This window comes from Klebsiella sp. B345 (genome assembly GCF_051131735.1).
Lineage (GTDB): Bacteria > Pseudomonadota > Gammaproteobacteria > Enterobacterales > Enterobacteriaceae > Klebsiella.
Genome location: NZ_CP180443.1, coordinates 800,990 through 857,248, shown reverse-complemented (window position 1 = coordinate 857,248; position 56,259 = coordinate 800,990). Strand labels below are relative to the sequence as shown.

Annotated in this window: 54 protein-coding genes, 1 other RNA gene and 1 other annotated feature (2 of these 56 only partly in view); of the genes, 36 read left to right on the top strand and 19 right to left on the bottom strand. The window is 56.3% G+C overall.

Features of this window, described 5'->3' with window-relative positions; translation table 11 throughout:
* From thrS to ihfA, 8 genes are all read left to right on the top strand, one after another.
* Positions 1-1,441: the 3' portion of a threonine--tRNA ligase gene (gene thrS, locus ACMYSO_RS04050; protein WP_123754724.1), read on the top strand. Its footprint begins 488 nt before the window's first position; the window shows 1,441 of its 1,929 coding nt (coding positions 489-1,929); its start codon lies beyond the left edge, outside the window; its stop codon occupies positions 1,439-1,441.
* 3 nt (positions 1,442-1,444) lie between these two features.
* Positions 1,445-1,987: a translation initiation factor IF-3 gene (gene infC / locus ACMYSO_RS04045; protein ID WP_123754723.1), complete on the top strand. Its 543-nt coding sequence runs from the start codon at positions 1,445-1,447 to the stop codon at positions 1,985-1,987.
* 97 nt (positions 1,988-2,084) lie between these two features.
* The gene (rpmI, locus tag ACMYSO_RS04040; protein ID WP_001124225.1) at positions 2,085-2,282 is read left to right on the top strand and encodes a 50S ribosomal protein L35; all 198 of its coding nucleotides are present in this window, start codon (positions 2,085-2,087) and stop codon (positions 2,280-2,282) included.
* Positions 2,283-2,332: 50 nt separating this feature from the next.
* Positions 2,333-2,689: a 50S ribosomal protein L20 gene (gene rplT / locus ACMYSO_RS04035; RefSeq protein WP_004102963.1), complete on the top strand. Its 357-nt coding sequence runs from the start codon at positions 2,333-2,335 to the stop codon at positions 2,687-2,689.
* A gap of 145 nt (positions 2,690-2,834) precedes the next feature.
* Positions 2,835-2,960: a sequence feature (Phe leader region), on the top strand.
* Complete coding sequence (gene pheM, locus ACMYSO_RS04030) at positions 2,840-2,884, top strand: pheST operon leader peptide PheM (RefSeq protein WP_001386830.1); 45 nt, start codon at positions 2,840-2,842, stop codon at positions 2,882-2,884. It overlaps the preceding feature by 45 nt.
* A 168-nt stretch (positions 2,961-3,128) precedes the next feature.
* On the top strand, positions 3,129-4,112 hold the full coding sequence (gene pheS, locus ACMYSO_RS04025) for a phenylalanine--tRNA ligase subunit alpha (RefSeq protein ID WP_032687130.1): 984 nt from the start codon (positions 3,129-3,131) through the stop codon (positions 4,110-4,112).
* A gap of 15 nt (positions 4,113-4,127) precedes the next feature.
* Positions 4,128-6,515: a phenylalanine--tRNA ligase subunit beta gene (pheT, locus tag ACMYSO_RS04020; protein ID WP_434669431.1), complete on the top strand. Its 2,388-nt coding sequence runs from the start codon at positions 4,128-4,130 to the stop codon at positions 6,513-6,515.
* Between the two features lie 4 nt (positions 6,516-6,519).
* The gene (gene ihfA / locus ACMYSO_RS04015) at positions 6,520-6,819 is read left to right on the top strand and encodes an integration host factor subunit alpha (RefSeq protein ID WP_004851790.1); all 300 of its coding nucleotides are present in this window, start codon (positions 6,520-6,522) and stop codon (positions 6,817-6,819) included.
* A 53-nt stretch (positions 6,820-6,872) separates the two neighbouring features.
* Here ihfA and ACMYSO_RS04010 read toward each other — a convergent pair whose 3' ends face one another.
* Genes ACMYSO_RS04010 through ACMYSO_RS04000 form a run of 3 tightly spaced genes read right to left on the bottom strand, consistent with a single transcriptional unit; the run spans position 6,873 to position 9,441 of the window.
* Complete coding sequence (locus ACMYSO_RS04010; protein WP_434669430.1) at positions 6,873-7,226, bottom strand: RidA family protein; 354 nt, start codon at positions 7,224-7,226, stop codon at positions 6,873-6,875.
* Positions 7,223-8,476 carry a D-amino acid dehydrogenase gene (locus ACMYSO_RS04005; protein ID WP_434669429.1) on the bottom strand — a complete coding sequence of 418 codons (1,254 nt, stop codon included), beginning with the start codon at positions 8,474-8,476 and terminating at the stop codon, positions 7,223-7,225. The genes ACMYSO_RS04010 and ACMYSO_RS04005 overlap by 4 nt, the downstream gene beginning before the upstream one ends.
* A 50-nt stretch (positions 8,477-8,526) precedes the next feature.
* On the bottom strand, positions 8,527-9,441 hold the full coding sequence (locus ACMYSO_RS04000) for a LysR family transcriptional regulator (RefSeq protein ID WP_434669428.1): 915 nt from the start codon (positions 9,439-9,441) through the stop codon (positions 8,527-8,529).
* Between the two features lie 276 nt (positions 9,442-9,717).
* Between ACMYSO_RS04000 and ACMYSO_RS03995 the strand changes: the two genes are divergently transcribed.
* Positions 9,718-11,151: a gluconate:proton symporter gene (locus ACMYSO_RS03995; RefSeq protein ID WP_434584356.1), complete on the top strand. Its 1,434-nt coding sequence runs from the start codon at positions 9,718-9,720 to the stop codon at positions 11,149-11,151.
* Between the two features lie 151 nt (positions 11,152-11,302).
* Entirely contained in the window at positions 11,303-12,289 is a 987-nt protein-coding gene (gene btuC / locus ACMYSO_RS03990) for a vitamin B12 ABC transporter permease BtuC (protein ID WP_434669427.1), read from the top strand.
* A 54-nt stretch (positions 12,290-12,343) separates the two neighbouring features.
* Here the strand turns inward: btuC and ACMYSO_RS03985 are convergent, their stop codons facing one another.
* On the bottom strand, positions 12,344-13,144 hold the full coding sequence (locus ACMYSO_RS03985; RefSeq protein ID WP_434669426.1) for a MetQ/NlpA family ABC transporter substrate-binding protein: 801 nt from the start codon (positions 13,142-13,144) through the stop codon (positions 12,344-12,346).
* A gap of 223 nt (positions 13,145-13,367) precedes the next feature.
* On the opposite strand from ACMYSO_RS03985, the gene ACMYSO_RS03980 reads away from it, so the two are divergent.
* The 4 genes from ACMYSO_RS03980 (at position 13,368) to selO (ending at position 16,785) form a co-directional block, all read left to right on the top strand.
* Positions 13,368-13,919, top strand: coding sequence for a glutathione peroxidase (locus ACMYSO_RS03980; RefSeq protein ID WP_434669425.1), 552 nt, complete (start codon positions 13,368-13,370; stop codon positions 13,917-13,919).
* Complete coding sequence (gene btuD, locus ACMYSO_RS03975; protein WP_434669424.1) at positions 13,919-14,668, top strand: vitamin B12 ABC transporter ATP-binding protein BtuD; 750 nt, start codon at positions 13,919-13,921, stop codon at positions 14,666-14,668. The genes ACMYSO_RS03980 and btuD overlap by 1 nt, the downstream gene beginning before the upstream one ends.
* Before the next feature lie 81 nt (positions 14,669-14,749).
* Positions 14,750-15,214, top strand: a complete 465-nt coding sequence (locus tag ACMYSO_RS03970; RefSeq protein WP_434584361.1) for a C40 family peptidase — start codon at positions 14,750-14,752, stop codon at positions 15,212-15,214.
* Between the two features lie 128 nt (positions 15,215-15,342).
* The gene (gene selO / locus ACMYSO_RS03965; RefSeq protein WP_434669423.1) at positions 15,343-16,785 is read left to right on the top strand and encodes a protein adenylyltransferase SelO; all 1,443 of its coding nucleotides are present in this window, start codon (positions 15,343-15,345) and stop codon (positions 16,783-16,785) included.
* 43 nt (positions 16,786-16,828) lie between these two features.
* Here the strand turns inward: selO and hemP are convergent, their stop codons facing one another.
* The 3 genes from hemP to ppsR all read right to left on the bottom strand — a co-directional run bounded on the left by hemP (position 16,829) and on the right by ppsR (position 19,226).
* Positions 16,829-17,008: a hemin uptake protein HemP gene (gene hemP, locus ACMYSO_RS03960; RefSeq protein ID WP_174509949.1), complete on the bottom strand. Its 180-nt coding sequence runs from the start codon at positions 17,006-17,008 to the stop codon at positions 16,829-16,831.
* Positions 17,009-17,190: 182 nt separating this feature from the next.
* Entirely contained in the window at positions 17,191-18,237 is a 1,047-nt protein-coding gene (aroH, locus tag ACMYSO_RS03955; RefSeq protein WP_434584365.1) for a 3-deoxy-7-phosphoheptulonate synthase AroH, read from the bottom strand.
* 155 nt (positions 18,238-18,392) lie between these two features.
* The gene (gene ppsR / locus ACMYSO_RS03950; RefSeq protein WP_434584367.1) at positions 18,393-19,226 is read right to left on the bottom strand and encodes a posphoenolpyruvate synthetase regulatory kinase/phosphorylase PpsR; all 834 of its coding nucleotides are present in this window, start codon (positions 19,224-19,226) and stop codon (positions 18,393-18,395) included.
* 340 nt (positions 19,227-19,566) lie between these two features.
* Between ppsR and ppsA the strand changes: the two genes are divergently transcribed.
* From ppsA to ACMYSO_RS03935, 3 genes are all read left to right on the top strand, one after another.
* The gene (gene ppsA, locus ACMYSO_RS03945) at positions 19,567-21,945 is read left to right on the top strand and encodes a phosphoenolpyruvate synthase (RefSeq protein ID WP_434669422.1); all 2,379 of its coding nucleotides are present in this window, start codon (positions 19,567-19,569) and stop codon (positions 21,943-21,945) included.
* A 241-nt stretch (positions 21,946-22,186) separates the two neighbouring features.
* Positions 22,187-23,584 (top strand): MFS transporter, encoded by a 1,398-nt coding sequence (locus tag ACMYSO_RS03940; RefSeq protein ID WP_434669421.1) that lies wholly within the window; start codon positions 22,187-22,189, stop codon positions 23,582-23,584.
* 4 nt (positions 23,585-23,588) lie between these two features.
* Positions 23,589-25,958 (top strand): glycoside hydrolase family 3 N-terminal domain-containing protein, encoded by a 2,370-nt coding sequence (locus tag ACMYSO_RS03935; protein ID WP_434669420.1) that lies wholly within the window; start codon positions 23,589-23,591, stop codon positions 25,956-25,958.
* Positions 25,959-26,035: 77 nt separating this feature from the next.
* On the opposite strand, the gene rprA is transcribed toward ACMYSO_RS03935, so the two are convergent.
* Both rprA and ydiK read right to left on the bottom strand, forming a co-directional pair.
* Positions 26,036-26,143: antisense sRNA RprA (rprA, locus tag ACMYSO_RS03930), an RNA gene on the bottom strand.
* A 171-nt stretch (positions 26,144-26,314) separates the two neighbouring features.
* On the bottom strand, positions 26,315-27,439 hold the full coding sequence (gene ydiK / locus ACMYSO_RS03925) for an AI-2E family transporter YdiK (protein ID WP_434669418.1): 1,125 nt from the start codon (positions 27,437-27,439) through the stop codon (positions 26,315-26,317).
* 396 nt (positions 27,440-27,835) lie between these two features.
* Here ydiK and ydiJ point away from each other — a divergent pair, with 396 nt between their 5' ends.
* Positions 27,836-30,892 (top strand): D-2-hydroxyglutarate dehydrogenase YdiJ, encoded by a 3,057-nt coding sequence (gene ydiJ / locus ACMYSO_RS03920; RefSeq protein WP_434669417.1) that lies wholly within the window; start codon positions 27,836-27,838, stop codon positions 30,890-30,892.
* Positions 30,889-31,299, top strand: a complete 411-nt coding sequence (menI, locus tag ACMYSO_RS03915; RefSeq protein WP_434584374.1) for a 1,4-dihydroxy-2-naphthoyl-CoA hydrolase — start codon at positions 30,889-30,891, stop codon at positions 31,297-31,299. The genes ydiJ and menI overlap by 4 nt, the downstream gene beginning before the upstream one ends.
* 107 nt (positions 31,300-31,406) lie before the next feature.
* On the opposite strand, the gene ACMYSO_RS03910 is transcribed toward menI, so the two are convergent.
* Positions 31,407-31,598, bottom strand: a complete 192-nt coding sequence (locus ACMYSO_RS03910; protein ID WP_123754703.1) for a YegP family protein — start codon at positions 31,596-31,598, stop codon at positions 31,407-31,409.
* A gap of 164 nt (positions 31,599-31,762) precedes the next feature.
* Here ACMYSO_RS03910 and ACMYSO_RS03905 point away from each other — a divergent pair, with 164 nt between their 5' ends.
* Positions 31,763-32,011 (top strand): GlsB/YeaQ/YmgE family stress response membrane protein, encoded by a 249-nt coding sequence (locus ACMYSO_RS03905; RefSeq protein ID WP_004863295.1) that lies wholly within the window; start codon positions 31,763-31,765, stop codon positions 32,009-32,011.
* Between the two features lie 141 nt (positions 32,012-32,152).
* Here ACMYSO_RS03905 and ACMYSO_RS03900 read toward each other — a convergent pair whose 3' ends face one another.
* Entirely contained in the window at positions 32,153-32,473 is a 321-nt protein-coding gene (locus ACMYSO_RS03900) for a hypothetical protein (RefSeq protein ID WP_434584376.1), read from the bottom strand.
* A gap of 825 nt (positions 32,474-33,298) precedes the next feature.
* On the opposite strand from ACMYSO_RS03900, the gene sufA reads away from it, so the two are divergent.
* The 7 genes from sufA (at position 33,299) to ldtE (ending at position 39,945) form a co-directional block, all read left to right on the top strand.
* Entirely contained in the window at positions 33,299-33,676 is a 378-nt protein-coding gene (sufA, locus tag ACMYSO_RS03895) for a Fe-S cluster assembly scaffold SufA (protein WP_123754699.1), read from the top strand.
* Positions 33,677-33,678: 2 nt separating this feature from the next.
* A complete protein-coding gene (sufB, locus tag ACMYSO_RS03890) occupies positions 33,679-35,166 on the top strand; it encodes a Fe-S cluster assembly protein SufB (protein WP_434669416.1) in 1,488 nt (495 codons plus the stop codon).
* 31 nt (positions 35,167-35,197) lie between these two features.
* The gene (gene sufC / locus ACMYSO_RS03885) at positions 35,198-35,944 is read left to right on the top strand and encodes a Fe-S cluster assembly ATPase SufC (RefSeq protein WP_434669415.1); all 747 of its coding nucleotides are present in this window, start codon (positions 35,198-35,200) and stop codon (positions 35,942-35,944) included.
* A complete protein-coding gene (gene sufD / locus ACMYSO_RS03880) occupies positions 35,919-37,193 on the top strand; it encodes a Fe-S cluster assembly protein SufD (RefSeq protein WP_434669414.1) in 1,275 nt (424 codons plus the stop codon). The genes sufC and sufD overlap by 26 nt, the downstream gene beginning before the upstream one ends.
* Positions 37,190-38,410 (top strand): cysteine desulfurase SufS, encoded by a 1,221-nt coding sequence (gene sufS, locus ACMYSO_RS03875; RefSeq protein WP_434669413.1) that lies wholly within the window; start codon positions 37,190-37,192, stop codon positions 38,408-38,410. Before sufD ends, sufS begins: the two co-directional genes overlap by 4 nt.
* An 11-nt stretch (positions 38,411-38,421) precedes the next feature.
* Complete coding sequence (gene sufE / locus ACMYSO_RS03870) at positions 38,422-38,838, top strand: cysteine desulfuration protein SufE (protein WP_434669412.1); 417 nt, start codon at positions 38,422-38,424, stop codon at positions 38,836-38,838.
* Positions 38,839-38,940: 102 nt separating this feature from the next.
* A complete protein-coding gene (gene ldtE / locus ACMYSO_RS03865; protein WP_434669410.1) occupies positions 38,941-39,945 on the top strand; it encodes a L,D-transpeptidase LdtE in 1,005 nt (334 codons plus the stop codon).
* A 92-nt stretch (positions 39,946-40,037) separates the two neighbouring features.
* Here ldtE and lpp read toward each other — a convergent pair whose 3' ends face one another.
* The 3 genes from lpp to ynhH all read right to left on the bottom strand — a co-directional run bounded on the left by lpp (position 40,038) and on the right by ynhH (position 42,231).
* Entirely contained in the window at positions 40,038-40,274 is a 237-nt protein-coding gene (lpp, locus tag ACMYSO_RS03860) for a murein lipoprotein Lpp (protein ID WP_003029373.1), read from the bottom strand.
* 306 nt (positions 40,275-40,580) lie between these two features.
* Entirely contained in the window at positions 40,581-41,993 is a 1,413-nt protein-coding gene (gene pykF / locus ACMYSO_RS03855; protein WP_434584387.1) for a pyruvate kinase PykF, read from the bottom strand.
* Positions 41,994-42,000: 7 nt separating this feature from the next.
* Positions 42,001-42,231 (bottom strand): protein YnhH, encoded by a 231-nt coding sequence (gene ynhH, locus ACMYSO_RS03850; RefSeq protein WP_419144733.1) that lies wholly within the window; start codon positions 42,229-42,231, stop codon positions 42,001-42,003.
* Positions 42,232-42,497: 266 nt separating this feature from the next.
* Here ynhH and fumD point away from each other — a divergent pair, with 266 nt between their 5' ends.
* Positions 42,498-42,713, top strand: coding sequence for a fumarate hydratase FumD (fumD, locus tag ACMYSO_RS03845; protein ID WP_123754691.1), 216 nt, complete (start codon positions 42,498-42,500; stop codon positions 42,711-42,713).
* A 26-nt stretch (positions 42,714-42,739) separates the two neighbouring features.
* Here fumD and ACMYSO_RS03840 read toward each other — a convergent pair whose 3' ends face one another.
* Positions 42,740-43,387 (bottom strand): TetR family transcriptional regulator, encoded by a 648-nt coding sequence (locus ACMYSO_RS03840; RefSeq protein ID WP_434669408.1) that lies wholly within the window; start codon positions 43,385-43,387, stop codon positions 42,740-42,742.
* Between the two features lie 124 nt (positions 43,388-43,511).
* Here ACMYSO_RS03840 and ACMYSO_RS03835 point away from each other — a divergent pair, with 124 nt between their 5' ends.
* The 4 genes from ACMYSO_RS03835 (at position 43,512) to ACMYSO_RS03820 (ending at position 48,415) form a co-directional block, all read left to right on the top strand.
* The gene (locus ACMYSO_RS03835; protein WP_434669407.1) at positions 43,512-45,365 is read left to right on the top strand and encodes a bifunctional sugar phosphate isomerase/epimerase/4-hydroxyphenylpyruvate dioxygenase family protein; all 1,854 of its coding nucleotides are present in this window, start codon (positions 43,512-43,514) and stop codon (positions 45,363-45,365) included.
* Between the two features lie 81 nt (positions 45,366-45,446).
* Positions 45,447-46,784 (top strand): MFS transporter, encoded by a 1,338-nt coding sequence (locus ACMYSO_RS03830; RefSeq protein ID WP_434669406.1) that lies wholly within the window; start codon positions 45,447-45,449, stop codon positions 46,782-46,784.
* Positions 46,781-47,617: a shikimate dehydrogenase family protein gene (locus tag ACMYSO_RS03825; protein WP_434669404.1), complete on the top strand. Its 837-nt coding sequence runs from the start codon at positions 46,781-46,783 to the stop codon at positions 47,615-47,617. The genes ACMYSO_RS03830 and ACMYSO_RS03825 overlap by 4 nt, the downstream gene beginning before the upstream one ends.
* 57 nt (positions 47,618-47,674) lie before the next feature.
* Positions 47,675-48,415 carry a substrate-binding domain-containing protein gene (locus ACMYSO_RS03820; RefSeq protein ID WP_434669403.1) on the top strand — a complete coding sequence of 247 codons (741 nt, stop codon included), beginning with the start codon at positions 47,675-47,677 and terminating at the stop codon, positions 48,413-48,415.
* Here ACMYSO_RS03820 and ACMYSO_RS03815 read toward each other — a convergent pair.
* The 4 genes from ACMYSO_RS03815 to ACMYSO_RS03800 all read right to left on the bottom strand — a co-directional run bounded on the left by ACMYSO_RS03815 (position 48,399) and on the right by ACMYSO_RS03800 (position 52,109).
* Positions 48,399-49,148, bottom strand: a complete 750-nt coding sequence (locus ACMYSO_RS03815) for an ABC transporter ATP-binding protein (RefSeq protein WP_434669402.1) — start codon at positions 49,146-49,148, stop codon at positions 48,399-48,401. The two genes, ACMYSO_RS03820 and ACMYSO_RS03815, sit on opposite strands and share 17 nt — an antisense overlap.
* Positions 49,148-50,152 (bottom strand): FecCD family ABC transporter permease, encoded by a 1,005-nt coding sequence (locus ACMYSO_RS03810; protein ID WP_434669400.1) that lies wholly within the window; start codon positions 50,150-50,152, stop codon positions 49,148-49,150. The genes ACMYSO_RS03815 and ACMYSO_RS03810 overlap by 1 nt, the downstream gene beginning before the upstream one ends.
* On the bottom strand, positions 50,142-51,203 hold the full coding sequence (locus ACMYSO_RS03805; RefSeq protein ID WP_434669399.1) for an ABC transporter substrate-binding protein: 1,062 nt from the start codon (positions 51,201-51,203) through the stop codon (positions 50,142-50,144). Before ACMYSO_RS03805 ends, ACMYSO_RS03810 begins: the two co-directional genes overlap by 11 nt.
* 99 nt (positions 51,204-51,302) lie before the next feature.
* Positions 51,303-52,109, bottom strand: coding sequence for a DNA-binding transcriptional regulator (locus ACMYSO_RS03800; protein ID WP_434669398.1), 807 nt, complete (start codon positions 52,107-52,109; stop codon positions 51,303-51,305).
* A gap of 189 nt (positions 52,110-52,298) precedes the next feature.
* Between ACMYSO_RS03800 and ACMYSO_RS03795 the strand changes: the two genes are divergently transcribed.
* The 4 genes in view from ACMYSO_RS03795 to mhpD are tightly spaced (at most 17 nt apart) and all read left to right on the top strand, a layout consistent with a single transcriptional unit that may run on beyond the window.
* Complete coding sequence (locus ACMYSO_RS03795; RefSeq protein ID WP_434669397.1) at positions 52,299-53,963, top strand: bifunctional 3-(3-hydroxy-phenyl)propionate/3-hydroxycinnamic acid hydroxylase; 1,665 nt, start codon at positions 52,299-52,301, stop codon at positions 53,961-53,963.
* A 1-nt stretch (position 53,964) separates the two neighbouring features.
* Positions 53,965-54,909, top strand: coding sequence for a 2,3-dihydroxyphenylpropionate/2,3-dihydroxicinnamic acid 1,2-dioxygenase (mhpB, locus tag ACMYSO_RS03790; protein WP_434669396.1), 945 nt, complete (start codon positions 53,965-53,967; stop codon positions 54,907-54,909).
* 17 nt (positions 54,910-54,926) lie between these two features.
* Positions 54,927-55,793, top strand: a complete 867-nt coding sequence (gene mhpC / locus ACMYSO_RS03785; RefSeq protein WP_434669395.1) for a 2-hydroxy-6-oxonona-2,4-dienedioate hydrolase — start codon at positions 54,927-54,929, stop codon at positions 55,791-55,793.
* A gap of 9 nt (positions 55,794-55,802) precedes the next feature.
* A protein-coding gene (gene mhpD, locus ACMYSO_RS03780; protein WP_434669394.1) for a 2-keto-4-pentenoate hydratase crosses the window boundary here: on the top strand, positions 55,803-56,259 show its 5' portion. Its footprint extends 359 nt past the window's final position; only the first 457 of its 816 coding nucleotides appear in the window; its start codon is at positions 55,803-55,805; its stop codon lies beyond the right edge, outside the window.

Below are 56,259 nucleotides of genomic sequence, written 5' to 3'. Positions count from 1 at the left end.
CATCGCCCATGATGACAAGCCTGGCTTGTACCATCACGAAGAATATGTCGATATGTGCCGTGGACCGCACGTACCGAACATGCGTTTCTGCCATCACTTCAAACTGATGAAAACCGCAGGCGCGTACTGGCGTGGCGATAGCAACAACAAGATGCTGCAGCGTATTTACGGCACCGCATGGGCCGATAAAAAAGCGCTTAACGCGCATCTGCTGCGTCTGGAAGAAGCATCTAAGCGTGACCACCGTAAGATCGGTAAGCAACTCGACCTGTATCATATGCAGGAAGAAGCACCGGGAATGGTGTTCTGGCATAATGACGGCTGGACTATCTTCCGCGAACTGGAAACTTTCGTACGTTCTAAACTGAAAGAGTACCAGTATCAGGAAGTGAAAGGCCCGTTCATGATGGACCGCGTGCTGTGGGAAAAAACTGGGCACTGGGACAACTACAAAGATGCGATGTTCACCACCTCTTCCGAGAACCGTGAATACTGCATCAAGCCGATGAACTGCCCGGGTCACGTACAGATCTTTAACCAGGGTCTGAAATCGTACCGCGATCTGCCGTTGCGTATGGCAGAGTTCGGTAGCTGCCATCGAAACGAGCCGTCGGGTGCACTGCATGGCCTGATGCGCGTACGTGGCTTCACACAGGATGATGCACACATCTTCTGTACTGAAGATCAGGTACGTGATGAAGTAAACGCTTGTATTCGTATGGTCTACGATATGTACAGCACTTTTGGCTTCGAGAAAATCGTCGTCAAACTCTCAACTCGTCCGGAAAAACGTATCGGTAGTGACGAGACCTGGGATCGTGCTGAGGCGGATCTGGCAGTCGCGCTGGAAGAAAACAATATCCCGTTTGAATATCAACTGGGTGAAGGCGCATTCTACGGTCCGAAAATTGAATTTACATTGTATGACTGCCTCGATCGTGCATGGCAGTGCGGTACTGTGCAGCTGGACTTCTCCCTGCCGCAGCGTTTAAGCGCCTCTTATGTTGGCGAAAGTAACGAGCGTCAGGTCCCGGTAATGATTCACCGTGCCATTCTTGGTTCACTGGAGCGCTTCATCGGCATCCTGACCGAAGAGTTCGCCGGCTTCTTCCCAACCTGGCTTGCGCCGGTGCAGGTTGTAGTGATGAATATTACTGATTCTCAGTCTGAATACGTTAACGAATTGACCCGTAAACTACAAAATGCGGGTATTCGGGTAAAAGCGGACTTGAGAAATGAGAAGATTGGCTTTAAAATCCGCGAGCACACTTTACGTCGTGTCCCGTATATGCTGGTCTGTGGCGACAAAGAAGTCGAAGCCGGCAAAGTTGCGGTGCGTACCCGTCGTGGTAAAGACCTCGGCAGCATGGACGTAAACGAAGTGATCGAAAAGCTGCAACAAGAGATTCGCAGCCGCAGTCTTCAACAACTGGAGGAATAAGGTATTAAAGGCGGAAAACGAGTTCAAACGGCACGTCCGAATCGTATCAATGGCGAGATTCGCGCCCTGGAAGTTCGCTTAACAGGTCTGGAAGGTGAGCAGCTGGGTATTGTGAGTCTGAGAGAAGCTATCGAAAAGGCTGAAGAGGCCGGAGTAGATTTAGTTGAAATCAGCCCTAACGCCGAACCGCCAGTTTGTCGTATTATGGACTACGGCAAGTTCCTTTATGAAAAGAGTAAGTCTTCTAAGGAACAGAAGAAGAAGCAAAAAGTTATCCAGGTTAAGGAAATTAAATTCCGACCTGGTACCGATGATGGCGACTATCAGGTAAAACTCCGCAGCCTGATTCGCTTTCTGGAAGATGGCGATAAGGCCAAGATCACGCTGCGTTTCCGCGGTCGTGAGATGGCCCACCAACAGATCGGTATGGAAGTGCTTACGCGCGTCCGTGACGATCTGAGTGAACTGGCAGTAGTCGAATCCTTCCCAACGAAGATCGAAGGCCGCCAGATGATCATGGTGCTCGCTCCTAAGAAGAAACAGTAAGGCCTTCAAGTAGCAATGTCTGTGGAGCCTTTTAGGTTCCGCAGCTGTTGTTCGCCTACGTTTCGTTTATTAACAATGCGAAGTGGAAGTTATTAAAATGCCAAAAATTAAGACCGTACGCGGTGCTGCTAAGCGCTTCAAAAAAACCGGTAAAGGTGGTTTTAAGCACAAGCACGCTAACCTGCGTCACATTCTGACCAAAAAAGCTACCAAGCGTAAACGTCACCTGCGTCCGAAAGCCATGGTTTCCAAAGGCGATCTGGGCCTGGTAATCGCGTGCCTGCCGTACGCATAAGTCGTTAACCCTTTTAACTTTTTAATTAGAATAGATACAGGAGAGCACATATGGCTCGCGTAAAACGTGGTGTAGTTGCCCGTGCACGTCACAAGAAAATTTTGAAACAAGCTAAAGGCTACTACGGTGCGCGTTCTCGCGTATACCGCGTTGCCTTCCAGGCTGTTATCAAAGCTGGTCAGTACGCTTATCGTGACCGTCGTCAGAAAAAGCGTCAGTTCCGTCAACTGTGGATTGCGCGTATCAACGCAGCAGCACGTCAGAACGGTATTTCTTACAGCAAATTCATCAACGGCCTGAAAAAAGCCTCTGTTGAAATCGACCGTAAGATCCTGGCTGACATCGCCGTATTCGACAAATTAGCGTTCACCGCGCTGGTCGAAAAAGCGAAAGCAGCTCTGGCATAAGCCAGTTGAAAGAGGGAGCTTGTCTCCCTCTTTTTGTTTATGCCCGTCTTAGAATTATTTCGGGCATAACCCTATCAGAAGATTGACTTTTATTGCTGTAAGCTTTTCAATACAGCTCTGACGTTTAGTTCCTGACAAGGTAATGCAAGCATGAATGCTGCTATTTTCCGCTTCTTTTTTTACTTTAGCACCTGAATCCAGGAGGCTAGCGCGTGAAAGATGAAACGGAAAACAGCGCCAGAAAGCCTCCCACTGTGGAGGCTTTTTTCGTATATGAACCCGTTCATGCTATTTCAAGCTGCAGGGGCGTTAGTGAGTTTGCGCCTGCGACGACAGAGCTCTTTTTGCCACGTGATGCGCGACGCTGCCTGTAACTCGAAATAGTCAGAACTACATAATGACCATAACCGGTGTCTGCACCGACATAATGAGGAAAACCATGTCACATCTCGCAGAGCTGGTTGCCAGTGCGAAGGCAGCCATTAATGAGGCATCAGATGTTGCCGCGCTGGACAACGTCCGCGTGGAATACCTGGGTAAGAAAGGGCATCTGACCCTTCAGATGACCACCCTGCGTGAGCTGCCGCCAGAAGAGCGTCCGGCCGCTGGTGCGGTCATCAACGAAGCGAAAGAGCAGGTTCAGCAGGCGCTTAACGCGCGTAAAGCTGACCTGGAAGGCGCCGCGTTGAACGCCCGCCTCGCCGCTGAGACCATCGACGTCTCTTTACCGGGGCGCCGTATTGAAAACGGTGGCCTGCATCCGGTAACCCGCACCATCGACCGTATCGAGAACTTCTTCGGTGAGCTGGGCTTTACCGTGGCGACCGGTCCGGAAATCGAAGATGATTACCACAACTTTGATGCGCTGAATATTCCGGGTCACCACCCGGCTCGTGCCGATCACGACACCTTCTGGTTTGATGCCACGCGTCTGCTGCGTACCCAGACCTCTGGCGTGCAGATCCGCACCATGGAAAACCAGCAGCCGCCGATCCGTATCATTGCCCCGGGCCGTGTCTATCGTAACGACTACGACCAGACCCACACCCCAATGTTCCACCAGATGGAAGGCCTGATTGTTGACACCAACATCAACTTCACCAACCTGAAAGGGACGCTGCACGACTTCCTGAATAACTTCTTTGAAGAAGACCTGCAGATTCGTTTCCGCCCGTCCTACTTCCCGTTCACCGAACCGTCCGCGGAAGTCGACGTGATGGGTAAAAACGGTAAGTGGCTGGAAGTACTTGGCTGCGGCATGGTGCACCCGAACGTCCTGCGTAATGTCGGCATTGACCCGGAAGTCTATTCCGGCTTCGCCTTCGGGATGGGGATGGAGCGTCTGACGATGCTGCGCTACGGCGTGACCGATTTACGTGCGTTCTTCGAAAACGATTTGCGTTTCCTCAAACAGTTTAAATAAGGGCAGGACAGAATAATGAAATTCAGTGAACTGTGGTTACGCGAGTGGGTGAACCCGGCGATCGACAGCGAAGCGCTGGCGAACCAGATCACCATGGCTGGTCTGGAAGTTGACGGCGTTGAGCCGGTAGCGGGTGCGTTTAATGGCGTGGTAGTTGGTGAAGTGGTTGAGTGCGGCCAGCACCCGAATGCTGACAAACTGCGGGTGACCAAAGTCAACGTCGGTGGCGAACGGCTGCTGGACATCGTCTGCGGCGCGCCAAACTGCCGTCAGGGTCTGAAAGTTGCGGTGGCGACGATCGGTGCCGTACTGCCGGGCGACTTCAAAATTAAAGCGGCAAAACTGCGTGGCGAGCCGTCTGAAGGGATGCTGTGCTCGTTCTCCGAGCTCGGTGTTTCCGACGATCATAGCGGTATTATCGAACTGCCGGCAGATGCGCCGATTGGTACCGATATCCGTGAATACCTGAAGCTCGACGATAACACCATCGAAATCAGCGTCACGCCGAACCGCGCTGACTGCTTAGGTATCATCGGCGTGGCCCGTGATGTGGCCGTGCTGAATAAATTCCCGCTGAACGCGCCGGAGATCGCACCGGTCGCGGCGACCATTGCCGATACGCTGCCAATCAGTGTCGAAGCGCCGGACGCCTGCCCGCGTTATCTGGGCCGCGTGGTGAAAGGTATCAACGTTAAAGCGCCGACGCCGCTGTGGATGAAAGAGAAGCTGCGTCGCTGCGGCATTCGTTCTATCGATGCGGTCGTTGACGTGACCAACTATGTGCTGCTCGAGCTGGGCCAGCCGATGCACGCGTTCGACTGCGACCGTATTGACGGCGGCATCGTCGTGCGTATGGCGAAAGAGGGCGAGAAGCTGGTACTGCTGGATGGCAGTGAAGCCAAACTCGATACCGACACTCTGGTGATTGCCGACCATCACAAAGCGCTGGCAATGGGCGGCATCTTTGGCGGCGAACACTCTGGCGTCAATGATGAAACCCAGAACGTGCTGCTGGAATGTGCTTTCTTCAGCCCGCTGTCAATCACCGGTCGCGCACGTCGTCATGGCCTGCACACTGACGCCTCTCATCGCTATGAGCGTGGTGTTGATTCCGCGCTGCAGTATAAAGCAATGGAACGCGCAACCCGTCTGCTGATCGACATCTGCGGCGGCGAAGCCGGCCCGGTCATCGACGTGACCAACGAAGCGGCCTTGCCGAAGGCAGCGACCATTACGCTGCGCCGCAGCAAGCTCGATCGTCTGATCGGCCATCATATTGATGATGCGCAGGTCAGCGACATCCTTACCCGTCTGGGCTGTGAAGTGACAGCAGGCAACGGCGAATGGCAGGCGGTGGCGCCGAGCTGGCGTTTCGATATGGAAATCGAAGAAGATCTGGTGGAAGAAGTCGCCCGGGTCTACGGTTATAACAATATTCCTGATGAGCCGGTGCAGGCGGGGCTGATTATGGGCACCCACCGCGAAGCCAATCTGTCGCTGAAACGTGTAAAAACGATGCTCAACGACAAAGGCTATCAGGAAGTGATTACCTACAGCTTCGTTGATCCGAAAGTACAGCAGCTGATTCACGCAGGTGAAGAAGCACTGATTCTGCCAAGCCCGATCTCCAGCGAAATGTCGGCTATGCGCCTGTCGCTGCTGACCGGCCTGCTGGGAACGGTGGTCTATAACCAGAACCGTCAGCAAAGCCGTGTGCGTATCTTTGAGAGCGGTTTACGCTTCGTACCTGATACTCAGGCGCCGCTGGGGATTCGCCAGGATGTGATGCTGGGCGGTGTTATCTGCGGTAACCGCAATGATGAGCACTGGAATCTGGCAAAAGAGACCGTCGATTTCTATGATTTAAAAGGCGATCTGGAATCCGTTCTGGACCTGACCGGTAAATTAGCCGACATCGAGTTCCGTGCAGAAACGCACAGCGCCCTGCATCCGGGCCAGTCAGCAGCGATTTATCTGAAAGGTGAACGTATTGGTTTCATTGGGGTTGTTCACCCGGAACTGGAACGTAAACTGGATTTGAACGGCCGTACTTTAGCCTTCGAACTGGAGTGGAACAAGCTCGCAGACCGCGTGGTGCCTCAGGCGCGCGAGGTTTCACGTTTCCCGGCGAACCGCCGCGATATCGCTGTTGTAGTAGCTGAAAACGTACCTGCAGCTGATGTTTTGACCGAGTGTAAGAAAGTTGGCGTAAATCAGGTAGTTGGCGTAAACTTATTTGACGTGTACCGTGGTAAAGGTGTGGCGGAAGGCAGTAAAAGCCTTGCGATTAGCCTAATCCTTCAGGATACCAGCCGTACACTCGAAGAAGAGGAGATTGCCGCTACCGTCGCCAAATGTGTAGAGGCATTAAAAGAGCGATTCCAGGCATCATTGAGGGATTGAACCTATGGCGCTTACAAAAGCTGAAATGTCAGAATATCTGTTTGATAAGCTTGGGCTTAGCAAGCGGGATGCCAAAGAACTGGTAGAGTTGTTTTTCGAAGAGGTTCGTCGTGCTTTGGAAAACGGAGAACAGGTTAAACTCTCCGGGTTCGGCAACTTCGATTTGCGGGATAAAAACCAACGCCCGGGTCGTAACCCGAAAACGGGGGAAGATATTCCCATTACAGCCCGGCGTGTGGTGACCTTCAGACCCGGTCAGAAACTGAAAAGCCGTGTCGAAAACGCTTCGCCCAGAGAAAAATAATCTGAACTAACTAAAAAGGCCGCTTTTGCGGCCTTTTTCTTTTGCATTGAAAGTTAAGGCGTTACGGCCGTTATCATCACTTCGACCAGAATGTCCGGGCGCGCCATCTCGGCCTGCACCGCCGCCCGTGCCGGGCTGTGACCTTCCGGCAACCATGCAACCCACTCCTCATTAAAACCGGCAAAATCTCGCGCCATATTCTTTAGCCACACCTGCGCGGAAAGCAGATGGCGATTGTCGCTCCCGGCCTCAGCCAGCAACACGTCAATTTTCGCTAACACTTCCCGGGTCTGTAGCCGGATATCCTGGTCGCTGCTTATCGGGGTTTGCCCGGATAAAAAAATCAGATCGCCATAGCCGACGCTGGCGGAAAGTCGGGGCTGCGGGTGGTTACGTTGGATGGTCATACGGCGTGTTCCCATGTCAGACCTGCCAGAGAAATAGCAGGGTTATCGTCGTTGAGCAGGGCGGCAAGGACCACCGCGCTGCCGGCAGCTAGGGTGAAGCCAAGGCTCCCCTGACCGAGGTTCATCCACAGATTCTGATAACCGGCACGGCCAAGCAGCGGCGGCCCGGCGGGTGTCGAAGGGCGCATACCGCACCAGGCTTCAGCATCCTCAATGCCCTGTAACTGTGGAAAGCTGCGGGTGACGATCTTTTTGAGCGCCTGGATCCGCTCCGGGCGCAGTTCATCGCCGTCATAGCCAATGTCGACCATCGCCGCAATGCGCAGCCGATCGCCTAAGCGGGCGTAGACCACTTTATGGCCGTAGTCGGTCACGCTGATGTCGGGGGCGATACCGGGTGTGGTCGGGAAGGGCAGGGTCAGACTGTAGCCTTTCAGCGCACACAGCGGCACGCGCACGCCGGTCGTTGCCAGTAGGGGGGCGCAGCCGTTACCCGCCGCGACAATGTACTCATCGCCGACAATAGTTCCCTGACTGGTGTCGACGGAGTGGATACGGCCGCCTTGCTTATTCAACTGTTGCACTTCGCAATGGCTGGTCAGCGTAAAACTGGGGCTGGCGGTCAGCTTGCGAAGCAGCGCCTGGCAAAATTTTTGGCAGTCGGCGGTTTCATCGCCAGGGGAATAAATACCGCCTTGCAGCGCGGAGTGAATGTATTTCAATGCCGGCTCAAGCTGAATACACTCATCGGCATTTAGTGCCTGCTGGTATTGCGGGTTGATACCTTTCGCGGCTTTATTGAAGTCATATGCGCGGCGATGAACAATTAATTTTCCGGAACGCCGCCAGTGAAAGTCGCTCAAATTATCTGCACTCAGCCACTCCTGCATCACCTGACGACTTAATAATGACAGGCGCAGAATATGGTCGCCGTTGACCTTATTGGTCTGGCTGTTACAGGCGCGGAGAAACTGCAGCAGCCAGCGCCATTGATCCGGCGCCATTTTCAAACGCATATTCAGCGGAGAGTCGCTTTTCCCCATCCACTTTATTCCCTGCAAGGGAACGCCACGGTCGGCCAGCGGCGCCACATAACGGTAGCTGAGCTGTCCGCCATTGGCGAAACTGGTCGCCATGCCGGGTTGCGCCTGACGCTCCAGTAATTGAACCTGGTGGCCGCTTTTAATTAACTCATAGGCCGTTGCCAGCCCAATCACTCCGCCGCCGATAATGACAATGCGCTTTTTCATATCCTGATATATCCGCCACTGATAAATACCTGCGCTTTATGTCAAAGCATTTACCGGTGTGGCGCAATTGACTTTTTATTTTCAGGGTATAACTCCAGGTTAATCTCCTGCAGCTGTTGGCGAAGTCGCTTACAGAGAAAATCGACCAGTTTCTGGCTAATGGGGCTGAGAGAAACGTCCGCCCGTCGCAGCAGGCACAGGGGGAGCACCATCGGCGGCTCGATAGGGTGAATCATCGCCGGGTCGAGATTATGCCGGGCGGAAAAAATATCGGTAATGCTGCATCCCATTCCGCGTTTCACGAACTCGGTGGCCATGTAATAGGTTTGCACGTTCAGGCGGGTGGTTAAAAAATCACGGCGGGTGGCGATGGCGGCGGAGAGTGAATGAGGGCCGGGCGAGATCCAGCGCTGCTGGTCAATCTCATCAATCGCCACCGCACCCTGACGGAAATCCCGGTCGATATAGACCAGAGGAACCTCGGCAATCACGGTGGATGTGATCTCCCCTTGCTGAACAGGCTGTAACGTCAGGGCCAGATCGATCTCGCGCAGGTCCAGTTTTTTGACCAGGGTCTCAGTATGTTCGGTACTGAGGGTCATCACCAGATTGCTGTTTTGCTGATAGAAATCGGTGACCAGTTCCGGGACCAGGCTCAGGCCGAGGCTCGGCAGACAGCCAAGGCTGATTTTCGCTCTCGGGTCACGGGCCAGGTTATCGGCGAGCAGACGCAGGTTATCCAGATCCTGATAGATATTCTGGGCTTTCTCGAACAGCGTCAGAGCTTCGCTGCTTGGCAGCAGCTTGCCGCGAACCCGCTGGAAGAGTTGAAAACCCAGCTTTTGTTCGGCGTTTTTGAGCGCCTTACTAGCGGCGGGTTGAGAGATATTAAGCGACTCCGCCGCGCGAGAAAGTGTGCCGCAGGTCATCACGGCGTGGAAGATTTCCAGGTGACGCAGTTTCATGACGAGTTAACTCAGGGTTATAGAGAACAGATAAAAAGTCATTTTCTAATAACAGTAAATTAACATAAATTTAATCCGCGTTCAGCGCACCGTTCACATATTGCGCTGGCTGCGCCGCCGTCAGGCGGATAATCCGATTCTCAGAACATGATCTGTAAACCCTACATACCCCTCAGGCGACAGAGCCAACAACGATAACGAGGGGGGATATTTTCTGAGCAGGTCCGAAACGCCGCCCTGAAATAACGGCCGGTTTGATTGGCAATAAGGAGTTATATGAGTGACTCAACGCTCTCTGGCAAACCGATATCCAGACAAAATATCACCAGAAAAAATATTTTTATTGGCCTGCTGTTAGGGGTGTTTTTATTGACTGCGCTCTGGTGTCACAACCAGCCCGTCGCGGAATTAGGCTTGCTGAGTTTTACGCCGCTGGTCGCATTAGCGGTGCTGTCGATTGTCGGCGTGGATATTGTGCTGGCGGTGATCTCTTCCATTATTATCGCGATGATCATGACCTCTACCAGCCTGCCTGAAATGGGCACGATGCTGGCGAAGTCCACCGGTTCTTTTATCGCCACCGTCGGCCTGATTATTATGCTCGGCGCCGGAGTCGGCGAAGTGGCCACCCGCACCGGTGCGGCGGTGGAACTGGTAAAATTTGTGGTGCATCGCATTGGTCTTTCCAGCCAGACCCGGGTTAAATTTGGCATCGTTATCTCGTCGATCCTGATCTGCGGGGCGTTGGGCACGATGGCCGGCGGCAACGCGATCATTGTGGCGGTGATTATTCCCGTTGCTGCCGCGGTCAGGCTGACGCCGCCGACGGTTGCTGCACTGATGATGACCGCCGGTTCCATCGGCCTTTTTACCGGGCCGTTTACCCCCAGTACCGTGACCATCCTCAAACTCGGGGGGCTGAGCTACCCGGATTACCTGCTATATGTCGGGCTGCCAATGAGTGCCGTCACCCTGCTGGCCGGCTGGGTGATGGCGGGGCGGATTCAGAAAATGACCGAAGGCAAACTGAGTTATGAAGTTGACCTGTCTGAAAAAGTCCAGGAACAAGAGAACCCCGCCGTATCTCGCCGCAAAAAGCTGAGCGCCCTGGCCTTTGCGGCAACGATTATCGTGATGGCGGTGATTGGGGTGGTGATTAAAGCCGGCTTTAGCTTCGCGATTATTGTAATGCTGCTGGTGGCGCTGATCACCGGGCTGGTCGGCGGGCTGCGACCTACGCAGATTTTGCAGGCGCTGTATCATGGCTGCGGTCGCCTGGTGTGGATGTTTATCCTCTACTGGCTGTATAACCCGATTCTTGAGCTGATGGACGGACTTCATGCTTACCAGGGCCTGCTGGATTATACCCAGCCGCTGCTGGAGGGGATCTCGCCGGCCTGGCTGTGCTTCTGTATCTTTGCGTTTAATATTATTGGCCACGTGCCCGGCGCGGCGGTGGCGCAGATGACCTTTACCCATAAAATCTTTGGCCCGATGCTGATGGCTGCCGGAGTGCCGCCGCAGGGAACCACTGCGGTGCTGCTGGCCTCATCGCAGGTTGACTGGTTTGGCCCGTTCCCGTCCTCGGATATGTTTGGTCAGATGGGGCTGGCGCAGTCGACGCATCTCAAATATATGCTTTATAACGGCTGGGCTATCGTTATCGCCAATATTATCCTCTTTGCACTGTTGTTCCAGGTGTTGGTGTAACCGCTCTTCAGACGTTGCGCGGCGCGCCTGAATCTCTGGCGCCGCGCTTCCCGAACCCTCCGCGATAAATGCTGTCGACGGAGGTTTTACTTTTCTCCCCCGGATCCCCACCGTAAAATCAACGGCATCTCTTTCTTGCGTCACGGAAATTATGCTGACTTTTGCTCAGATTCAACAGCGCCGCAGCCGGCGCTGGCTTATTGCTTTACTGCTGTTGCTCCTCGCCATGGTCGTCGTTAGCCTCTGCGCCGGAGAACAATGGATCGGCCCGCAAGAGTGGTTCAGCGCCAAAGGGCAACTGTTTATCTGGCAGATCCGCCTGCCACGTACCGTCGCGGTGTTGCTGGTGGGCGGTGCGCTGGCGCTTTCCGGGGCCATTATGCAGGCGCTTTTTGAAAACCCGCTGGCGGAGCCGGGGTTGCTTGGGGTCTCTAACGGCGCCGGGGTCGGGTTAATTGCCGCGGTATTGCTGGGGAAAGGCTATCTACCGGGCTGGGCGTTGGGGCTGTGCGCCATTGCCGGCGCGCTGCTGATCACCTTTATTCTGCTGCGTTTTGCCCGCCGCCATCTTTCAACCAGCCGCCTGCTGCTGGCGGGGGTGGCGCTGGGGATCATCTGTAGCGCGCTGATGACCTGGGCAGTCTACTTTTCGACCTCCTTCGACCTGCGTCAGCTGATGTACTGGATGATGGGCGGGTTTGGCGGCGTGGACTGGCAGCAGCTCTGGCTGATGCTGGCGCTGCTGCCGGTGCTGGTCTGGGGATGCCTGCAGTCGCAAGCGCTGAATCTTCTGGCGCTGGGTGAAGTCTCGGCCCGTCAGCTGGGTCTGCCGCTGTGGCTGTGGCGGCGGCTGCTGGTGGTCGCGACCGGCTGGCTGGTAGGGGTGAGCGTGGCGCTGGCGGGGGCCATTGGCTTCATTGGCCTGGTTATCCCTCATATTCTGCGACTCTGTGGATTAAGCGATCACCGCGTTCTGCTGCCTGCCTGCGTGCTCGGCGGCGCCAGCGCGCTGTTAGGCGCGGATATTATTGCCCGCCTGGCGCTGTCGGCGGCGGAACTGCCGATCGGGGTCGTTACCGCGACGCTGGGGGCGCCGGTCTTTATCTGGCTGTTACTGAAATCTGTCCATTCACATTAAGCAAAAATGCTTGAGTACGCTGGCGCAGCGCGGGCCGCCGCGCCAGCACAGGGGTTACCAGCCCTGGATGGCATCGCCTTTATAGACTTCCATCGCTTTATCCGCGACTTCTTTGGTCTGGAAGGCTGCGGTCAGCTCCTGAATCTTCTTGCTGTCTTTGTTGTCTTCGCGAGAGACGATAGCATTGACATACGGCGAGTCTGGCCCTTCCATAAACAGGCCGTCACGAGCGGCAGAAAGCCCCGCCTGCGCCGAGAAGTTGGTGTTGATAATCGACAACGCGACGTTCGGGTCGTCCAGCGTACGGGTCAGCTGCGGGGTGTCCACCTCAACAATTTTCAAATGTTTCGGGTTATCGATGATATCCAGCGAGGTTGGCAGATAGCCGACGCCGTCTTTGAGCTTAATTAAGCCCTGCGCCTGTAACAGCAGCAGGCTGCGGCCCAGCGTAGTGGTTTCATTGGAGATAGACACCGTCGCGCCATCCGGGAGCTCGTTGAGGTTTTTAATTTTGCGTGAGTAGGCGGCGATCGGGAAGACAAAGGTCTTGCCGACGACAGCAAACTTGTAGCCACGCTCTTTTGACTGTGCCTCGAGGTATGGCAGCGTCTGGAAGGCGTTAGCATCCACATCTTTATTATTTAACGCTTCGTTAGGCAGCACGTAATCATTGAAGGAGATCACCTCGACATCGAGGTTGTATTTTTCCTTCGCAACCTGCTCAACGACCTTCCAGATAGCTTCATCCGGACCGGTGTTGATCGCCACTTTCACCTTGTTGTTATCGTCAGGAGAGCAGGCCGATAACAACACCACCGATGCAGCGATTAACACCGAACTTAACAACTTTTTCATCTCAAAAACTCTCTCAAATTAGTCCATAAGAAAATGCTATTACATCCATTTAACACTGTACACTGAATTGCCTGCCGACCATATTGAGAGGAATTCATGTTGCCAGAGGGGCGGTGCGGTGTCACCGATAGCGGATTCAAAGTACAATAGCGCGCCGTGAATCCGCTACAGTAGATAGGGATCACCTTAAACAAAAACCGGTTTTATCGACTGAGGGAAGGCTATGCAACACGATATTCTGAATACGGAAGTCACCACTATCGATGGCGAAAAAACGACGCTGGCGGGCTACGCGGGTCAGGTACTGCTGATCGTGAACGTAGCATCAAAATGTGGTCTGACGCCGCAGTATGAGCAACTGGAAACCTTGCAAAAGGATCTCGAAAACGACGGGTTTACCGTGCTTGGTTTCCCGTGCAACCAGTTCCTGGGCCAGGAGCCGGGGAGCGAAGACGAGATTAAAACCTTCTGCAGCACCACCTACGGCGTGACTTTCCCGCTGTTCAGCAAAATTGATGTCAATGGCGAGCATCGTCATCCGCTGTATCAGAAACTGGTCGATGCAGCCCCCCAGGCCGTGGCGCCGGAAGGCAGCGGTTTCTACGAGCGGATGGCAAGCAAAGGTCGCGCACCGGTCAACAGCAACGACATTTTGTGGAATTTCGAAAAATTCCTGCTCGGTAAAGATGGTCAGGTTATCCAGCGTTTCTCGCCGGATATGACCCCGGACGATCCGCAGCTGGTTGCAGCCATTAAAGGGGCGCTCGCGAAATAATGCCGTTTTTGATGCAGCTTGCAGATGTCGAAGAGGCCGGGCGGCTGGCGCCATTTAGCGCGCAGATCCGCCCGGGAGAAATGGTGCATCTGGTGGGGCCAAACGGCGCCGGTAAAAGCACCTTACTGATGCGCATGGCGGGGCTGAGCAGCGGCCCCGGACAGGTTCTCTTCAATGAACGCCCGCTGACGCAGTGGCCGGCCCAGGAACTCTCCCGGCACCGGGCCTATCTGAGTCAGCACCAGGCGCCGCCCTTCGCCATGCCGGTCTGGCACTATCTGTCGCTGCATCTGCAAAACGGTGTACAAAACGAAGGGCTCGGCACGGTTGCCGCGCAGCTGGGCCTGAGCGACAAGCTTGGGCGCCAGGTCGGCCATCTGTCGGGCGGGGAGTGGCAACGCGTGCGCCTGGCCGCGGTGATCCTGCAGGTTCATCCGCGGGCTAATCCGGCGGGGCAGTTGCTGCTGCTGGATGAACCGATGAACAGCCTTGACGTCGCGCAACAGGCGGCACTCGATCGCGTACTGGCCGGGCTGTGTGAGGCGGGTGTAGCGGTGGTGATGAGCAGTCACGATCTAAACCATACCCTACGGCACGCGCAGCGGGCGTGGCTGATCTGTCGCGGGCAGGCGATCGCCTGTGGTGATACATGCGCGGTATTAACCGAAGAAAACTTAATCGCCGCTTACGACATTCCCTTTGAGCGTATTGCGGTTGCTGGTCATTTTATGCTCGTTGCATCACAGTAGCACGATGCTACCTTGCCAGTGCATTGATAAACCAGCTAAATTATCCTGACGAAATCATAGGGAACAGAGGAATCGTCTGAGATGCGTTTGTGGTTCATTTTATTGACGGCGCTATTTCTGGCTGGCTGTAGCCACCACCGGGCGCCGCCGCCGAATCCGCGGCTGGCAGATTCCATCACCGTTATCGCCAACCTCAACGAGCAGCTGCGCAACTGGCGTGGCGCGCCGTACCGCTACGGCGGTATGTCGCCGCGCGGCGTGGACTGTTCCGGCTTCGTGGTGATGACCTTCCGCGACAAGTTCTCGATGCAGCTGCCGCGTGAAACGCGTGAACAGGCGGAAGTCGGCACCAAAATTGATAAAAGCGACCTGCTGCCGGGGGATCTGGTGTTCTTCAAAACCGGTTCCGGTGACAGCGGGTTGCACGTGGGGATCTACGATACCGATAATCAGTTTATCCACGCCTCTACCAGCCAGGGCGTAACACGTTCTTCACTGGATAACGTCTACTGGAATAAGAAATTCTGGCAGGCACGCAGAATATAGCATCGTGTATGTCTCGTGGATGCAGTGAAAGGGGAAGCGTGAGCTTTCCCTTTTTTTATGTTGATAACCCTGCGGTTCACCCGTGTTAATACCTTGTTGAAGGCACTACACTGGAGGCAGGAGGAACCATGACCCTGTCTTTTACTACCCACTGGCGTGATGAACTGCCGGATTTCTATACTGCGCTCGCGCCCACACCGCTGCACAATGCCCGGCTTATCTGGCATAACCCGGCGCTGGCGCAAACCCTGGGCGTCCCTGATGCTCTGTTCCACCCGGCGCAGGGCGCTGGCGTGTGGGGCGGTGAAACGTTACTGCCCGGCATGTCGCCGCTGGCGCAGGTCTACAGCGGCCACCAGTTTGGCAGCTGGGCCGGGCAACTGGGCGATGGCCGGGGGATCCTGCTCGGCGAGCAGCAATTGCCCGATGGTCGTCGCGTCGACTGGCATCTGAAAGGTGCCGGGCTGACCCCTTATTCACGAATGGGAGACGGGCGGGCCGTACTGCGTTCAACGATTCGTGAAAGTCTGGCATCGGAAGCGATGCATGCGTTAGGGATCCCGACCACCCGCGCCTTAGCCATGGTCACCAGCGACACCCCGGTACAGCGCGAGACCCTCGAGAGCGGGGCGATGCTGATGCGTATTGCCGAGAGCCATGTGCGCTTCGGCCATTTTGAACACTTCTACTACCGCCGCGAGCCGGAGAAAGTCCAGCAGCTGGCGGATTATGTGATCCGCCATCACTGGCCAGAATTGATCGATGAAGCGGATAAATATGTTTTGTGGTTCCGTTACGTTGTCACGAGAACGGCGACGATGATCGCCAGCTGGCAGACGGTAGGCTTTGCCCACGGGGTGATGAATACCGATAACATGTCGATTCTTGGCCTGACCATGGACTATGGCCCTTACGGCTTCCTCGATGACTTCAAACCTGATTTTATCTGCAACCACTCTGATTATCAGGGGCGCTACAGCTTTGAGAATCAACCGGCTGTTGGCCTGTGGAACCTCCAGCGTCTGGCGCAGTCGCTGTCGCCGTTCATTGCGGTTGAGGCGCTGAATGCGGCGCTAGACGGCTATCAGCATGCTTTGCTGACGGTGTATGGCCGTCGTATGCGTGACAAACTGGGTCTGTTTAGCCAACAGAAAGGCGACAACGACCTGCTGGATGGCCTGTTCGCCCTGATGATCCATGAGGGCAGCGATTATACCCGTACCTTCCGAATGCTCAGCGTCAGCGAACAGCACAGCGCCGCTTCGCCGCTGCGTGACGAATTTATCGACCGGGCAGGCTTTGATAGCTGGTTCGAGCGCTATCGTGCGCGTTTGCGTGATGAGCAGATTGATGACGCCCGGCGTCAGCAGCACATGCAGAGTATTAACCCGGCGCTGGTGTTGCGAAACTGGTTGGCACAACGTGCTATTGAGCAGGCGGAACAGGGGGATATGGGGGAACTGGCGCGTCTGCATCAGGTATTAACCCAGCCGTTTAGCGACCGGCAGGACGATTATGTTAACCGTCCACCCGACTGGGGAAGGCATCTCGAGGTTAGTTGCTCAAGCTGATGCCGCGCTACATGCCTTCTCCGCCCGAGTGGCTGGAGAGGGCTTATTTGGTGAGGATCAGTTTTCCCGCATGGGTCTGGCGCAGCAAATAGTGCTGACCGCCGTGTTCAATCACCACCCGGCCTTCTGGCCCGAGCAGCGTGCGGCTGTTTATCTTACGGTCCGTCGGCACCGGGTAAGGGGCATTGTCTTTTGTTTTTTCTGCTGTGGCAGTGTTATCCATTCGCGTCATAGCACCAAAATAAAAATAAAAGCAACAATGATAATCATTATCAGTAATGTTAATTTTCACGGCAAGCGTTATTTGTGAAAACCCTATATTTTGGGGGCGTTAGCGAGGGAATTGCGCGCAACGAGGGGGAAACAGCCCTGCCACAGAGTGGCAGGGACTGGGCAATACAGTAACTACAGGCGGGTGGCGGTCGCGGCGGCCAGTTCGGCCAGCAGACGCTCGCTATCTTCCCAGCTCAGGCAAGGATCGGTGATCGACTGCCCGCGCGTCAGCGGCTGTCCGGCAACCACCTTCTGCGTGCCTTCCAGCAGGAAGCTTTCGGCCATAATGCCGGCAATTGAGGTGGAGCCTGCGCGGATCTGCTGGCAGATATCGGCGCATACCTCCAGCTGACGACGGTGCTGCTTCTGGCAGTTGCCGTGGCTGAAATCCACCACCAGCTGTTCCGGCAGGTCAAACTCGCGCAGCGCCTCGCAGGCAGCGGCAAGATCTTCTGCGTGATAATTCGGCCGTTTACCGCCGCGCATGATGATATGGCCATACGGGTTGCCGCTGGTCTGATAGATGGTCATCTGCCCCTGTTTATCTGGCGACAGGAACATATGGCTGGCGCGAGAGGCGCGAATGGCGTCAACGGCGATGCGGGTGTTGCCATCGGTGCCGTTTTTGAAGCCCACCGGGCAGGAGAGCGCCGAGGCCATTTCACGGTGGATCTGGCTTTCGGTCGTACGCGCGCCAATGGCGCCCCAGCTAATCAGATCGGCAATAAACTGCCCGGTCACCATATCGAGAAACTCGGTTGCGGTGGGCACGCCCAACTCGTTCACCTGCAGCAGCAGCTGGCGTGCCAGTTCGATACCATGGTTCACCCGGTAGCTGCCATTCAGGTCAGGATCTGAAATTAACCCTTTCCAGCCCACTACGGTTCGCGGTTTTTCAAAGTAGGTGCGCATCACGATTTCCAGCTGCGGCTGGTAACGCTCACGCATCTCCTGCAGGCGGCGGGCATAGTCCATCGCCGCCTCGGTATCGTGGATGGAGCAGGGGCCGATGATCACCAGCAGACGGCGATCTTCACCATTAAGGATCTTTTCTATCCGACGGCGGGAGGCGGCGACGTGCGCCGCAACATCGGCAGACACCGGGTGGCGCTGCGCCAGTTCCGCGGGCGTCACCAGGCTTTCAATGCGCGCGGTACGCAATTCGTCTGTTTTATTCATTGGGGTCTCAAAAAATCTGTTTCTTCCGCGGCGAAAATGCCGGGAAGTGATGCGCATCACGATAAACCAATCTCTGCTTATTGCAAGAGCAGGTCATGATCCTGTATAGGCCACGGGTGATAGCATAAACACATTTTATCCAATGCACTAGCTCATTAGTACATTCTTCGATTCAGCCCCATGATGTCCATGATTTTAGTGGCAATTTCTTCAACCGAATAATTGGTACTATTCAGGCAGGGTATTTTATTCTTGCGGTAGAGCGCTTCCACTTCGGTCACTTCCATCCGGCACTGGCGCATCGAAGCATAGCGGCTGTTTTCGCGACGCTCTTCGCGGATAGCGGCGAGGCGCTCCGGGTTGATGGTCAGCCCGAACAGCTTATGCTGTAACGGCTTAAGGGAGGCCGGCAGGATTAAATTATCCATATCGTCGGCGATAAACGGATAGTTTGCCGCCCGGATACCGTACTGCATGGCCAGATAGAGGCTGGTGGGGGTTTTACCGCAACGGGAAACCCCGAGCAGAATCACCTGGGCCTGATCGAGGTTACGTAACGAAATACCGTCATCGTGGGCGAGGGTGTAGTCGATGGCCGCGATACGAGCATCGTATTTATTGAGATTGCCCGGCGTCAGGCCGTGGGTGCGATGAGCGATGGGGGTCGGGTCGAGACGCAGCTCTTGCTGTAGCGGGGCCACCAGCGCCTGCACGATATCCTGACAAAATCCCTCACTTTGCACGATGATATCGCGAATTTCCGGGATCACGATGGAGTAGAATACCAGCGGACGGATACCGCTCTGCTGGTAGATGGTATCAATCTGCTCCTTGACGGCCCGCGCGCGACTGACGTTTTCGACAAACGGCAGGGTAAAGCTGCTGATGGCAACAGGAAATTGCGACATTACCGCATGCCCCAGCACTTCTGCCGTAATGGCAGTACCGTCAGAAATATAAAATACGTGGCGATCTACAGCACTTTCCATTTTTGACCATCCGGTATAAGAAGATTAATTACCTGAAAGTAGATATTAAATTTAAGCATATCCCCCTCGGCTTGTCTCACTTTAAAAATGAAACGGTATTTTTATTTTTAATGAAAAGGATGGTTCAGTTTTCTGTTTTTTCTGGATTCTGTATCAAATTGCAGCAGATTTCAGCAGAATCATTGGCTTAGGTATATTGCTGGAACTGTCCTAAAACAGGAAAAATAATTTGCTTGAACGATTCACCGTTTTTTTCAGCCGCATAAATATGTCAGGATAAATCCCGTAGTTGATCGTGAGTTTTTTATCACTGGTATTAAATCACAAAAGGATTGTCTCGATGTCCAACAATGGCTCGTCACCGCTGGTGCTTTGGTATAACCAACTCGGCATGAATGATGTAGACAGAGTTGGGGGCAAAAATGCCTCCCTTGGTGAAATGATTACGAATCTGTCCGGTATGGGTGTTTCCGTACCGAACGGTTTTGCCACCACCGCTGATGCTTTTAATCAGTTCCTGGACCAAAGCGGTGTTAACCAGCGCATCTATGAGCTGCTGGATGAAACCGACATTGACGACGTTTCCGCATTAGCGAAAGCGGGCGCCCGGATCCGTCAGTGGATCATTGATACGCCGTTCCAGAGCGAGCTGGAAGACGCCATTCGCGATGCTTATCGACAGCTGTCCGCTGACAATGCCGAGGCCTCCTTTGCCGTGCGCTCGTCCGCCACCGCGGAAGATATGCCGGACGCCTCCTTCGCCGGGCAGCAAGAGACATTCCTCAACGTGCAGGGCTTTGATGCCGTGCTCGTCGCCGTGAAGCACGTATTTGCTTCACTGTTTAACGATCGCGCGATCTCCTATCGCGTGCATCAGGGTTATGACCATCGCGGCGTGGCGTTGTCCGCCGGGGTTCAACGGATGGTGCGCTCCGACCTCGCCTCATCCGGCGTCATGTTCTCCATTGATACCGAGTCCGGTTTTGACCAGGTGGTGTTTATTACCTCCGCCTGGGGCCTCGGCGAAATGGTGGTGCAGGGGGCGGTGAATCCGGATGAGTTCTATGTTCACAAACCGACGCTGGCCGCTGGCCGTCCGGCGATCGTGCGCCGTACCATGGGGTCGAAAAAGATCCGCATGATCTACGCGCCGACCCAGGAGCATGGCAAGCAGGTGCGTATCGAAGACGTGCCGCAGGCACAGCGCGACATTTTCTCGTTAACCGATGAGGAAGTGCAGGCGCTGGCCGTCCAGGCGGTACAAATCGAGAAACACTACGGCCGTCCGATGGATATCGAATGGGCGAAAGACGGCCACACCGGTGAGCTGTTTATCGTGCAGGCGCGTCCGGAAACCGTCCGTTCCCGCGGTCAGGTGATGGAGCGCTATACCCTGCATGCGCAAGGTCAGGTAGTGGCTGAAGGCCGCGCCATTGGCCATCGCATCGGGGCGGGTCCGGTTAAGGTGATTCACGATATCAGTGAAATGAACCGTATCGAGCCGGGCGACGTGCTGGTGACCGACATGACCGACCCGGACTGGGAACCGATCATGAAGAAAGCCTCGGCGATCGTCACCAACCGCGGCGGCCGTACCTGTCACGCGGCGATTATCGCCCGTGAGCTGGGGATCCCGGCGGTGGTGGGATGCGGTGACGCGACGGATCGCATTCAGGAAAACCAGAACGTGACCGTCTCCTGCGCCGAAGGTGACACCGGCTACGTCTATGCCGAGCTGCTCGACTTCAGCATTAAGAGCTCCAGCGTTGGTGAAATGCCGGACCTGCCGCTGAAGATCATGATGAACGTCGGCAACCCGGATCGTGCATTTGACTTCGCCTGTCTGCCAAACGAAGGCGTGGGTCTGGCGCGTCTGGAATTTATTATCAACCGGATGATTGGCGTTCACCCGCGTGCGCTGCTGGAGTTTGATGACCAGGAGCCGACGCTACAGAACGAAATCCGCGAGCTGATGAAAGGCTACGACTCACCGAGAGAGTTCTACGTCGGTCGCCTGACCGAAGGGATCGCTACCCTCGGCGCGGCGTTCTATCCGAAGCGCGTGATCGTTCGTCTCTCTGACTTTAAATCTAACGAATACGCCAACCTGGTCGGCGGCGAGCGTTATGAGCCGGAAGAAGAGAACCCGATGCTTGGCTTCCGTGGCGCCGGTCGTTACGTCTCCGATAGCTTCCGCGATTGCTTCGCCTTGGAGTGTGATGCGGTTAAGCGCGTGCGTAACGATATGGGGCTGAGCAACGTCGAAATCATGGTGCCGTTCGTGCGTACCGTTGCCCAGGCGAAAGCGGTGGTTGAAGAGCTGGCGCGTCAGGGGCTTAAGCGCGGTGAGAACGGCCTGAAAATCATTATGATGTGCGAAATCCCATCGAATGCGTTACTGGCCGATCAGTTCCTTGAGTATTTTGACGGCTTCTCTATCGGTTCGAACGATATGACGCAGCTGGCGCTGGGCCTGGACCGCGATTCCGGCGTGGTTTCTGAGCTGTTTGATGAACGTAACGACGCGGTGAAAGCGCTGCTGTCGATGGCGATTCGCGCGGCGAAGAAACAGGGTAAATATGTCGGCATTTGCGGGCAGGGCCCGTCAGACCATGAAGATTTTGCCGCGTGGCTGATGGATGAAGGGATCGACAGTCTGTCCCTCAACCCGGACACCGTTGTGCAAACCTGGCTTGGCCTGGCTGAACTGAATAAATAAGTCCTGCGTTAAAACCACAAAATCCTTGTCAGTAATGACGGGGATTTTTTTATTTTCGCTTCCTGGTTCATATCTGCATATTTGCAGTCAGTCACATAAACAGAAAAAAACAAAATATCGTAATCACGCAGTGAATTTCGACAATTGTTGCCTTGCCGGACATTCTCAATACTGATAGCGCGTCATCGGATTCTGATACTAACGACTTAGTGAAAACGCTATCTTGCGTGGAAGGATAATAATGACTATCTCCTCTGTATTGACGATAAAAAATAAAATTGGTTACGGCCTTGGCGATATGGCCAGCGCGCTGGTGTGGCAAACCGCCACGTTGTTTCTGGCCTATTTTTATACCGACGTTTTTGGTCTGCCAGCGGCGATTATGGGCACGATGTTTTTAGTCGTGCGGGTGGTGGATGCCGTGGTCGATCCCTGTATTGGCGCGCTGGTAGATCGCACCCAGACCCGTCACGGACGCTTTCGTCCCTGGCTGCTGTGGTTTGCGATTCCCTTTGGTGTCAGTTGCATCATCACCTTTTATGTTCCTGACGTCGGCGAAACCGGAAAAATCATCTACGCCTGCCTGACCTACACCATTCTGAGCTTTATATATTCGGCAATTAACGTCCCGTACTGCGCGATGCCTGGCGCCCTGACTATGGATCCGCACGAACGGCATTCGTTGCAATCGTGGCGCTTTGCGTTGTCGTTTATCGGTGGCCTGATTGTTACCGTGATTGCGCTGCCGCTGGTGGCTCATCTGGGGGCCGGGAATGCGCAAAAAGGTTATTTTTATGCCATGAGCCTGATGGGGCTGCTTGGCATCGTGCTTTTCTTTAGCTGCTTTTTCCTCACTCGCGAACGCTATACCCCGCCGCGTGATACCTCCGGTTCATTATTAAAGGACCTCAAACTGCTGGCCGGCAATAGCCAGTGGCGGATCATCTTCATCTTTAATATTTTATTATTAACGGCTGTTGTTACGCGTGGTTCGGCAACCATGTATTACGTCAAGTACGTGATGCAGCGCCCGGATATGGTGTTTACGTTTATTGTCTCCGGAATGATTGCGGCTCTGCTCGGGGCATTATTATCTGAACGGTTGTTGGGTAAATTCGACCGGGTACGTGCCTATCAATGGACAATTATTACCTTCGTCTGTTTTGCTACGGCTATTTTCTTTATCCCGGCGAATCAGGTATGGCTGATATTTGGCGTTAACGTGGTCTTTAGCTTTATTCAAAACCTGACTACGCCACTGCAGTGGACGATGTTTTCGGACGTGGTGGATTACGAAGAGCACCGCAGCGGTCGTCGCCTCGATGGGCTGGTGTTCTCCACGGCATTGTTCGCCATTAAGTTCGGTCTCGCGCTGGGGGGCGCGGTAGTGGGGTGGGTCCTCGGTATTGTCGACTATATCCCAAACGCGGCAACCCAGTCGGCGACGGTGCTGAGCACCATTAATACCCTTTTCACCTTGATCCCTGCGGTCCTGTTTATCGCGATGGCGCTGCTACTGGTGTTCTACAAGCTCAATAGCGCCACGGCGGACAGCATTGCCCGCGATTTGATCCGTCGCCGCGAAACCAACCTCACGGATACCGCACAACCGGCGCTGAATACTGCCTTACAGGAGTAATTGTATGACCGAAATTTATCAGGATGCCCGTCGCCCGATTCAGGAACGTGTTGCGGATTTACTGTCGCGCATGACGCTGGATGAGAAAATTGCCCAGATGCACGCTTACTGGCTGGTGCTCGCGGAAGAGGGGGAACACCGGGAACGCAGCGACATGAGCGATGAGTTTGCCGGCGTCAGCGCCCAGGCTTCTCTGGCCGAACGTTTAACGCTTGGGGTCGGGCAGATAACCCGCCCTCTGGGCACCCACATCGTGACGGCGCAAAGCGGCGTGCGCGCTGCCAACCGCCTGCAAAAAATGCTGGTCGAGGAGACCCGTCTCGGGATCCCGGCGCTGTTCCATGAAGAGTGCCTGGTGGGACTGCTGTGCAAGGAGGCGACGTTGTTCCCCTCGTCGCTCAACTACGGCTCGACCTGGGACCCGGCGCTGGTGGCGCGGGCGGCGCGGGAAATCGGCGCTGAAGCGCGATCGACCGGCTGTAAGCAGGGGCTGGCGCCGGTGTTAGATGTTTCACGCGACGTGCGTTGGGGACGCACCGAAGAGACTTTCGGTGAAGACCCGTGGCTGGTTGGCGTCATGGCCTGTGCCTATGTCGAAGGATTGCAGGGGGAAAAGCGCGATGTGCTGGCAACCCTGAAGCACTACGTCGGCCACTCGTTCAGTGAAGGAGCCCGCAACCACGCGCCGGTGCATCTGGGATTTTGCGAACTTAACGATACCTTTCTGCTGCCGTTTGAGATGGCGGTCAAACTGGCAAATGCTGGATCGGTGATGCCGGCCTACCATGATATCGATAATCAGCCCGGGCACAGCGACCACTTCCTGTTAACCACCATCCTGCGCGAGCAGTGGGGGTTTGACGGCATTATCGTGGCCGACTATGGCGGCGTCAGTCTGCTGCATCAGCACCACGGTATTGCCCATGATGCGGCGGAGTCCGCCGCGCTGGCCTTTAACGCCGGTCTCGATGTGGAACTGCCAAAAGATGACTGCGCGCGCCATCTACAGCAGGCGCTGGAGCGGGGGCTAATCTCCCTGGAGAAAATCGACGAAATTGTCGGTCGAACCCTGACGGAGAAGTTCCGGCTTGGCCTGTTCGAGCAGCCTTATACCGATGTGGCCGGCATTACTTTGCAGTCACCTGCGGCACGCCAGGCGGCGCGTGACGTCGCGACACGTTCGCTGACGCTGCTGGAAAACCGCGGTATCCTCCCGCTGAAAGGGCAACCGAGGGTTGCGGTGGTGGGACCCACCGCCGACGATCCGCTGGCGCTGCTTAGCGGTTACAGTTTTCCGGTACACCTGATCATTAGCGATATGGTTGATGAAGTATCTCAGGTGACCACGCCTCTGGCGGCCCTGCGCCACACACTGGGTGAGGCACGGGTCAAGTACGCCAAAGGCTGTCATATCATCGAACAGCGCATGGCGGGGGCACCGGTCTTCCCCGGCGACAGCGGCGGCAAACCGATGCAGACGTCGCCGGTGTCGTTCGATACCCGCCTGATCCCTGACGCGGTCAGGGTGGCCCAGGAAAGCGATGTCATCGTTGCCTGCGTGGGCGATCTGGCCGGGCTGTTCCAGAGCGGAACCGTAGGCGAAGGGTCCGATACCGATAGTCTGAATCTGCCAGGGGTACAGCAGCAGCTGTTGGAGGCGCTGGTGGCCACCGGCAAGCCGGTGATTGTGGTGATGACCGGCGGGCGGCCTTATCACCTGCAAGGGCTTGAGGATCGCGTGGCGGCATTGCTGATGGCCTGGGCGCCGGGACAAGAGGGCGGATGGGCCATCGCCGACGTGCTTACCGGACGCGAGGAGCCGCAGGGACGACTGGTGGTCAGCGTGCCGAAAAGCGCCGGTGCAATGCCCTATTACTACAACCACAAGCTCAAAAGCGGCGGAACACCGTTTGCCTTCCACTTTGGCTCACGTTATCCGTTTGGCTACGGGCAAAGCTGGACCACTTTTGAGTACGGTCAGCCCAAATTACTGGCGGCTCAGGTAGCGTCGGACGGGGAAATCGCTCTTCAGGTCACGTTACGCAACAGCGGCGATCGTCGCGGGAGCGAAGTCGTCCAGCTTTACGTTCGCGATAAAGTGGCGTCGATGGTGCGTCCGCTGCAGGAGCTTAAAGCCTTCCAGCGGGTGACGATTGACGCCGGTGCCAGCGCCACGCTGACCTTCTCCGTGCCGGTCGACATGCTGAACTTCACCCGCCGTGATGGTAAACGCATCGTCGAGCCGGGCGAATTTGAGCTGCAGATCGGGGCGTCTTCGGCGGATATCCGTGGTACAGCCACCGTGACGGTAGGCGGTCAGGTGCGCGAACTGCCGCAAAACTGGCAGATGATGAGCCGCTGCGAGGTAAGTTAATCGTTCAGGTATTTATTCGGGGAGGCGGCCTGTAACCCTGAAGACCGGTCGCCATGACAAAAATCTGACGCCACAGGATAAAAAAAAGCCCATCGTGGGAGATGGGCAAAGACTACACACAGCAATTCGTTGTTTCACTCAGGGGATTTCCATGCTTATAAATCAACGTATTGATTCATAACCGTGCCCTAATAGTAGATATCGCTGATTAATGCGTCGATCGGATTCATCTCAATAGTTAAATTGGTGTGAAGTATGATTGCGAAAATGAGGGAAGTTACGGCGATGAACGTGAAAGTTAAGGGTTTTTTTATTAGATTTTCTTATATTTAAGGCGGGTTTCCCCGCCTCATTTTTTACTTCTCGCAGCTGTTATTCACCGTATTGAGCTCTTCCAGTTCGGCGAGCACCTGATCCGGATCTTTTGGCGGCGGCGGAACCTCATGCAGCCAGGCGTCAAACAGGCGCCAGGAGACGGCGAGCAGCACCGGGCCGATAAACAAACCAATCATCCCGAAGGCGATCAGGCCACCGATAACGCCGGAAAGAATCAGGATCATCGGCAGATCGGCGCCCATTCGAATCAGCATCGGGCGGATAACGTTATCCATGGTGCCCACGACGCAGCTCCACACCAGCAACACCGTGCCCCAGGTGGTATCTCCGGTCCAGTAGAGCCAGATAATCGACGGGATCAGCACAATCAATGGCCCCAGCTGCACCAGACAGGTGAAGATCATCACCACGGTCAGCAAGGCGGCGTAAGGCACGCCGGAGATGGCCAGACCAATCCCGCCGAGCACGGCCTGGACCAGCGCGGTGACCACGACGCCCAGTGCCACGGCACGAACCGCCTGACCAGCCAGCAGCACTGCCGCATCGCCGCGTTTAGCCGCCAGACGGGTCGCAAAATAGCGGAAACCGTAGGCAACCTTTTCACCCTGCCAGTACAGCAGGGCGCTGAACAGCAGCATCAGACCACAGTAAACCAGCAGCTTGCCAATATGCGCCGCCTGGCCGACAAACCAGGTGGTGGTGGTGCCGATATAGGGACGAATTTTAGCCATGATGGCCGCGCCGCCCATATCCAGCAGGCCGTGCCAGGCCGCGTAGAGTTTGTCACCGATCAGTGGAACACTATTGAGCCAGGCAAAATCTGGCAGCGTGACATTCCCGGTTGAGATCAGTTTTATCAGCGGCGCGCTGTTATCCACCAGGCTGTTGACCAGCAATGCAATGGGGATGACGAACAATAAAAAGAGCAATACGGTCATCACCAGCACGGCAAGGGCGCGTTTGCCGAATAACACACGCTGCAGGCGTAGCAGCACCGGCCAGGTGGCAATGACCACGGTACCGGCCCAGGCGAAAGACAGAATAAAAGGTTGCACCACCCATAAGCAGGAGATAATTATCAGGGACAAGAACAGTACCGACAGCAGAACTTGTGGTATATCCCGGGGCTGGCGATCGTTAATCATAGAGAAATTTTACCTTTCCAGTGGCGCCAAAATGCTGACGCTGCGTAAATCCATGTACTGATAATAATATCAATAATTTCACGGGCCTGATTTTGCACATAAATCTGGTGGGCGCATATGAAAAAAATGTGATAAAAAGTTGAGTGCGCTACGCAATCGTTTATACCCGTCATACTTCAAGTTGCCTGGGTGTTGGCTGCACCCGTTCACCCCAGTCACTTACCTGAGTAAGCTCTTGGGGATTCACGGCCTTGCCGCCTGCAAGCAACTCGAAATATTTTGGGTATATTAGCCATACATAAAATCATCCCGGGCTCGCACACCAATGCGCCAACACGAGGCAGTCTGAAGGATGAAGTTTATACAACACAACATAGTCAGGCAGGGTCAAGCGTTATGATCCCACAAATTTCTCAAGCACCAGGTGTCGTTCAACTGGTATTGAATTTTTTGCAGGTACTGGAGCAACAAGGATTTACCGGCGATACCGCCACAAGTTACGCCGACAGGCTGACCATGGCGACAGATAACAGCGTTTATCAGCTGTTGCCGGATGCCATATTATTTCCCCGCTCGACAGCAGATGTGGTTTTGCTGGCAAGGATCGCGGCGGAAGAACGCTTCAAATCACTGGTCTTTACCCCACGCGGCGGCGGCACGGGAACCAATGGTCAGGCGCTGAACGCCGGGATCATTGTCGATATGTCCCGCTATATGAACCGCATCCTCGAAATTAACCCTGAAGAAGGGTGGGTACGCGTTGAAGCCGGGGTGATTAAAGATCAGCTCAACCAATATCTGAAACCCTACGGCTACTTTTTTGCCCCGGAACTGTCGACCAGCAACCGTGCGACGCTGGGCGGGATGATCAACACCGACGCCTCCGGTCAAGGGTCGCTGGTGTATGGCAAAACCTCAGACCATGTGCTGGGCGTTCGCTCGGTGCTGATGGGCGGCGACATTCTTGATACCCAGGCGGTCCCCGTGGCGCTGGCTGAAACGCTATGCCAGGAGCAGTCGGCGATCGGGCGCATTTACCGCACGGTATACCAGCGCTGTAAAGCGCAGCGTCAGCTGATCATCGATAAATTCCCCAAACTTAACCGCTTCCTGACCGGCTACGACCTGCGCCACGTCTTTAATGACGACATGAGCGAGTTCGATCTGACGCGTATTCTTACCGGTTCGGAAGGGACGCTGGCCTTTATCACCGAAGCACGCCTTGATATTACCCGCCTGCCGAAAGTGCGCCGTCTGGTGAATATCAAATATGACTCCTTTGACTCGGCGTTACGCAACGCGCCGTTTATGGTCGAGGCCAAAGCGCTGTCGGTGGAAACTGTCGACTCGAAAGTGCTTAACCTGGCGCGGGAAGACATCGTCTGGCATTCGGTCAGTGAACTGATCACCGATGTCCCGGATAAAGAGATGCTGGGGCTGAATATTGTCGAATTCGCCGGCGATGATGCGGAGCTTATCGACAATCAGTTGACCACGCTGTGCCAGCGTCTGGATGAACTGATCGCCGCCAGCGAAGCCGGTGTCATCGGCTGGCAGGTGTGTAACGAGTTGGACGGCGTGGAGCGAATCTACGCGATGCGTAAAAAAGCGGTTGGTCTGCTGGGGAATGCCAAAGGTGCCGCCAAGCCGATTCCGTTTGCCGAAGATACCTGCGTACCGCCGGAACATCTTGCCGACTATATCGTTGAGTTTCGTGCCCTGCTGGATGGCCACGGCCTGAGCTACGGCATGTTTGGTCACGTGGACGCCGGGGTGCTGCACGTCCGTCCGGCGTTGGATATGTGCGATCCGCAGCAAGAAGTGCTGATGAAGCAGATCTCTGACGAGGTGGTGGCCCTGACGGCAAAATACGGCGGCCTGCTGTGGGGTGAACACGGCAAAGGGTTCCGGGCGGAATACAGCCCAGCGTTCTTTGGCGAGGCCCTGTACGGCGAGCTGCGCAAAATTAAAGCGGCGTTCGATCCGCATAACCGCCTCAATCCAGGTAAAATCTGTTCGCCGGAAGGCGTGGATGCGCCGATGATGAAGGTGGACGCGGTGAAGCGCGGCACCTGGGATCGCCAGATCCCGATCGCGGTGCGCACCTCCTGGCGTGGGGCGATGGAGTGTAACGGCAACGGATTGTGCTTTAACTTCGACGTGAAAAGCCCGATGTGCCCGTCAATGAAAGTCAGCAATCACCGGATCCATTCGCCGAAGGGACGGGCGACGCTGGTGCGCGAATGGCTGCGCCTGCTGGCCGACCGTGGCGTTGACCCCAATCAGCTGGAGAAGGGGCTGCCGGAAAAACGCGCTAGCCTACGCACCCTGGTAGAGCGTACCCGCAATAGCTGGCATGCGCGCAAGGGGGAGTATGATTTCTCCCACGAAGTGAAAGAGGCGATGTCTGGCTGCCTGGCCTGTAAAGCCTGTTCGACCCAGTGCCCGATTAAAATTGATGTGCCGGAATTCCGTTCACGCTTCCTGCAGCTCTATCACAGCCGCTATCTGCGGCCTGTGCGCGACCATCTGGTGGCGACGGTCGAGTCCTATGCGCCGCTGATGGCCCACGCACCCAGGACCTTTAACTTCTTTATTAATCAGCCGTGGGTGCGCAAGCTTTCCGAGAAGCATATCGGCATGGTCGATCTGCCGTTGCTTTCGACGCCGTCGCTGAAGCAACAAATGGTCGGGCATCGCTCGGCGAACATGACTCTCGAGCTGTTGGAAAGCCTCAGTGCGGAGCAAAAAGCCAGGATGGTGTTGGTGGTGCAGGATCCGTTCACCAGCTACTACGACGCGCAGGTGGTGGCTGATTTTGTCCGTCTGGTTGAAAAAGTCGGCTACCAGCCGGTGCTGCTGCCGTTTTCACCGAACGGTAAGGCTCAGCACATCAAAGGCTTCCTGTCGCGCTTCGCCCGTACGGCACAAAAGACTGCAGATTTCCTCAACCGCGTGGCGCAGCTGGGCATGCCGATGGTCGGGGTCGACCCGGCGCTGGTGCTGTGCTACCGCGATGAGTACAACCAGGTACTCGGCGACAAACGCGGCGATTTCCACGTGATGCTGGTGCACGAGTGGCTGCCTAAAGCGCTGCCGGAGAGCCGCGAGCAGGATCGCCGCGGCGAAGCGTGGTATCTGTTTGGTCACTGTACTGAAGTGACGGCGCTACCCGCCGCGCCGAAGCAGTGGGCCGAGATTTTTGCGCGCTTCGGCGCGAAGCTGGAAAACGTCAGCGTAGGCTGTTGTGGTATGGCCGGAACCTATGGTCATGAGGTGAAAAACCATGCCAACTCGCTGGATATCTACGCGCTTTCCTGGCAACAGGCGATCCAGCGTTTACCGCGCAACCGTTGCCTGGTGACCGGATACTCCTGTCGTAGCCAGGTGAAGCGTATTGAAGGCAGCGGGGTTCGTCATCCGCTGCAGGCGCTGCTGGAGATTATTGGATGATTTGGAAACGTCAGACAACCCTGGAACAGCTCAACGGTATGGGCGAAGGCAATATGGTCGGGCTGCTGGATATTCAGTTTGATGTCTTTACCGATGAGACTATCGAAGCCACCATGCCGGTGGATCAGCGTACGCATCAGCCGTTTGGTCTGCTGCACGGCGGTGCCTCTGTGGTGCTGGCGGAAACGCTCGGCTCGGTTGCCGGCTATTTGTGCAGTGAGGGTGAGCAAAAAGTGGTCGGGCTGGAGGTCAATGCCAACCACATTCGTTCGGTGCGTGGCGGCCGGGTGCGCGGCGTATGCCGGGCGCTCCATGTTGGCTCTCGTCATCAGGTGTGGCAGATTGACATCTCTGATGAACAGGGGCGTTTGTGCTGCTCTTCGCGCCTTACCACCGCAGTTGTCTGAGGTCATCGGCGAAGAGAGTCTATCTCTTCGCGCCACCGCGTTTAGCGCCGTTCGTTAGCCAATAAGGGGGCGCTGTTTCCCCCTTATCTCCTTGCTTTAGTCACGCATCAGGATGCGGTCTCATCTTTGATAGTATCGCTCGGCCCATTCTTTTGCACCGAGGCAATTCCCTTTTTCGCCGCATCCTTCGAGGAATACATTTCACTGGTGGCAATGGTTTCGTGGTTATCGGCTTTTAGCAGGAAATACCACGGCTGGGACACGCTTTTCTCAGACTTTTTAATAACGTAATACCCCATATTTAACTCCTTGCGGATTAACAATGACCCCTTGATATGTAGACTATGATTGCTTAGGCAGCAAGGCAGAACATCAAAAAATATAATTCATGAATCACTCTCGCTATTTATGCTACTATTTAAGAGCGATATACTTGTGAATAACATAGAGGACGGAGTTAACTATGGGTATCATTTCCTGGATCATTTTTGGTCTTATTGCCGGTATTTTGGCTAAGTGGATTATGCCAGGCAAAGACGGCGGCGGCTTTATCGTCACTATCGTTCTGGGGGTTATCGGTGCAGTTGTAGGTGGTTGGATTAGCACATTTTTTGGCTTCGGCAAGGTCGATGGATTTAATTTCGGTAGCTTTGTCGTCGCGGTAATTGGTGCATTAGTTGTACTGTTTATCTACAGAAAGATTAAAAGTTAATATCCCGTCGTCATTCATGCGTCCTCGGCACAGGTTGCCACGAGGATAAAGATTTGTAGCACGAAGTCAGACGTAAAATAAAAAGCTGCCCTCAACACCGGCAGCTTTTTTTGTCTTCAAACAGGAGCCCGGTAAACGAATTCAGCCGCGTTCAGGCATATCCGGGACGGGAACCACTTCCACACGCACTTCATAATGTTTTGCTTTATCCGTCGGGATAAGCGGAGTGAGTTTGTTAATGGTCTCAACCGGGTTATCGGTGGCGACGGTAGCGGAGAATATCACCGGTTTTCTCGGCGGGAATGGCGGCATGGGCATCGCGCCGCGGCCCTGGGGCATATCCATCATTGGCTGACCGGCATAATGGTCGGCAGGGGCAGGACTCTCGGTTTTATCTGCCGCAAACGCGCTGGCGGCGACAACAGATACAGTGGCTAACAGAGCAATAATCGTTCTTTTCATCTTCGTTACCTCTTTATATCCGTCATACTCCAAGTTGCTGCCTACAAGCAACTCGAATTATTTAGGGTATAGATTTTGAATGTGAGCGAAATCTTAGAGATAACCAGGTTGGCGAACAATCCCACGGGGGACGAATCCTCCAAAACTCCTCAATTCATCACGAATGTGAAGCCCGGGCGGTCTATAGCGGAAGGGGGACTGATTTAGTTCAACAGTACGCTCATCACCAGCAGCACTACCATGCACATCGACATAATACTGATATCTATCATTCTGTACTACGTAACTCCGGGTGAGCAGTGACTCCGACGACGGGCCGAAAACTGTTGGAAATATGAGCGGGAATTGTACATCAATTTGCCACCAGACTAATACGCTTTAATCCAGGGTTTTGTCCGAATTTATCAGAATCGCGGCTTCATTTTTCCAGATAACCGACGATCTTGCCGATCGACATTTATTGATTGTTGTGGTTGGTCATGGGGGAAATAACCGCTGAAAAGCGTTATTCGCGATTAATTCATTGATTTTGTTATGCCTGTTGTTCACAGAAGGTGCCATTTTCTATTTCAAAAATAGGCATTTCCGATGCATCTTTTATCTTGCGCCAAATCACCCGGTTATTACTGAATTAATTTGTTATTTATCAATATTTTATATTTGTAAATTGACCGCTGTTAACCTGCGAAGCAGGGTCTATGCTTATAAAAAGCGCTAAAAAAGCATCAGAGCAGCGAATATCCCTTCTCCGGCTGGGTTGAAGTGATAATCGTTATCATTAACATAGCCGCATGCCCTGATGGCGCCAACCAATGAGGTAGAGCGATGGAATTAGATACTGGAACCTTCAATCCCGATGAGTTTAGCTGGCGTGGTCTGATGATGACCCCGACCGCCGCCGCGCATATTCGTGATTTGGTGACTAAGCAGCCCGACAAGCAAGGCCTGCGTCTGGGGATTAAAACCAGCGGCTGTGCCGGATTTGCCTATGTACTTGAACTGATTGCCGAACCGGCGAAAGACGATCTGCTGTTTGAACGTGACGGTGCGAAGCTGTGGGCGCCGCTGCAGGCCATGCCGTTTATCGATGGCACGGAACTGGATTACGTCCGGGAAGGATTAAATGAAATCTTTAAGTTTCATAACCCAAAAGCGCAGCATGAATGTGGTTGCGGTGAAAGCTTTGGGGTTCAGGCGGAGTAATTATGTCTCGTAATACTGAAGCAACTGACGATGTCAAAACCTGGTCCGACGGCTCATTGAATTATAAAGAAGGTTTTTTTACCCAACTAAAAACCGATGAGCTGGCGAAAGGCATTAATGAAGAGGTGGTGCGCGCCATTTCTGCCCGTCGTAATGAGCCCGAATGGATGCTCGAGTTCCGCCTGCGTGCGTTTAACGCCTGGCTGGAGATGGAAGAGCCGCACTGGCTGAAAGCGCATTATGAGCACCTGAATTATCAGGATTACAGCTATTATTCCGCGCCCTCCTGTGGAAACTGCGATGACACCTGCGCATCAGAACCGGGTGCGGTACAGCAAACGGGCCCGGCGGCCTACCTGACGCAGGAGGTCGAAGAGGCCTTTAATCTGCTGGGCGTCCCGGTCCGTGAAGGACGAGAAGTAGCGGTCGACGCGATTTTCGATTCGGTGTCGGTGGCCACTACCTATCGGGAAAAACTGGCGGAGCAGGGGATTATCTTCTGCTCGTTCGGGGAGGCGATTCACGACCACCCGGAGCTGGTGAAAAAGTATCTCGGGACCGTAGTACCAGGCAACGATAACTTCTTTGCCGCGCTGAATGCGGCAGTAGCCTCTGATGGCACCTTTATCTATGTGCCAAAAGGCGTACGTTGCCCGATGGAGCTGTCCACCTACTTCCGCATCAACGCCGAAAAAACCGGCCAGTTTGAACGGACGATCCTGGTGGCCGATGAGGGGAGCTACGTCAGCTATATCGAAGGTTGCTCGGCGCCGGTGCGCGACAGCTATCAGTTGCACGCGGCAGTGGTCGAAGTGATTATTCACAAAGACGCCGAAGTGAAATATTCCACGGTGCAGAACTGGTTCCCCGGGGATAACAACACCGGTGGGATCCTCAACTTCGTCACCAAGCGCGCGCTGTGCGAAGGCGAGAACAGCAAAATGTCGTGGACGCAGTCCGAGACCGGTTCCGCCATCACCTGGAAGTACCCGAGCTGCATTCTGCGCGGCGATAACTCGATCGGCGAATTCTTCTCCGTCGCCCTCACCAGTGGCCACCAGCAGGCGGACACCGGCACCAAAATGATTCATATCGGCAAAAACACCCGCTCGACGATCATCTCGAAAGGGATCTCCGCCGGGAAGAGCCAGAACAGCTACCGGGGGCTGGTGAAAATCATGCCCACCGCCACCAATGCGCGCAACTTCACCCAGTGTGACTCGATGCTGATTGGACCGGACTGCGGGGCGCATACCTTTCCGTACGTTGAATGCCGCAACAACAGTGCGCAGCTTGAGCATGAAGCAACGACCTCGCGGATCGGTGAAGACCAGCTGTTCTACTGCCTGCAGCGTGGCATTAGCGAAGACGACGCCATTTCGATGATCGTCAACGGCTTCTGTAAAGACGTCTTCTCAGAACTGCCGCTGGAATTTGCCGTCGAAGCGCAAAAACTGCTGGCTATCAGTCTGGAACACAGCGTCGGCTAAGCGCCAGGCGACACGAATTAAGGGAAACAAGATGTTAAGTATTAAAAACCTGCAGGTTGCCGTTGAAGATAAATCGATCCTGCGTGGCCTGGATCTGGACATCCGTCCTGGCGAAGTGCATGCCATTATGGGGCCGAACGGTTCCGGAAAAAGTACGCTATCCGCGACGCTTGCCGGACGTGAAGACTATGAAGTCACCGGCGGCAGCGTGGAGTTTAAAGGCAAAGATCTGCTGAGCCTCGCGCCGGAAGAGCGCGCAGGCGAAGGGATCTTTATGGCCTTCCAGTACCCGGTCGAAATCCCCGGCGTCAGCAACCAGTTCTTCCTGCAAACCGCGCTCAACGCGGTACGTACCTATCGTGGTCAGGAGGCGCTGGACCGTTTCGACTTCCAGGACCTGATGGAAGAGAAAATTCAGCTGCTGAAAATGCCGGAAGATTTACTGACCCGCTCGGTCAACGTTGGTTTCTCCGGCGGCGAGAAAAAGCGTAATGACATCCTGCAAATGGCGGTGCTGGAACCCGAGCTGTGCATCCTGGATGAGTCCGACTCCGGGCTGGATATCGATGCCCTGAAAATTGTTTCTGAAGGCGTCAACGCGCTTCGCGACGGCAAGCGCGCGTTTATTATCGTGACGCACTACCAGCGTATTCTCGACTACATCAAGCCCGACTTTGTTCACGTGCTCTATCAAGGGCGGATCGTCAAATCCGGTGATTTTACGCTGGTCAAACAGCTGGAGGAGCAGGGCTATGGCTGGCTTACCGAACAGCAGTAATACATTGCAGCAATGGCACCATCTGTTTGAGGCGCAGGGCGCGCAGCGCACCCCTGAGGCCCGCCAGCATCTCCAGCAGGTGCTGCGTCTTGGCCTGCCGACGCGCAAACATGAAGAGTGGAAATATACGCCGCTTGAGGCGCTGTGCAACGATACCTTCGTGGCCCTGCAGCCCGGCGACTTCAGCGCGGCGCAGCGGGACGAACGCGCGCTGGCGCTGGATGCCTGGCGTCTGGTGTTTATCGACGGACAGTTTAGCGAAGCGCTGAGTGACGATCTGGCCGACAGTGGTTATGAGGTCAGCGTCGACAACCAGCGCCAGGGGATACCCGAGGCGCTACAGCCGGAAGTTTTTCTGCACCTTACCGAAAGCCTGGCGCAGACGGTGACCCGTATCCGCGTTAAACGCCATCAGCGCCCGGAAAAGCCGCTGCTGCTGATGCACGTGACGCGTGGGCTGGCGGGTGGCGAGATGAACAGCGCCCATTACCGCCACCATCTTGAGCTGGAGAGTGGTGCTGAAGCGACCGTCGTGGAACACTACCTGAGCCTCGATGAACAGCGCCATTTTACCGGCGCGCGCCTGACCATGTCGGTGGCGGATAACGCCCACCTACAGCATCTCAAGCTGGCGTTTGAAAATGCCCAGAGCTACCATTTTTCACACAATGACCTCACGCTTGGCCGTGACGCCTCGGCCTTTAGCAGCAGTTTCCTGCTTGGCGGCGCGGTGTTACGTCATCATACCAGCACCAGGCTGCAGGGTGAGAGCAGCGACCTGCGGATCAACTCGCTGGCGATGCCGGTGAACAATGAAGTGTGCGACAGCCGCACCTGGCTGGACCATCAGGTGGGTTACTGCAATAGCCGCCAGCTGCACAAGACCATCGTCAACGATAAGGGGCGGGCGGTCTTTAACGGCCTGATCAATGTTGCGAAACACGCGATTAAAACCGATGGTCAGATGACCAACAACAATTTACTGCTGGGGCGCCTGTCCGAAGTGGATACCAAGCCGCAGCTGGAAATCTATGCCGACGACGTCAAGTGCAGCCACGGCGCCACCATCGGGCGGATCGACGACGAACAGCTGTTCTACCTGCGTTCGCGCGGAATCTCCGGGCAGGCGGCGCAGCACATGATCCTCTACGCTTTCGCCGCTGAACTGACGGAAGCGGTCGCCGACGACACGCTCAGGGCTGCCATTCTGGCGCGAATTGGCCAACGTTTACCGGGAGAATCAGCATGACATTTTCTGCCGAACGGATACGCGCGGATTTTCCGGTGCTCAGCCGGGAGGTTAACGGTCAGCCGCTGGCCTATCTCGACAGCGCCGCCAGCGCGCAAAAACCAGAGGCGGTGATTCGCGCCGAGGCGGAGTTTTATCGCCATGGCTACGCCGCCGTTCACCGTGGAATCCATACCCTCAGCGCGGAGGCCACGGCGCGGATGGAGCAGGTGCGCCAGCAGGCGGCCACGTTCCTGAACGCCCGCTCTGCAGAAGAGCTGGTGTTCGTGCGCGGGACCACCGAAGGGATCAATCTGGTGGCCAACAGCTGGGGGAATGCCAACGTTGGTGCCGGGGATAACATTATCATCAGCGCCATGGAGCACCACGCCAATATCGTGCCGTGGCAGATGCTGTGCGCCCGGGTTGGGGCAGAGCTGCGGGTCATTCCGCTCAATCCAGACGGCACCCTGCAGCTGGATGCGATCCCGGGGCTGTTCGATGATCGTACCCGGCTGCTGGCGATTACCCAGGTTTCCAATGTGCTGGGGACAGAAAACCCGCTGTCGGCCCTGATCCCGCTGGCCCATCAGCATGGGGCTAAAGTCCTGGTCGATGGCGCACAGGCGGTGATGCACCATGCGGTCGATGTTCAGGCGCTGGACTGCGATTTTTATGTCTTCTCCGGACACAAGCTGTATGGCCCCACCGGGATTGGCATCCTGTATGTTAAAGAGGCGCTGCTGCAGGCGATGCCGCCGTGGGAAGGCGGCGGGGCGATGATTGCCACCGTTAGTCTGACCGAAGGCACCACCTGGGCGAAAGCACCGTGGCGCTTTGAGGCGGGAACGCCCAATACCGGTGGCATTATCGGCCTCGGGGCGGCCTTCGAGTATATTAACGCGCTGGGCCTGACCCAGATTGCCGAGTATGAGCAGACGCTGATGCACTATGCGCTACAGGCGCTGAAGAACGTGCCCGATCTGACCATCTATGGGCCTGACCATCGCCTGGGCGTGGTTGCCTTTAACCTTGGCAAACATCACGCCTACGACGTGGGCAGCTTCCTCGATAACTACGGAATTGCGATACGCACCGGTCACCACTGCGCGATGCCGCTGATGGCGTTCTATCAGGTGCCGGCAATGTGCCGGGCATCGCTGGCGATGTACAATACGACGGAAGAGGTGGATCGGCTGGTCGCAGGGCTGCAGCGCATCCACACGCTATTAGGCTAAAGGAAGCAATCATGGCGGCGTTACCGGATAAAGACAAACTGTTGCGCAACTTTAGTCGTTGCGCCAACTGGGAAGAGAAGTACCTTTATATTATCGAGCTCGGCCAGCGCCTGGCACCGTTGCCGGCCGAAGAACATACCACGCAAAACATTATTCAGGGCTGCCAGAGCCAGGTGTGGATTGTGGTGGAGCAGCGCGACGGCGGCGTACTTTCGCTGCGCGGAGATAGCGACGCCGCGATTGTCAAAGGGCTGATCGCCGTGGTGTTCATTCTGTATGATCAAATGACCGCTAAAGACATCACTGACTTCGACGTGCGCCCGTGGTTTGAAAAAATGGCGCTCACGCAACACCTCACGCCCTCGCGTTCGCAGGGGCTGGAAGCAATGATCCGCGCAATTCGCGCGCAGGCTCTCACTTTTAGCTAAACTATTGTTGAAGCTTTCATTCTGTTAAGCGAGACGGGGTATCCGTCTCGCGGGTGGTTCAACTTTCTGACGGCCTGTCAGTGACTAAGAGGGAAACTCAGTATGAAACGCGCGTCTCTGCTCACTCTTATGCTTTTAGGTGCTCTCGGCGCGTCTCAGGCCGCCAGAGCGGTTGAATACACGTTACCAGCCAACGGCAGTCGTCTGGTGGGAGAGAATCAGACCTACACTGTGCAGGAGGGCGATAACAGCCTTCAGACTATTGCCCGACGGTTTGATACTGCGGCGATGATCCTGCTGGAAGCTAACAACACCGTTGCACCCGTTCCGCAGCCCGGGACGCAGATGCTGATTCCGCTGCAGCTGCTGTTGCCCGATGTGCCGCGTGAAGGGATAGTGGTGAACCTGGCAGAGCTGCGACTCTATTATTTCCCGCCGGACGGCAACACGGTGCAGGTCTACCCGTTAGGCATTGGGCAGCTTGGGCTTGAAACGCCGGAGATGACGACCCGCATCGGGCAAAAAATTCCTAATCCGACCTGGACGCCGACCGCCGGTATTCGCCAGCGCTCGCTGGAGAAGGGCATCACTTTGCCGGCGGTGGTGCCGGCCGGGCCGAACAATCCATTAGGTCGCTTTGCCCTGCGCCTGGCGTACGGTAACGGCGAATACCTGATTCACGGTACCAATGCGCAGAACAGCGTCGGGCTGCGCGTAAGCTCCGGCTGCATGCGGATGTTTACCGATGATATCAAAGCGCTGTTTGCCCAGGTTCGCGTCGGCACGCCGGTGCGGGTTATCAACCAGCCGGTGAAGTTTTCCATCGAATCGAACGGCACGCGCTATCTGGAAGTGCATCGCCCGATGACCCAGAGCGAAACGCAGAACCCGCAGACTATTGCCTACGAACTACCGAAAGGTTACGCGCAGTTTGCCAGCGACAAGGGAACAGATAAGGCGATGGCGGATAAAGCGATGCATCGTCGGATGGGAGTTCCAGTGGTGGTTTCAGCCGGGGCGACGCCTGAGGTCAGTGGGGAAAATCCGGTGCAGTCAGTCCTGAACGGTACGCCGGCGACGGCGTCAGAAACGCGGGTAACGCAATAGCGTATGGATAAACAGGGAAGGGAACGGCGAATCACAGACAAAAAAAATGGCGCACAATGTGCGCCATTTTTATAACACAGCTACAAATACTATTACTTACGGTATTTGGTAGCAGCGTTGTCCAGGCGCTGGTTAGCGCGTGCTGCGTCGTCTTTAGCAGCCTGAACGTCGGAACGCATTGCGTTCACGTCGTTGCTCAGCTGGTCAACTTTAGCGTTCAGAGTCTGAACGTCAGAAGACAGCTGATCGATTTTAGCATTGCTGGAGCAACCAGCCAGCAGAGTAGAACCCAGGATTACCGCGCCCAGTACCAGTTTAGTACGATTCATTATTAATACCCTCTAGATTGAGTTAATCTCCATGTAGCGTTACAAGTATTACACAAACTTTTTTGGGATGAGAATATTTTTTTACGGTAATACGCTTATTTTTGATCGTTCGCTCAAAGAACCATCGAATTTGACAGGCGAGTTAAAAATTCTTTGTGAAAACAGCACGCTTCCATCGGATTCATCTTAGATAATCTCTTATTAAATAGTAAATTCCGATTTGCATTTTTATTAAGAGGAGCTAAGGATTGAATAAAAAAACGCCTCCGAAGAGGCGTTTTATAAAAATAATTAACTTGTAAAAGATTACAGCACGTGTACGGATGCTGTATTGGTGGTTCCGCTCGGTACCAGTGCACCAGATACCATCACAACCACGTCGCCTTTACGCGCCAGGCCGCTCTGTACCGCCAGCTCTTTGCCGAGACGGTAGAAGTCATCGGTGGAATCCAGCTGCGCAACCAGCTGCGGTACAACGCCTTTGGTCAGCACCAGCTGACGGGCAGTGGTTTCGTTAGTGGTCAGCGCCAGGATGGTTGCATCCGGGAAGTATTTACGTACGGCACGTGCAGATTTACCGCCTTTGGTAGCAACCACAATCAGCGGCGCTTCCAGTTTTTCAGCGGTTTCTACTGCGCCACGGCACACTGCTTCAGTGATACGCAGTTTACGGTTGTCGTTGTTGAACTCCAGACGGCTGGTCATCACACGGTCGGTACGTTCACAGATGGTCGCCATGATGGTGACCGCTTCCAGCGGGTATTTACCCTTGGCGGATTCGCCAGACAGCATTACCGCATCGGTACCGTCGAGGATGGCGTTCGCGACGTCGCCGGCTTCAGCACGGGTCGGGCGCGGGTTTTTAATCATGGAATCCAGCATCTGAGTCGCGGTGATAACCACTTTACGTGCACGGATACATTTTTCGATGATCATTTTCTGGGCGAAGATAACTTCTTCAACCGGGATCTCAACGCCCATGTCGCCACGAGCAACCATGATGCCGTCAGAGGCTTCGAGGATTTCGTCGAAGTTGTTCAGGCCTTCCTGGTTTTCAATCTTGGAGATAATCTGAATGTTCTCACCGCCGTGGGCTTTCAGGTGCTCACGAATTTCCACTACGTCAGAACGCTTACGGATAAAGGAAGCGGCAACGAAATCGACGCCTTGTTCGCAACCGAAGATCAGATCCTGTTTATCTTTTTCTGCCAGTGCCGGCAGAGCAATAGAAACGCCCGGCAGGTTAACGCCTTTGTTTTCGCCCAGGTCACCGTTGTTCAGCACTTTACAGATAACATTGTTACCTTCGATGGCGGTCACTTCCATACCGATCAGACCATCGTCTACCAGTACGGTGTTGCCGACGGACAGGTCAGTGGTGAATCCTTCATAGGTCACTGCCACGATGTCGCTGTTGCCGACTACGGATTTGTCGGTGGTAAAGGTGAAGGTCTGACCCGCTTTCAGGGAGACGTCATTGCCGCCTTCCAGCTTGATGGTACGAATTTCCGGGCCTTTGGTATCCAGCAGGATAGCGGCTGTCTTACCGGTTTTACTCACCACGTTACGCAGGTTCTGGATGCGTTGACCGTGTTCAGCATAGTCACCGTGAGAGAAGTTCAGACGCATGACGTTCATGCCCGCGTCCAGCATTTTGGACAGCATCTCTTCGGATTCGGTTTTCGGACCGATGGTGCAAACAATTTTGGTCTTTTTCATGAAAGTTTTAGTCTTTAAGTTGTGAAGGATATGGAAAACTCGCTCCGTTGGCATGCCGCCGTGGAGTCAAACCTGTATTGCGAAAGTTGCTATGCCAAGCTCTAAGAATAGATGACAACAAAAGAGCGTGCAGAAGAAAGTGTGCTGGCGGTTCAGCCCATAAAAAGGAGCAGTATTTTATGCGTTTAGTTGTGCAGTCCAATGCGCTGAAACCATTCAAGAAAGAATCGGTGGGCATTATACGACGCTGAAACAAAAAAAGAAAATGAAAACAGCGTTTCATTATATGCCATAAAAATGTAACAAAACTCATACCAATAGCAATCGTATTCGCAACACAAATTTCCACCAGTCGCACAGTTAACTGGCGGCTATCAGGGGTTGCCTGTCACGGTTCAGCCATGGAAATACTTCGTTGGTGAGAAAAAGGAGGGGAGTTTGATTTATCCCAAAATCCTATCAATAATGATTTGATTGATAATGATAATTTATGAGCAAAAAAGAATGGGAAATAAAGCCAAAGACGACGAGTTGTATCAGGAAATGTGCCGGGTTGTCGGGAAAGTGGTGCTTGAAATGCGCGATTTGGGCCAGGAGCCGAAACACATTGTCATCGCCGGGGTGGTTCGCACCGCGCTGGCCAACCCGAAAATTGCGCGCAGCGAACTGACCAGAGCCGCCATGGAGAAAGTGGTTCATGCGTTGTCCGGCCATGAGTAGTCAGCCGGCATCACGCTGAATGACACTCAGGAAATCACAAAGCGAACCACCGCTTTGACTGCGATATCGCAGTGGTGCGTGACCATTGCTTCATCGTCGATGGTCGGCAGCGGATCGTCGAGATACAGGCTATTGAAGGTGTAAAAGTTCGAGACCTGATAAAAGCTAAAGCTGCTGATAAGCCGGTGGACATCCCGCGCCTGCAATCCCTCCTGAAAAACACCCTGCTGCTGCCCACGCTGGAGAATATCCTCCAGAATCGACAGGGCGGTACGGTTCAGCGGCTTTAACTGCCCTGACGACTTCAGCCACTTCCCGCGCTGCATGTTCTCCATACAGATAACCCGCATATAGTCCGCATGGGTGGCGTGATAGCGCACGCTCCAGCGAACCAGCTGCACCAGCGCCTCTACCGGAGGAAGGTGCTCCAGCCCGAGCTGCTGCTCGGTTTCGCGAATGCGCGCATAGACGTGTTGCAGCACCGCCTGGTACAGCTGCTCCTTGGTTTTGAAGTAGTACACCACCATTCGCTTGGTTGTCTGCGCTTCAGTTGCAATTTGTTCCATCCGCGCCCCGGACAAGCCATGTTCGGCAAAGACGACGATGGCTGCGGCAAAAATCCGCTCCTTTAGCGGTTGCGCTTCATCTTGATCCACGTGATCCACGACAGACATAACGACTCCTTTTTTCAATGGACAAAAAATACACATAACGATCACAATTTTGCAACCTTGTGTGGCGTGAATGAACCAAATGATACATATTCGATGCTCACGTCGACTGATGACACGAGGACTTATGCTGCGATCCATTGCCACCGTCTCGATTTCTGGCACCTTGCCCGAAAAGCTCCATGCCATTGCGGCTGCGGGTTATCAGGGCGTCGAAATCTTTGAAAACGACCTGCTCTATTATACCGGTACGCCGACGGATATTCGCAATCTGGCGGCGGATTTAGGGCTAAAAATCACGCTTTTTCAACCCTTTCGCGATTTTGAGGGGGCAAGCCGCAGCCAGTTCGCCGCCAATATGGAGCGAGCTAAGCGTAAATTTGCGCTGATGCATGAACTGGGTTGCGACACCTTACTACTGTGTAGCAACGTTCAGCCAGACTGCTCCGCGGACGTCTCGCTTCAGATAGCGGACTTAGCGGCGCTGGCGCAGCTGGCCGAACAGGAAAAGATTGTCATCGGCTATGAGGCGCTGGCCTGGGGCACTCACGTTAACCGCTGGCGTCAGGCGTGGGAGCGGGTGAAAAGCGTCGACAGCCCGGCGCTGGGGATCGTGCTGGATAGCTTCCATATTCTGGCTCGCGGCGACACGCTGCAGGGTCTGTCGGAGGTGCCGGTCGACAAGATCACCTTCCTGCAGCTGGCCGATGCGCCGCTGATGAAGATGGACGTGCTCGAATGGAGCCGCCATTTCCGCTGCTTCCCTGGACAGGGGCAGTTGCCGCTGGTGGAGTTTGCCTGCGAGCTAACCCGCTGCGGCTATCGCGGGCCGTGGTCGCTGGAGATCTTTAACGACAGCTTCCGCGCCTCGCCAAACGGCGCCACTGCCAAAGATGGCTACCGTTCGCTGCAGTGGCTGGAAGAGCAGACCCGTCTGCAGCTGGGGCACAGCGACGCGCCGCTGTTTGCACCGGCAGCGCTGCCGCAGTACCTCGGCCTGGAATTTATCGAATTTGCGGCCAGCCCGTCGGAAGCGCAAGCGCTCGGCGAACGCCTGACGCAGCTCGGCTTTTGCCAGCAGGGGCGCCATCGCTCGAAACAGGTAGCGCTGTGGCGCAACGGCGGAGCGCGGGCGATCGTTAACTACCAGCCCCATAGCTGGGCCGATCATTTTCACCAGCGTCACGGCGTCTCGTTATGTGCCATGGCCCTGCGCGTGAGTCACAGCGCCGCGATTGTTGAACGGGCTCGCGCTTACGGCTACGCCACCTGGCAGGGCGATGCCGGGCCTAATGAAAGCCCCATTCCGGCGATTTGCGCCCCCGACGGCAGCCTGATCTACCTCATTGAAGCCGGGGACGATATCTACGCCCGCGATTTCCATCTGTCTGATAGCCCGACGCTGCGCCATGACTACAGCGGTATCGACCATCTGGCGCTGGGCATGGAAGCCGATCAACGCGACAACTGGGTGATGTTTTTCCGCAGCGTCTTCGGCTTCACGCTCGAGCATGAACAGACGCTGCCCGACCCTTACGGTCTGGTACGCAGCCTGGCGGTGCACAGCCCACAGGGCAACATCCGTCTGGCGCTGAATATCTCGCAAAGCCGTGCCACCCAGATAGCCCGTTCCGTCGCCTGTTATCAGGGGGCGGGCCTGCAGCACGCAGCGTTCGCCTGTCACGACCTGCCGGCCACTCTTGACGACCTGCCGCAGGTGTCGCTGAACGCGCTGCCGATCCCGGCGAACTACTACGACGATTTGCTGGCGCGTTTTGGTGATGCGACGAACGTGGAGACCCTGAAACGCCTGCAGATCCTCTATGACCGGGGGCCGTACGACGGCGAATTCCTGCATCTGTACACGCGGCCGTTCTCGGCGGGACGCTTTTTCTTCGAATTGACCGAAAGGCGGGGCGGCTACGCGCTGTATGGCGCGGCGAACGCGGCAGTGCGTCTTTCGGCGATGCAGTATAGCTAGTGTTGTATCAATTGGTTCATTAAAAATAATAGCGCAAGCATAACAACAACATTCATCTGCACCCTACGACAGGAAACGACTATGAACTCGTACAGCCATAACCCGACGGCGGCGGCGGACGCCGCGGCTACCGTTCCGCGTTCCCGGCGGCGCATTGGGATCCTCGCGCTGCTGGCCGTCGGCACCATGATTAACTATCTCGACCGCACGATACTCGGGATTGCCGCTCCCGGCTTAACGTCCGAACTGGGTATCGACGCGGCGGTCATGGGGATCGTCTTTTCGGCCTTTGCCTGGACCTACGCCCTGGCGCAAATTCCCGGCGGTCTGTTCCTCGACCGCTTTGGTAACAAGATCACCTACTTTCTGTCGTTAACTCTGTGGTCGCTGTTTACCCTGTTTCACGGCATGGCCATCGGCCTGAAAACGCTGCTGCTGTGCCGCTTTGGCTTAGGGGTCAGCGAAGCGCCGTGCTTCCCGGTTAACAGCCGGGTGGTCAGCGTATGGTTCCCCCAGCAGGAGAGGGCCAAAGCCACGGCGGTGTATACCGTTGGCGAATATCTTGGGCTGGCCTGCTTCTCGCCGCTGCTGTTCTGGATCATGGGCAGTTTCGGCTGGCGCGCGCTGTTTATCAGCGTCGGTGTGGCGGGCGTGCTGTTTGCGCTGGTGTGGTGGCGCTGTTATCGCGAGCCCCATGAAGATAAACAGCTCAGCCAGCAGGAGCGCGACCATATCGTCAACGGCGGTGGTCTGGCGACGGCCAGCGACCAGCAGGCGACGTTCAGCTGGTCGGTCGTGGGCCAGCTGTTGGCGAAACGGCAGATTCTCGGCGCCAGTATTGGCCAGTTTGCCGGCAATACGGTGCTGGTGTTCTTCCTGACCTGGTTCCCGACCTATCTGGCGACCGAGCGTCATATGCCGTGGCTGAAAGTCGGGTTCTTCGCCATTCTGCCTTTTCTTGCCGCTGCAGGCGGGGTGATGTTCGGCGGCTGGGTCTCCGACAAATTGCTGAAAGCCACCGGCTCGGCCAACCTGGCGCGCAAATTACCGATCGTCGCCGGCCTGCTGATGGCCAGCAGCATTATCTCCGCCAACTGGCTGACCAGCGATCTGGCGGTCATTCTGGTGATGTCGTTCGCCTTCTTTGGCCAGGGGATGGTCGGTTTAGGCTGGACGCTGATCTCCGATATTGCGCCGAAGGGGTTCGGCGGCCTGACCGGCGGGTTGTTTAACTTCTGCGCCAACTTCGCCGGGATCCTCACTCCGCTGGTGATCGGCTTTATCGTGGCGGCCTTCGGCAGCTTCTTCTATGCGCTGGTCTATATCGGCTGTGCAGCGCTGCTCGGGGTGGTGGCGTATCTGTTTATTCTGGGCGATGTCAAACGTATTGAGTTATCGCCGTCAAGGAGCAGGGGATGATAATTAGTGGTAATACGCGGCTGATCGCCCATTTGGGCTATCCGACCGCCAGCTTTAAAGCGCCGATGATCTATAACCCGTGGTTTGACCGTCAGCAGGTGGATGTCAAAGTGGTGCCCACGGGGGTGAAGCCGGAGGCGTACGCGACCCTGGTGCCGGCACTGTTTACGATGACCAACATCATCGGCGCGCTGGTCACTATGCCGCACAAGATTGCCACCTGCGCGCTGGTCGATCACCTCAGTCCGGCGGCGATGATTGCCGGCGCCTGCAACGCCATTCGCCGCGAGGCGGATGGCAGCCTGAGCGGTGATATGTTCGACGGCGACGGCTTTGTCCTTGGTATCCGCCGTAAAGGGTTTCAGCCGACGGGCACCCGGGCGCTGGTGATTGGCTGCGGCGGTGTCGGCTCGGCTATTGCCGCATCGCTGGCGGCGGCGGGAGTGCGCGCCCTGACGCTGTTCGATAGCCGCCAGGAGGCCGCCAAAGCGCTGGCGACCCGGCTATGGCAACATTATCCGGCGCTGGATATCAGCCTGATGCAGCGCGATCCGCAAGGCCATGATCTGGTGGTCAACGCCACGCCGTTGGGCATGAAGGCCAGCGATCCGCTGCCCGTGGATCCGCAGCGGCTGACCCCCGGCACCTGGGTGGGCGAAGTGGTGATGACTCAGGAGTACACGCCGCTGCTGCAGGCCGCCCAGGCCCGGGGCTGCCCGGTCCAACGCGGTACCGATATGCTGTTCGAAATGATCCCTGCCTACCTGCGTTTCTTCCACCTGCCGGTGGCGACGCCGGAACAGTTGCGCGAACTGGCGCAAATTGACTACTGAATCGCTTAGCGCCCGGGTAACATAGCGTTTTGTTTCCGGGTATTCAGCGAGCGTCTTATGACATCTTCCGTCGTGTTGCTGGCAGCGGGGAGCCTGAAAGGGGCATTTATCCCGTTGCTGGCTCGTTTCCATCAGCAAACCGGTATTCAGGTCGAGGCCCGTTTTGGTCCTGCGGGCCTGCTTCGCGAGCGCATTGAATCCGGCGAGCACTGTTCGGTGTTTGCCTCTGCCAACAGTCAACACCCTCTGGCGCTGCAGCAGGCAGGGCTGGCGGGGGAGTGCCATCCCTTTGCTCGTAATCAACTGATGCTGACCGCCCGACGCCAGGCGTCGACTGACGATGCCGACTGGCTGACGTTGCTCAGCAACCCGCTGCTGAGGCTGGCAACCTCGACCCCAGGCTGCGATCCTTCCGGCGACTATACCTGGCAATTGTTTACCCGCATTGAGGCCGACTTCCCCGGCGTCGGGCGTGCGCTGATGGCCCGTGCTCAGCAGCTGGTGGGGGGCAGAACCTCGCTCAGCGTGCCGCCGGGGGAGACCGCTGGCGCATGGCTGATCGGTGAGGATTTAGCCGATCTGTTTATCGGCTATGCCCATTACGCTCTCCAGATGGCGACCAGAGACGACCTGCGCACGGTGGCCATCCCCGCGCCCTGGAATGTGCAGGCGGAATACCTGCTGACGATGACCCAGCCCAGCGCTGGGGCACAACAGTTATGCCGATTTATCCTCGGTGCCGACGGTCAGCAGTACCTGCGTAACGCCGGCTTTTTAGCGGCTAGCGTCGAATCGTAAACTGCGGCGCCAGCAGCGGTCCTCCGGAATCGGGGCGTTCGATTTTATGCACCGGTAACCCGTAAGCACGCTGCAGATGGCGCTCGCTGAGTACCTCGTCAGAGCGCCCGGCCAGCCACTCGCCGCCCGGCAACAGCAGCAAGGTATGGCTGGCGACCTGCAGGGCATGGGTCGGATCGTGGGTGGTGAACAGCACCGTGCGCGACTGGCGATACGCCAGATCGCTGATCAGCTGCAGTACCACCTGCTGATTGGAGAGATCCAGCGCCGAGCAGGGCTCATCCAGTAAGATATTCTGACTGTCGCCCACCAGCGCCCGGGCAATGAGCGCCATCTGCTGCTGGCCGCCGGAGAGCGAACGAAAGGTACTGCTCGCCAGATCGGCGATACCTAACTGATTCAGGGCGTCGTGGACCCGTCGGCGATCGTCGTCGCCGGGTTGGGCGAACAGGTTGACCTGGCGAGCGCGCCCCATCAGCACCACATCGGCGACCTGCCAGCTAAAGGCCGGGCGGAACGACTGCGGCACAATCGCCACGCCGCCCTGTTCTTTGAAGTTGCCCGCCAACGGTGGCAGGACTCCGGTCAGGGTGTCGAGCAGCGTGCTTTTGCCGCGGCCGTTGGCGCCGAGTATCGCCCAGATATCACCGTGCTGGCACTGCAGGCTGAGCGGGGTAAACAGCGGCTGACGATGGCCAAACTGCAGGGCCGCCAGGCTAAGGGTTGGCGTCATCAAGAGGTACTCCTGCGGCGGGACTGCACCAGCAGCCAGGTAAACAGCGGGGCGCCGAGCAGGGCGGTAATAATGCCCACCGGGACCTCCGCCTGGGTCAGCGAACGTGCCAGGTCATCGACGACGATCATAAACCCGCCGCCCAGCCAGAACGCGGTAGGCAGCAGGCGACGGTGGTCAGCGCCTACCAGCAGTCGTGCCAGATGGGGGATCACCAGCCCGACCCACGCAATACTGCCGCTGACCGCCACCTGTGCGGCAACCAGCACGGCGCAGCACACCAGCACGCCACGGCGCAGCGCGGTCACCGGCACGCCGAGGCCGCGGGCGTCTTTCTCATCCAGCGCCAGCAGATTAATCCGCCAGCGCAGCGCCAGCAGGATCGCTGCGGTAATCAGGATCGGTGGTGCCATCATCGTCACTTTGTGCCAGTTGGCGGTGGCAAAGCTGCCCAGCAGCCAGAAGACGATATTTGGCAGCGTCTCTTCGCTGTCGGCCAGATACTGCATCAGGCTGACAAGGGCGGCGAAAAAGCCGCTGAGGACGATCCCGGAGAGGATCAGTACCAGCGTATTTTCCCGTCCTTGCAGCGCGGCAATCAAATACACCAGCATCAGCGCCAGCAGGCCAAAACCAAAGGTGGAGGTCATCATCAGCAAGGTGTCCAGTCCCAGCAGAATAGCCAGCGTGCCGCCAAACGCCGAGCCGGAGGTGACGCCGATAATATGCGGGTCGACCAGTGGATTCTGAAACACACCCTGCAGCGTCGCCCCGCACAGCCCCAGTGCGCCGCCGGCCAGTAGCGCCATCACCACCCGGGGCAGCCGTACCGACCAGACGATCTGCCCGGCGATCCCCTCCCCGGGCGGTGCTTGCGTCAGCTGGGTTATCACCGCCGCGGGGCTCAGGTGATACTGGCCGACGCAGAGCGAGGCGACAGCAATCACCAGGGTCGCCAGCGCCAGCCCACTCTGTAGCAGGGCCGGATGACGATTACTGCGCATCCGGGGTCCATTTCACGCGATAAAAACGCTGGTAGTAATCTGCGGCACGGGCGTCAACATCGACCCCCTGATAGCGGGAAGGATAGAGCTTTTTCGCCATCCACAGTTCACCGAGCGCCAGTGCCTCAGGCATCGGATAGCCCCAGGCTTTGGCATATTCCGGCATCAGCCACACGCGGTGGTTTTTCACGGCATCAATGCCTTGCCATTGCGGATCGTTAACGATCTGCTTCACCACCTGCGGGTAACGGTCTTGCACAAAGATCACCTGCGGATTCCACTGTAATACCTGTTCCAGCGAAACCTGGCGCGCCCCTTTGACCGTTGCCGCCGCGACGTTTAAAGCACCGGCGTGCTTCATCATCAGCCCGGTATATTTGCCCGAACCATAGGTGTTGAGGTCCGGGTTGGCCATATACACGCGGACCCGCTGGTCGTCGGGAATATCGGCCACCGGGGCGTTGGCCGCTTTACGGGCCTCGAAGGTGTAGTGAATGAGCGCCTGCGCCTGGCTCTGGCGCTCGACCACCTCGCCAATCAGGCGGATCCCCTGTTGCAGCCCCTGGTTGTAGGCCTGCTCTTCATCGGCCATCGACGGGTTCATCTTGTTTTTTTCACCCGCGGCATCCTGGCGCAACGATACCGCCACCACTGGGATCCCGGCGTTTTGAATCTGTTGAATCATCGCCGGCGGGGCGTAGTTGGCGACAAACACCACCTGTGGGTGCAGCGCCATCAGACTTTCAATATTGACCTGGGTTAAATCCCCGGGCATCGGCAGCTGTTCGATAGCCGGCATAAAGCGGGCGAATGCCGGGCCGAGCTGTTTTTTCCAGCTGCTCATCACCCCGACGATATCGTCGGCGGCGTTGAGCTGCACCAGCAGATTCAGGGTCTGATGCTGGAGCACCACGACACGGGTCACATGATCAGGAATCGTCACTGCACGGCCGAGCTGGTCGGTGACGGTACGTTCAGCAAAAGCATGGCTGGTAAACAGGCAGGCGCCGATCAGCGTCAGCCCCGGTAACAGACGGGAGAGAGTTGGCATGAGAAGGCTCGGTTGCGTAAGAAGAATCGCTGTGTATTAAAATATATAGCGATGAAGGAAGCAATTTTTTAGCGACCGATATAGCCGTTCAGAACAACTTTACTCGTAAAAAACCTCTTCTTCGGCCATCCGCGCCTCAATCTGGTTGGCGACGTTTTGCAGCGGGGCGAGATATTTCTGCGCGGCCTGCTCGATGGTCATCGCTTTGGCCATATACACCAGGTTCAGGCAACCAATCACCCGTTGCTGGAGGCGGATCGGCACGGCGATGGAGGCGATTTTCTCCTCCTGTTGCCAGCCGCGGAAGTTCTCGCCGTAACCGTTGAGGCGCGTGCGTTCGAGGATCGCGGCCAGCCTGGCCGGCTCCCGCGCCAGCTGGTACTCCGCTTCCAGGCGGGCCGCGAGCAGCTCGATCATTGCCTGACGTTCGTGTTCCGGCGCGAAGGCCAGCCAGGTTAATCCCGAGGCGGTCAGCAGCAGCGGCAGGCGGCGCCCGACCATCGCCCGGTGAAAGGAGAGGCGGCTAAAACGGTGGGTGGTTTCGCGCACCACCATCGCATCGACGTCCAGCGTGGTGATGTCCGTCGGCCACAAGACTTCCCGCAGCAGCTCACCCAACAGGGGCGTAGCGAGGGCAGAAATCCAATGCTCGTCACGAAATCCCTCACTCAACTGGCGGATTTTGATGGTTAAACGGAAGCTGTCATCCGAGCGGCTGCGGCGGACATAACCCTCCTCCTGCAGCGTCTCCAGCAGCCGTCTGACCGTGGTGCGATGCAGGCCGCTAAACTCCGCCAGGGTGCCGACCGTGGCCCCTCCGTCGAATTTATTTAACAAATTTAATAACAATAACCCGCGGGTTAAACCACGCACCGTTTTGTAATCTGCTGTGCTATTTTCTCGCATAAAACCTCGATAAATCCTCAGATAAACAATGTTGTGCACCTGGTGCACATCAGGCGATGTTTTGATTGTAGCGCAAACCCCCCTGCCTATACTGGCCTCACTATAAAAATACATTCACATCTGATTAACAAATTGTGCGGCGCCAGGTCTCCGGCGCAGGGCACTTTGTCTGAGTCGTGAGGTTCTGAAATGACAACATCAAATCCGGATATTCAACCCGCTGTACAGCACTCCGCCCAGGTGGTCATCGCCGGCGCGGGTCCGGTCGGGCTGATGATAGCCAACTACCTTGGCCAGATGGGGGTCAGCGTGTTGGTGGTCGAAAAGCTCGACAAGCTGATTGATTACCCGCGCGCCATCGGTATTGATGACGAATCGCTGCGGGCGATGCAGGGCATCGGGCTGGTGGAGAACGTGCTGCCGCATACCACCCCGTGGCACGCGATGCGTTTTCTGACGCCGAAAGGTCGCTGCTTCGCCGATATTCAGCCGATGACCGACGAGTTTGGCTGGCCGCGCCGTAACGCCTTTATCCAACCGCAGGTTGATGCGGTGATGTACGAAGGGCTGCAACGCTTTCCCCACGTGCGCTGCCTGTTTTCCCGTGAAGTCGAAGCCTTCAGCCAGTCGGCGCAGGCGGTGACCTTAAATCTGAAAGGGCCGGAAGGCGAGCGCGAAACGGTTCAGGCCGACTGGCTGGTGGCTTGCGACGGCGGCGGAAGCCTGATTCGCCGCAGCTTAAATATCCCCTTTGAGGGCAAAACCGCCCCCAATCAGTGGATCGTCATTGATATTGCTAACGACCCGCTGGCTACGCCGCACGTCTATCTGTGCTGCGACCCGGTACGCCCGTATGTCTCCGCCGCGTTGCCGCACGGCGTGCGCCGCTTCGAATTTATGGTGATGCCGGGTGAAACCGAAGAACAGCTGAGCGAACCGCAGAATATGCGTAACTTGCTGAGCAAAGTGCTGCCGGACCCGGACAACGTCGAACTGATCCGCCAGCGCGTCTACACCCATAACGCCCGTATTGCCGAACGCTTCCGGGTGGACCGTATCCTGCTGGCGGGCGATGCCGCGCATATCATGCCGGTGTGGCAGGGGCAGGGTTACAACAGCGGAATGCGCGATGCCTTTAACCTCGCCTGGAAACTGGCGCTGGTGGTCAACGGCAAGGCGGGGAGCGGCTTACTTGACAGCTATCAGCAGGAGCGACGCGACCATGCCAAAGCGATGATTGACCTCTCGGTCACCGCCGGCAACGTGCTGGCGCCGCCTAAACGCTGGCATGGCGCCCTGCGCGATGGGATCACCTGGCTGCTGAATTATCTGCCGCCGGTGAAGCGGTACTTCCTTGAAATGCGCTTTAAGCCGATGCCGCAGTACCGCGATGGCGCGTTGCTGACGGAAGGCGAAAGCCAGAACTCGCCGGTGGGAAAAATGTTCATCCAACCAAAAGTGACGCTGGAAGACGGCACGGTCACCTTGCTGGATGAGGTGCTCGGCGCCCGTTTCGCGATTATCGCCTGGGGCTGCAACCCGCAGTGGGGGTTGAATCGCGAGCAGATCGCCCAGTGGCATGCGGTCGGGGTGCGCTTTATTCAGGTGGTGCCGGAGGTCCAGATACACCGCCAGCAGGATAATTTCGCCGGAGTGCTGCGCGTCGGCGACACGCAAAACCGCCTGAAAAGCTGGTTTGCTGAATACGACACCGCCATCGCGGTGGTGCGGCCAGACCGCTTCGTGGCGACGGTAGCCATCCCGCAAACCCTCGGCGGCAAGCTGGACCGTCTGGCAAGCAAAATGAGCCTGGCGCCCGCCGGTGACGCCACCGTTATCAACAAGGTAGCCTGATATGAATGCCTATTTGCACTGTCTCTCTCACACCCCATTGGTGGGTTATGTTGACCCGGAACCGGCGGTACTCGACGAAGTGAACGGCGTGATCGCCGCAGCCCGGGCGCGGATCGCCGCGTTCAACCCTGAGCTGGTGGTGCTGTTTGCCCCCGATCACTACAACGGCTTTTTCTACGATGTGATGCCGCCGTTTTGCTTAGGGGTAGGCGCGACCTCCATCGGCGATTTCTCCAGCGCCAGCGGGACCTTACCGGTACCGGCTGCGCTGGCGGAAGCCTGTGCGCATGCCGTGATGAAAAGCGGCATCGACCTGGCGGTCTCCTACTGCATGCAGGTGGATCACGGCTTCGCACAGCCGCTGGAGTTCCTGCTCGGCGGCCTCGATAACGTGCCGGTGCTGCCGGTGTTTATCAACGGCGTCGCCACGCCGCTGCCGGGATTCCAGCGCACTCGCATGATGGGCGAGGCGATGGGGCAGTTCCTCTCCACCCTCAACAAACGGGTGCTGATTCTGGGTTCCGGCGGTCTGTCGCACCAGCCGCCGGTGCCGGAGCTGGCGAAGGCCGATGCCCATATGCGCGATCGCCTGCTCGGTAGCGGCAGGCAGCTGCCGCCGGAAGAGCGCGAACGGCGTCAGCATCGGGTGATCAGCGCCGCGAAGCAGTTCGTTGACGACCAGAACTCGCTCTATCCGCTGAACCCGGTCTGGGATAACCGCTTTATGAGCTTGCTGGAGCAGGGACGACTGACGGAGCTGGATGCCGTCAGCAATGACGAACTGTCGGCGATGGCCGGTAAATCAACTCACGAAATTAAAACCTGGGTGGCGGCCTTCGCGGCGCTGTCCGCGTTTGGCGACTGGCGCTGCGAAGGGCGCTACTACCGGCCAATACCGGAATGGATTGCTGGATTTGGCTCACTGAGCGCCACCCCCCGGAACTGAATCATCAGGAGAGAAATATGACTTATCAACCGCAGACCGAAGCCGCAACCAGCCGTTTTCTGACCGTCGAAGAAGGCGGAAGTACGCTGCGCGTTCACCTTAACGACTGTGGCCACGGCGCTGAAACCGTGGTACTGCTGCACGGTTCCGGACCGGGCGCCACCGGCTGGGCCAACTTTAGCCGCAATATCGACCCGCTGGTGGCCGCAGGCTACCGTGTGCTGCTGCTGGACTGCCCCGGCTGGGGGAAAAGCGACACTATCGTCAACACCGGTTCCCGCTCTGACCTCAACGCGCGGATCCTCAAGCAGGTTGTCGATCAGTTAGGGATCGATAAGGTCCACCTGCTGGGGAACTCGATGGGCGGGCACAGCGCGGTGGCCTTCACCCTGAGCTGGCCGGAGCGCGTTGGCAAACTGGTATTGATGGGCGGTGGAACCGGTGGTATGAGCCTGTTCACGCCGATGCCGACCGAAGGGATCAAGCTCCTGAACGCGCTGTATCGTGAACCGACCATCGAAAACCTGAAGCGCATGATGAACATCTTCGTCTTCGATACCCGCGATCTGACCGAAGCGCTGTTTGAAGCGCGGCTGAACAACATGCTGTCGCGCCGGGATCACCTCGATAGCTTTGTGAAAAGCCTCGAGGCCAACCCGAAACAGTTCCCGGATTTTGGCCCACGCCTGGGCGAGATTGCCGCCCAGACCCTGATCGTCTGGGGACGCAACGATCGCTTCGTCCCGATGGACGCCGCCCTGCGCCTGCTTTCCGGGATCAACGCTTCCGAACTGCATATCTACCGCGACTGCGGCCACTGGGCGCAGTGGGAACATGCTGACAGTTTCAACCAGCTGGTGCTGGATTTCCTGGCGCGCCAATAAGGAGCCGCAATGAGCACATTTTCTCTCGAACAACTGGCGCAACGACTGCGCGATGCCGAGACCCACGGCCAGGCCATTGAACCGCTGCGCGAGTTGATTGGCGTAGATAACGCCGACGCTGCCTACGCCATCCAGCGTCTCAACGTCCAGCACCACGTCGCCCGCGGGCGGCGGATTGTCGGGCGCAAAGTGGGCCTGACCCATCCGAAAGTGCAGCAGCAGCTGGGGGTCGATCAGCCAGACTTCGGCACGCTGTTTGCTGATATGTGTTATGGCGATAACGCCCAGGTGCCGTTTTCCCGGGTGCTCCAGCCGAAGGTGGAGGCGGAAATTGCGCTGGTGCTGAAACAGGATTTGCCCCACGTCGATACCACCTTCGATGAGCTGTATGCCGCCATCGCCTGGGTGTTCCCGGCGCTGGAAGTGGTCGGCAGCCGGATCCGCGACTGGTCGATAGGCTTTGTCG

Excerpts from the sequence above, each read along its gene's own strand:
- mhpC (WP_434669395.1), top strand. The coding sequence starts at position 54,927 with ATGACTTATCAACCGCAGACCGAAGCCGCAACCAGCCGTTTTCTGACC.
- ACMYSO_RS03985 (WP_434669426.1), bottom strand. The coding sequence starts at position 13,144 with ATGAAAAAGTTGTTAAGTTCGGTGTTAATCGCTGCATCGGTGGTGTTG.
- ACMYSO_RS03910 (WP_123754703.1), bottom strand. The coding sequence starts at position 31,598 with ATGGGGTATTACGTTATTAAAAAGTCTGAGAAAAGCGTGTCCCAGCCG.
- ACMYSO_RS03940 (WP_434669421.1), top strand. The coding sequence starts at position 22,187 with ATGACTATCTCCTCTGTATTGACGATAAAAAATAAAATTGGTTACGGC.
- sufB (WP_434669416.1), top strand. The coding sequence starts at position 33,679 with ATGTCTCGTAATACTGAAGCAACTGACGATGTCAAAACCTGGTCCGAC.
- selO (WP_434669423.1), top strand. The coding sequence starts at position 15,343 with ATGACCCTGTCTTTTACTACCCACTGGCGTGATGAACTGCCGGATTTC.
- ihfA (WP_004851790.1), top strand. The coding sequence starts at position 6,520 with ATGGCGCTTACAAAAGCTGAAATGTCAGAATATCTGTTTGATAAGCTT.
- ACMYSO_RS03825 (WP_434669404.1), top strand. The coding sequence starts at position 46,781 with ATGATAATTAGTGGTAATACGCGGCTGATCGCCCATTTGGGCTATCCG.
- ACMYSO_RS04010 (WP_434669430.1), bottom strand. The coding sequence starts at position 7,226 with ATGACCATCCAACGTAACCACCCGCAGCCCCGACTTTCCGCCAGCGTC.
- pheT (WP_434669431.1), top strand. The coding sequence starts at position 4,128 with ATGAAATTCAGTGAACTGTGGTTACGCGAGTGGGTGAACCCGGCGATC.
- ACMYSO_RS03995 (WP_434584356.1), top strand. The coding sequence starts at position 9,718 with ATGAGTGACTCAACGCTCTCTGGCAAACCGATATCCAGACAAAATATC.
- ydiJ (WP_434669417.1), top strand. The coding sequence starts at position 27,836 with ATGATCCCACAAATTTCTCAAGCACCAGGTGTCGTTCAACTGGTATTG.
- ppsA (WP_434669422.1), top strand. The coding sequence starts at position 19,567 with ATGTCCAACAATGGCTCGTCACCGCTGGTGCTTTGGTATAACCAACTC.
- pykF (WP_434584387.1), bottom strand. The coding sequence starts at position 41,993 with ATGAAAAAGACCAAAATTGTTTGCACCATCGGTCCGAAAACCGAATCC.
- ACMYSO_RS03900 (WP_434584376.1), bottom strand. The coding sequence starts at position 32,473 with ATGAAAAGAACGATTATTGCTCTGTTAGCCACTGTATCTGTTGTCGCC.
- btuD (WP_434669424.1), top strand. The coding sequence starts at position 13,919 with ATGCCGTTTTTGATGCAGCTTGCAGATGTCGAAGAGGCCGGGCGGCTG.
- ACMYSO_RS03795 (WP_434669397.1), top strand. The coding sequence starts at position 52,299 with ATGACAACATCAAATCCGGATATTCAACCCGCTGTACAGCACTCCGCC.
- rplT (WP_004102963.1), top strand. The coding sequence starts at position 2,333 with ATGGCTCGCGTAAAACGTGGTGTAGTTGCCCGTGCACGTCACAAGAAA.
- ACMYSO_RS03815 (WP_434669402.1), bottom strand. The coding sequence starts at position 49,148 with ATGACGCCAACCCTTAGCCTGGCGGCCCTGCAGTTTGGCCATCGTCAG.
- ACMYSO_RS03810 (WP_434669400.1), bottom strand. The coding sequence starts at position 50,152 with ATGCGCAGTAATCGTCATCCGGCCCTGCTACAGAGTGGGCTGGCGCTG.
- ACMYSO_RS03830 (WP_434669406.1), top strand. The coding sequence starts at position 45,447 with ATGAACTCGTACAGCCATAACCCGACGGCGGCGGCGGACGCCGCGGCT.
- menI (WP_434584374.1), top strand. The coding sequence starts at position 30,889 with ATGATTTGGAAACGTCAGACAACCCTGGAACAGCTCAACGGTATGGGC.
- ACMYSO_RS03820 (WP_434669403.1), top strand. The coding sequence starts at position 47,675 with ATGACATCTTCCGTCGTGTTGCTGGCAGCGGGGAGCCTGAAAGGGGCA.
- ACMYSO_RS03840 (WP_434669408.1), bottom strand. The coding sequence starts at position 43,387 with ATGTCTGTCGTGGATCACGTGGATCAAGATGAAGCGCAACCGCTAAAG.
- ACMYSO_RS03835 (WP_434669407.1), top strand. The coding sequence starts at position 43,512 with ATGCTGCGATCCATTGCCACCGTCTCGATTTCTGGCACCTTGCCCGAA.
- ACMYSO_RS03805 (WP_434669399.1), bottom strand. The coding sequence starts at position 51,203 with ATGCCAACTCTCTCCCGTCTGTTACCGGGGCTGACGCTGATCGGCGCC.
- ACMYSO_RS03935 (WP_434669420.1), top strand. The coding sequence starts at position 23,589 with ATGACCGAAATTTATCAGGATGCCCGTCGCCCGATTCAGGAACGTGTT.
- ydiK (WP_434669418.1), bottom strand. The coding sequence starts at position 27,439 with ATGATTAACGATCGCCAGCCCCGGGATATACCACAAGTTCTGCTGTCG.
- btuC (WP_434669427.1), top strand. The coding sequence starts at position 11,303 with ATGCTGACTTTTGCTCAGATTCAACAGCGCCGCAGCCGGCGCTGGCTT.
- aroH (WP_434584365.1), bottom strand. The coding sequence starts at position 18,237 with ATGAATAAAACAGACGAATTGCGTACCGCGCGCATTGAAAGCCTGGTG.
- mhpB (WP_434669396.1), top strand. The coding sequence starts at position 53,965 with ATGAATGCCTATTTGCACTGTCTCTCTCACACCCCATTGGTGGGTTAT.
- ACMYSO_RS03800 (WP_434669398.1), bottom strand. The coding sequence starts at position 52,109 with ATGCGAGAAAATAGCACAGCAGATTACAAAACGGTGCGTGGTTTAACC.
- fumD (WP_123754691.1), top strand. The coding sequence starts at position 42,498 with ATGGGAAATAAAGCCAAAGACGACGAGTTGTATCAGGAAATGTGCCGG.
- ppsR (WP_434584367.1), bottom strand. The coding sequence starts at position 19,226 with ATGGAAAGTGCTGTAGATCGCCACGTATTTTATATTTCTGACGGTACT.
- sufC (WP_434669415.1), top strand. The coding sequence starts at position 35,198 with ATGTTAAGTATTAAAAACCTGCAGGTTGCCGTTGAAGATAAATCGATC.
- ldtE (WP_434669410.1), top strand. The coding sequence starts at position 38,941 with ATGAAACGCGCGTCTCTGCTCACTCTTATGCTTTTAGGTGCTCTCGGC.
- ACMYSO_RS04005 (WP_434669429.1), bottom strand. The coding sequence starts at position 8,476 with ATGAAAAAGCGCATTGTCATTATCGGCGGCGGAGTGATTGGGCTGGCA.
- rpmI (WP_001124225.1), top strand. The coding sequence starts at position 2,085 with ATGCCAAAAATTAAGACCGTACGCGGTGCTGCTAAGCGCTTCAAAAAA.
- sufA (WP_123754699.1), top strand. The coding sequence starts at position 33,299 with ATGGAATTAGATACTGGAACCTTCAATCCCGATGAGTTTAGCTGGCGT.
- lpp (WP_003029373.1), bottom strand. The coding sequence starts at position 40,274 with ATGAATCGTACTAAACTGGTACTGGGCGCGGTAATCCTGGGTTCTACT.
- sufD (WP_434669414.1), top strand. The coding sequence starts at position 35,919 with ATGGCTGGCTTACCGAACAGCAGTAATACATTGCAGCAATGGCACCAT.
- sufS (WP_434669413.1), top strand. The coding sequence starts at position 37,190 with ATGACATTTTCTGCCGAACGGATACGCGCGGATTTTCCGGTGCTCAGC.
- ACMYSO_RS04000 (WP_434669428.1), bottom strand. The coding sequence starts at position 9,441 with ATGAAACTGCGTCACCTGGAAATCTTCCACGCCGTGATGACCTGCGGC.
- pheS (WP_032687130.1), top strand. The coding sequence starts at position 3,129 with ATGTCACATCTCGCAGAGCTGGTTGCCAGTGCGAAGGCAGCCATTAAT.
- ACMYSO_RS03905 (WP_004863295.1), top strand. The coding sequence starts at position 31,763 with ATGGGTATCATTTCCTGGATCATTTTTGGTCTTATTGCCGGTATTTTG.
- ynhH (WP_419144733.1), bottom strand. The coding sequence starts at position 42,231 with ATGCCCACCGATTCTTTCTTGAATGGTTTCAGCGCATTGGACTGCACA.
- hemP (WP_174509949.1), bottom strand. The coding sequence starts at position 17,008 with ATGGATAACACTGCCACAGCAGAAAAAACAAAAGACAATGCCCCTTAC.
- sufE (WP_434669412.1), top strand. The coding sequence starts at position 38,422 with ATGGCGGCGTTACCGGATAAAGACAAACTGTTGCGCAACTTTAGTCGT.
- ACMYSO_RS03970 (WP_434584361.1), top strand. The coding sequence starts at position 14,750 with ATGCGTTTGTGGTTCATTTTATTGACGGCGCTATTTCTGGCTGGCTGT.
- ACMYSO_RS03980 (WP_434669425.1), top strand. The coding sequence starts at position 13,368 with ATGCAACACGATATTCTGAATACGGAAGTCACCACTATCGATGGCGAA.